The organism is Mesorhizobium sp. M0195 (genome assembly GCF_040322115.1).
Taxonomy (GTDB): domain Bacteria; phylum Pseudomonadota; class Alphaproteobacteria; order Rhizobiales; family Rhizobiaceae; genus Mesorhizobium.
Genome location: NZ_JAMYSV010000006.1, coordinates 57,672 through 115,342, shown reverse-complemented (window position 1 = coordinate 115,342; position 57,671 = coordinate 57,672). Strand labels below are relative to the sequence as shown.

Genomic DNA, 57,671 nt, shown 5'->3' with positions numbered 1-57,671 from the left:
AGAGCACATGGCGAAAATTCACGGCGAAGATCGACAGCACGATCAGCCACGGCGCGACATGCTGGCCGAACAGCTCGATGCCGACCATCTGGCTGGCGCCGCCGAACACCGTCGCGCTCATCAAGAACGCCTCGATCACGGAAAAGCCGTTGTCGACGGCGAGCGCCCCGAACAGCAACGCAAACGGCGCCGACGCCACCACGACGGGCATGCTCAGCCGCACGCCGTCCCAGAAATCGCTTCTCGCACCGTTTTCGGAGATTGCTTCCGCCGACATCGACCGCTCCTTGGGAAGGGCCGTATGTAGAGAGGGCGGTCCGGCTTGTCACACCAATTCGCTTGAGGCAAACGATCAGCGGAAATGATAGCTGAAGCGTCGCGGCAAGCTCGCTTCCAGACTGTGGGACAAAATCAGAGGCTTGGTACCTGAGCGCATATCCGTTGGCGACGATCGGTCCTTGCCGAAGCGACGGCCATAGACCAACCTGCTGGGCCGGACAGGTGGTTCCAATGAGCGAATTTTCCATCGATCCAAAATTCGGCCGCCTGGCCTTCGGCGCCGATCCCGGCAGCTATCACGCGACGCGACCTGGCTATCCTGATTGGGTATTCGAAATTCTATGTGAGCGGTGCCGTCTCGCGCATGGCACGGCGACGTTCGAGATTGGCGCAGGTACAGGAACTGCAACGCGCCGCTTACTCGAACTGGGCGCGAGCCCGTTGCTCGCCATTGAGCCGGATTCCCGCCTCGCGACTTTCCTTTGCGAGACTATTCAGGACAAGGCGCTCTCGGTGAGCGTCTCTGCGTTTGAAGATGCCGTCCTTGAGAAGGCCGGTTTTGATCTCGGTGTCAGCGCCACTGCCTTTCATTGGCTGGATGAGGACACGGCGCTGATCAAGGTCGCAGAGCTGCTTCGGCCGGGCGGCTGGTGGGCAATGGTCTGGAATGTATTCGGCGACGACAGTCGCCCCGATCCCTTTCATGATGCGACCAAGGCGCTGCTTGACGGGCCTTCGAGCCCGTCGGCGGGCTCAAATGGTATTCCGTTCGCCCTTGATGCCGAGGCCCGCGTGGCGGCACTGGAGCGAACCGGCGCGTTCGATGCCATCGAACATCGGACAAGTGTCTGGTCGCTCGTCCTCGATCCTGACCAGACGGTCGCCCTCTATGCCACTTTTTCCAATATCAACATCCGCAGTGACCGCGAAGCAATCCTGGCGGAGCTGGGTCGCATCGTCCGCGACGAGTTCCAAGGCTCCATAACCCGCAACATGACCACCAGCCTCTACACTGCGCGGCGCAGCTGACCGTCTGACTTTTCCGCTAGCGCTGCGAAGCCTTGCCTTCGATCGCCCTGCCCCAGTCGAGCAGCGGTTTTGCCCGCATGACGAAGTCGACGAGTTCGTCGACCAATCCAGCTCCGTAGATATCCGCCGGCTCGATTGCGTGCCGGACGGCGAAATGCCGGTTGCGGATGGCGGCCACGAGATCGGGCTCGATAACGTGCTCGAAGCCGCGCGGCGTGCGCTTCATACAGCCGTCGGGGTCGAGCTCGAGACCATTCTTCTTCAGCGCCGCGACGAGCGTGCGGAACTCAGCGGGCCGCTTTGCGATGGCGTTGCGCAGCGCCAGCAATAGCTCCGGTCCGGGCTGCCACCAGGCAACAGCGGCAAAGCAGCGCTCGAGCCCGATGTGGATGTAAAACACGCCCTGTTCCATCTTGGTGCCGTCGGGCGAAAGGATCGCCGACAGATGCCGGTTGTAAGGCCGTTTGTCCTTGGCGAAACGCACATCGCGATTAATCCGGAACAGCGACTTCTTGCGGTCGCCGCGCAGGCCGAGCCCCAATGCCGTGAAGCGCTCGGAGAGCGCCTCGACCAGATCGCCGAAGGGATTGCGCAGGTCCCGCTCGAAAAGATCGCGGTTTTCCAAAAACCACTCCCGGCTCTGATGAAAATCCAGTGCCTTGAGGAAGGGAATGGCCTTGTCACCAAAACCATTGAATTCAGCCGGCATCACGCGCCCTTGCCGATCCGCTCGAGCCAGGCATCCTCATCGATGACTTCGATACCGTGTTCGGCAGCCAGCTTGAGCTTGGAGCCGGCACCGGGCCCGGCGACGACGAGGTCGGTCTTCGCGGAAACCGAGCCGGCGACCTTCGCGCCGAGACGTTCAGCCATCGCCTTCGCCTCGGGGCGCGTCATCTTTTCGAGCGTGCCTGTAAACACGATCGTCTTGCCGGCGACCGCACTATCGGCTGAGACGTTCACGATGTACGGCTTCGGGTGGACCTGCGTGAGCAGCGCCTCAAGCACGGCGTCGTTGCGTTCATTGCCGAAGAAATCGCGAAGAGCGCCTATCACGGTATCGCCGATGCCGTTGATCGAAGGAAAAACGCTGTGTGGATCGGCTGCCGCTGCTGTTTCCTTGCCAATGCGGATCAACTCCTCGATCGTCGAGAAGGTTCGGGCGAGCACGGCGGCCGTCGTTTCGCCGATATGGCGGATGCCCAGCGCAAAGATGAAGCGATCGAGTTCCGGTTCGCGGCGAGCGTCGATGGCAGCGAAGAGCTTGTCGAGACCTTCATAGTTGCGTTCCTCGACACTTCGCACGTTCTTGCGCGTCTTGCCCGAAGCAGCCTCACGCTGCCTGGCCTGCTCCTCCCGCCGCTCCGCCAATGCCTTGATGACGGCGGGACGGCGGTCCCGGAGAGTGAAGATATCGGCTGCTGTCTTGACCAACCCAGCATTGAAGAACAGGTCAATGTTTTCAGCGCCGAGGCCTTCAATATCCATGGCGCCGCGCGACACAAAATGGCGCAATCCTTCCACGGCCTGGGCGGGGCAGATCAGTTCGCCGGTGCAACGTCGGCGGGAATCTTCCTTGCCGGTCTTCTCGTTGATCTCGCGCGTTGCGGGTGAGCCGCAGATCGGACATTTGTGCGGGAATTCGTACGGCACGGCATCTGGCGGACGCTTGTCGGCCACGACGCTGACGATCTGCGGAATGACGTCCCCTGCCCGCTGGATGACCACCGTGTCGCCGATACGTACGTCATAGCCGTCGCGGATCGGCTGGCCATTGCTGTCCAGACCCTTGATGTAATCTTCGTTGTGAAGCGTAACGTTTTCGACCACGACGCCGCCGACCGTGACGGGCGCAAGCCGGGCAACGGGCGCCAGCGTGCCCGTACGGCCGACCTGGATGTCGATCCTGAGCACGGTTGTCATCGCCTGTTCGGCCGGAAATTTGTGAGCGATGGCCCAGCGTGGTTCGCCGGTGGCGAAGCCCCATCTGCGCTGCAACTCCAACTGGTCAACCTTGTAGACGACGCCGTCGATGTCGTAGCCAAGCGATGAGCGCTGGGCCTCGATAAGGTGATAGTGCGCGACCAGTTCCTCGACCGACTTTGCCCGTACCATCAGCGGACTGATCTTGAATCCCCACTCCGCGAATTTTTGCACGGAATCATACTGGGTCGGAGCAGGATCCTTTGAAGTATAGCCCCAGGCATAGGCAAAGAATTTGAGGTTGCGGCTGGCGGTAACGGACGGGTCCTTCTGACGGAGCGACCCGGCCGCCGTATTGCGCGGATTGACGTAATCCTGGCCGCCGATCGCCGCCGAGCGTTTCTTCAACGCCTCGAATTCGGCGTAGGTCATATAGACCTCACCGCGTATTTCGATGACCTCCGGCCAGCCCGATCCCTTCAAGGTCTTGGGAATGTCGGCGATGGTCCTGAGATTGGCGGTGATGTCCTCGCCAACCACACCGTCGCCGCGCGTTGCGCCCTGCACGAACACGCCGCCTTCATAACGCAGCGAAGCCGACAGCCCATCGATCTTCGGCTCAGCCGTGAAGGCGATGTCCAGATCCTTGTCGCGGTCAAAGAATCGCCGGCCCCGTTCTATGAAGTCCGCGACGTCCTGGTCGGTATAGGCCTTGGCCAGGCTGAGCATCGGCACCGCGTGCCGCACCTTGGCAAAACCTTCCGCCGGCGGCGCGCCGACCCTGCGCGAGGGCGAATCCTCGCGTACAAGATGCGGGAACCGCTGTTCGATGGCGAGGTTGCGCCGGGTCAGCGCGTCATATTCCGCATCCGTGATTATCGGCGCGTCCTCGCCATGGTAGCGCCGGTCGTGCTCGGCGATCTCCTGCGCCAACCGCTTCAACTCGCTTGCCGCCTCGCTGTCGCTGAGCGAATCGACTGGTTTTTCGTCCATGCACTGCTCCCTCCACGGTGGCGCGACACAATAGAACAGGATTCTCTCATCAGGGAGAGACCAGACGCCGAAAATCATTCCTGAACAGCAGGATGGCGCCATCCCCTGACTCAGGTCGCGAGCGCCGGAAACGAACTCGTCTGGAGCAATTCCAGGAAAACTGTGAAACGGTTTTCCGTCCGGAATTGCGCAAAACAAAGAGGTAGAGCGGTTCGGCGTTTCCGTGAAGGATGAACCGCTCTAGGCTGCCGCGGTGTTCTCCCGCAGCAGCCGCTCGGCCGCCGCGCGCGCCTCGTCTGTAATGGTGGCGCCGGCGAGCATGCGTGCGATCTCTTCCTGCCGTGCCGCCCGGTCCATCTCGGCGATGCCGGTCGAGACGCGGTCGGCACCGCCTGATTTGGAGATCAGGAAATGCGTCGCCGCGCGCGCCGCCACTTGCGGTGCATGCGTGACCGAAAGCACCTGCACGCGTTTTGCCAGCCGCGCCAGCCGCTGGCCGATGGCGTCGGCAACCGCGCCGCCGACGCCGGTGTCAATCTCATCAAAGACCAAAGTCGGCGCCGACCCGCGATCGGCCAGCGCGACCTTCAACGCCAGCAGGAAGCGCGAAAGCTCGCCGCCGGAAGCGACCTTCATCATTGGGCCGGGCCTGGTGCCGGGATTGGTGCGCACCCAGAACTCGACCTGGTCGATGCCTTCTTCCATGCGGCTCTCGGCATCGCTTGCGATCTCGACGATGAACTCGGCCCGTTCGAGCTTCAGCGCCGGCAGTTCGGCCATTACCGCCTTGGTCAGCCCGACGGCCGCCGCATGTCGAAGCGACGACAGCTGGGCCGCCGTAATGTCGTAGGCCTGGCGCGCCGCTGCAGCCTGTTTCTCCAGCGCATGCAGGCGCTCCTCGCCGGCGTCGAGATCGGCAAGGTCGGCAGCCATGGTGTCACGCAATTGCGCCAGGTCATCCACGGCGACGCTGTGCTTGCGCGAGGCGGCACGCAGCGAAAACAGCCGCTCCTCAGCCTTCTCCAGCCGCTGCGGATCATATTCGGTCGCGCGAAGTGCTGCTTCGACGCCCGACTGCGCCGCGTCGAGCGACAGCATCGCTTCGTCGAGCGATTTGACGACGTCCTCGAGCAGCCCGGGCGCTTCGGTCGCCTTTCGCTGCAGCCGTCTGAGCAGGCTGGCCAGTTGCGGCAAGGGCGAGGACGGGCCCGAGAGCACATCCTGCGCATCGTGGATTTCCGAGGCGATCTTTTCGGCACGCATCATCGAGGCGCGCAGTTCGGCCAGTTCGGTCTCTTCGCCCGGTTGCGGATCGAGTCTGGTCAATTCGGCGACCGCAGCACGCAGATAATCGGCCTCACGGGCAGCTGCCTCGACTTTGGCCCGGTGCCGTGAAAATTCCTGCTCGCAGGTACGCCAGTGCCGCCACGCCTCGCCGGTTGCCCGGGCAGCGCCGAGATGGCCGCCGAAACTGTCGAGCAACTCGCGATGAGCGCCGGGATCGACCAAAGCGCGCTCGTCATGCTGGCCGTGGATCTCGACCAGCGCACGGCCGATGTCGCGCATCAGCGTCACGCTGGACGGCTGGTCGTTGACGAACACGCGCGTGCGGCCGTCAGCCGTCTGGACGCGGCGCAGGATGATGTCGCCGTCGTCCTCGATGGCATTCTCGGCAAGCAGCATGCGAGCCGCGTGGTTGCGCGGCACGTCGAACACGGCGATGATCTGGCCTTGTGCCGCGCCATGCCGCACCAGTGAAGCGTCGCCGCGGGCGCCAAGCGCCAGCGACAACGCGTCGAGCAGGATAGATTTTCCGGCGCCGGTTTCGCCGGTAAGGACCGAAAGGCCGGACGAGAAGTCGATGTCCAGCTTCTCGATCAGAACGATATCGCGGATCGACAGTCTGGAGAGCATGGTGACGCGCCGCTCAGGCGCCGGTGATCAGCTTCCCGGCCTTGGAGATCCACGATCCGGCATTCTCGCGCGGCTCGAGCCCACCACTCTGCAGGAGCTTGTAGGAGTCCTTGTACCATTGGCTGTCGGGATAGTTGGTGCCGAGCACGGCCGCAGCGGTCTGCGCTTCCGACGTCAGTCCCATCGCATAGTAGCTCTCGGTAAGACGCGCCAGCGCTTCCTCGACATGACGTGTGTTGGAATAGTTCTCCACGACGTTGCGGAACCGTTTGACGGCCGCGATGTATTCGCGGCGCTCGAGATAGTAGCGGCCGATCTGCATCTCCTTGCCGGCGAGCTGATCGTTGGCGAAGCGGATCTTCTCCTTGGCATCGTCGACATATTCGGAAGTCGGCCAGCGCGTCACCAGGTCCTGCATCGTCTGCGCGGTAAGACGCGCTTCCTTCTGGTCCTGAGTGACGTCCTTGATCTGGCGGTAGTAGCTCAGCCCGATAATATATTGGGCATAGGCTGCATCGTCGGTCGACGGGTAGAGGGTCAGGTAGCGCTTGGCCGAACCGATCGCCTCATCGTAATTGCCCTGACGGTAGTCGGCAAAGGCACCCATCACCATCGATTTGCGGGCGAATTCGGAATATGGATGCTGGCGGTCGACGGCATCGAACTTGCGGCTTGCCTCCTGCAGTCGCCCGGCATTCAGATTGGCGAGACCCTGATTGTAGAGCACGTCGGCCGGCTCGGTTTGATCGACATAGGTCGACAGGTCGACGTCCTTCTCAGACGACATGCAGGCCGACAGGAACAGCGATGGAACGACCACCGAAAGCGCCAGGAAAACAGCCCGCCGCAGCGCCTTCGATTGACCAACTCGCTTGAAAAACATGTTTGGATTCCGCCCTTTCGGCGTCATTTCAGTCGACGGCAGCAGCCATAAACCATAATTGCCTTGCCCGGCAACGCTATCCCCGGCCAATCGCACATTTTTGTGGCGGTTTGGCGCCACCTGGAAAGCCGTGTAATTTGGCCGGCCAGTGATGCATCCATGCAACACAGCTTGACCGCAACGTGGGCCGCAAGACCTTAAGAATCAGATCATCCAGGGCGCATAGAGGGGTGCGTTGACGGCGCTCATCTCCGCGGTACGCCCGCGCTCGCGGCGCGTCGTCTCGACGATCTCGAAAGCCGAACGGTCCGACAATAGACGGCGCAGCGCAGCGGCGTTCAGCCTGTGGCCACCACGATAGGAGCGGAAGCAGCCGATGAACCGGGCGCCGGCGAGCGCCAGATCGCCCATCGCATCCATCGTCTTGTGGCGCGCGAACTCGTTGGGATAGCGCAGGCCTCCCATGTTGATCACGCGGTTGTCATCGCCGATCACCAGGGAGTTTTCCAACGAGGAGCCGAGCGCATAGCCGGCCGCCCACAGCCGCTCGACGTCCTTCATGAAACCGAAAGTGCGGGCCCGCGCGACGTCACGCCGGAAAATGTCGGCGTTCATGTCGGATGCAAAAAGCTGGCGCCCGATCGCCGGGCTTTCGAAATCGACCTCGATCTCGAAGCGCGTGCCGTCATAGGGCCGGAACTCCGCCCAGCAGGCGCCGTTCTCGATACGAACCGGCTTGACCACCCTGATGTAGCGACGCTTGACCGGCAGCGTTTCGATGCCTGCCTGGTCAATGGCCTCGACGAACATCACTGCGCTGCCGTCGAGGATAGGCACCTCATGGCCATCGATTTCGATGACGAGATTGTCGATCCCAAGCCCGAAAAGCGTCGCCATCAGATGCTCGACCGTAGCGATGTGCTCGCCTTGCGGATCGCCGAGCATGGTGCAGAGGTCGGTGGCACCGACCTCGGAAACGAGCGCGCGAAATTCGTGGCTTCCGTTTGCATTCGAAAGCTGGAAGACGACACCCGTATCGGCGTCTGCCGGCAGGAAATGGACAGTGACCGGATTGCCACTGTGAACGCCGATGCCGGTCAGCGTCGCACGCGATTTAAGTGTCGTCTGATAGTCGTGCAAAACAATCCCCATAGCCCGTACTGCCTAGGTCCGCTTCATCTGCCCTGAGGGCGCGGCTCTTAATTGATCGGCAGGCAGGGCCACTTCCCCGAGACTCCCAGCAAACCGACTTTGGTCGGTGGCGAAGATAATGGTCCCGCAGGGAGACTCCAAATCACGGTTTCTTACTCGTTGTAACCGCGGCCCAGCGCGGGATTGCCGCATAAGTCTTTGTTTTAAAAGTGTTTTTAATATTAACAGGCGAACAGTTTCCTGCTCGCCTGTTAACAACTGTTACGAACCGTTAACAGATCAATTGGCCTGTCGGCGCAGGAAGGCGGGAATCTCCAACTGATCGTCTTCCTGGACAGCCCGGCTCTGCGGCGTCAGGCGGCCCTGCTCATCCAGCTGGCCGCGACGCGGTGCGTAAAGCTGCGGATCCTGGCTGGCTAGGCGGCGCACTTCCGCCGGCGCCTGGCGCAGTTTCGGTTCGCGAGGCTGCGCCGGCTGCAGTCTTGCAGGTTCCTCTTCGCGGCGGGTCAAGCCGTTGGTCAGGCGCTTGAGCAAGCCCATCGGGCCGCTGTTCTCGTGGTCGGCCGGGCGGGCCTTGGCTTCCACTTCGGCCTTCACCTGCGGCGGGAAATCCTCGACCCGCGGCATGCGCTGGGGTGCCGCGGCAACCGGCTGCGGCATTTCACGATGCGGAGCGGGCTGCATCGCTTGCTGAACCGCCGGCTGCATCATTGGCTGCGGCTGAGCGGGAGGCGCCTGGAAGATCTTGCTCTGCGGACGGAAGTCTTCCGCATGGGCGACCGGTGCCGGGCGGGCCTGCGCCATCGCTGCCGCATTCGCCTCGGCGAGCTGAATGGCCTCGGCGACCGGATCGGCAGCACGTGGTTCATAGATCGGTTGCTGGACAGGCGCCGGGCGCATTTCCGTGACCTGGGCCGCCGGGCGGCTGACCGGCTTCGGCGGAGCCGCGCGGATGGCGATCGGCGCGGCAGCGATTTCGGCCGCCGATTTGTCGATGCCGGTGGCGACCACCGACACGCGGATAACGCCTTCGAGTTCCTCGTCGAAGGTGGCGCCCAGAATGATGTTGGCGTCCTGATCGACCTCTTCGCGAATGCGGGTTGCGGCCTCATCGACTTCGAACAGGGTCAGGTCGCGGCCGCCGGTGATCGAGATCAGCAGGCCCTTGGCGCCCTTCATCGAGGTCTCGTCGAGCAGCGGGTTGGCGATGGCGGCTTCAGCCGCGGCCATTGCGCGGCCCTCGCCCGAAGCCTCGCCGGTTCCCATCATCGCCTTGCCCATTTCGCGCATGACCGAGCGGACGTCGGCGAAGTCGAGATTGATCAGGCCTTCCTTGACCATCAGGTCGGTAATGCAGGCAACGCCCGAATAGAGCACCTGGTCGGCCATGGCGAAGGCATCGGCGAAGGTGGTCTTGTCATTGGCCAGCCGGAACAGGTTCTGGTTGGGAATGACGATCAGGGTATCGACGCATTTCTGTAGTTCCTCGATACCCATGTCGGCCGTCTTCATGCGGCGCTGGCCTTCGAAGTGGAACGGCTTGGTGACGACGCCGACGGTAAGGATACCCTTTTCGCGGGCAGCGCGGGCAACGACGGGAGCCGCCCCGGTGCCGGTGCCGCCGCCCATGCCGGCAGTGACGAAGCACATATGCGTGTTGGAGAGATGATCGATGATCTCGTCGATGCACTCTTCCGCCGCCGCGCGCCCGACTTCAGGCTGCGATCCGGCGCCGAGACCCTCGGTGACATGCGCGCCGAGCTGGATCAGCCGCTCGGCCTTCGACATCGTCAGTGCCTGTGCGTCGGTGTTGGCCACCACGAATTCGACGCCGCGCAAGCCGGCGGTGATCATGTTGTTGACGGCATTGCCGCCGCCGCCGCCGACACCGAACACGGTGATGCGCGGCTTGAGCTCGGTGATGTCCGGCTTCTGCAGATTGATGGTCATTGTCTTCGTCCTTTGCCTTTCCCGCCGCTTCGCCGCCGCGGCCGCCTATGGGGCTGTCCCCGTCAAATTAAAAACTGTCTCTCAACCACTGACTCATTCGATGCAGTTTTCCGCCTGTTCCGGTCATCCGAAGACCGGAAATTCCCTTCGCCGGGCGGCTCTCGAAGCTCGCCATCTGCGGGTAGATCAGAAGCCCGACGGGCGTCGAAAAAGCCGGCCCCTTGGCCGCCTCGGGCAGGCCTGCCACGCCAAGCGGGCGGCCAATGCGCACATTGCGGCCGAGAATGCGGCGTGCTGCTTCGGGCAGGCCGGCAAGCTGGCTGGCGCCGCCGGTCAGCACCACACGCTTGCCGACGGCATTGCCGTAGCCGGACTTGTTCAGCCGGTCGCGCAGCAATTCCAGCGTCTCGTCGATGCGGGCGCGGATGATGCGCGTCATCACCGAGCGCGGGATCTGCAACGGCACCTCGCCGTCCTCGCCGATCGGATGGATGGAAACCAGGTCGCGGTCGTCGGCACTGCCAGGCAGCGCCGAGCCATGCATCACTTTCAGCCTTTCGGCGGCATCGAGCGAGGTCGACAGGCCCTTGGCCATATCTAGCGTGACGTGGTTGCCGCCGATCGCGATGGCGTCGCCGTGGACGAACTTGCCTTCCGAAAATACCGAGATCGTCGTCGTGCCGCCGCCCATGTCGATGCAGGCCGCGCCCATTTCGAGTTCGTCGTCGACCAGCGCGGCAAGCCCGCTGGCATAAGGCGTCGCCACCATGCGCTCGACCGACAGATGCGAGCGGTTGATGCAGAGCTCAAGATTGCGCAAAGGCGCCGCGTCGCCCGTCAGCACGTGCATGTCGACGCCAAGCTGGTCGCCAACCATGCCGCGCGGATCGCGCACACCGCGCTCTGCATCCAGAGAAAAGGCTACGGGAAGCGAATGGATCACCTCGCGCTCGGCCCGCAGCGCCTGCTTGGCGCCGGCGGCAAGCACGCGCTTGATGTCGGCCTCGTCGGCCTCATGGCCGCCGAGATTGATAGTCGCCGAAAAAGCCTCGCTCTTCAGCCGGCCGGCAGTCATGTTGACGATCAGCGAATCGACCGTCAGTCCCGCCATGCGTTCGGCGGCGTCGACGGCAAGACGGATGGCGTGCTCGGCGCGGTCGAGATCGATGACGACGCCCGATTTCACGCCTTGCGATTTCTGGTGGCCGATGCCGATCACCTGGACGCGATGCGAGCGTCCGCGCAGCAGCTTGCCATCGTCGCGCGGCTTGAGCTTGGCCACCACGCAGCAGACCTTGCTGGAGCCGACATCCAGCACCGTCAAGATGCCCGACCGGCGCGCCGAAGCATCGCTATTGCCGCCAAGCCAGCTCATATCTTCGTCTCCGGCTTGCGCTTCAGCATCTTGGGCTTTTCGTTGAGCGCGGCCTGGCGCTGTATCGCCGCCTCCGGCGTCAGCTGGACGACCAGACGATCGGAAAGGCGCATGTCGACGGCGGCGATGTCGCGCGTCAAAAGCCCGTTCTCGTGGTCCATCCTGACCAGGTCGGCAATCGCCTGGTCCTCGCCGTCTTCGGGAAGTTTGATCGTGATGCCGTTTTCAAGCTTGAGATCCCAGCGCCGTTCGCCGATGCGGATATAGCCCTTGATCCGCGCGGCGAGCTCCGGATAGTTCTTGATCTTCGCCAGGAAATCCGGCGCTTTGGCCGGTGCGCCGGTGCCGATGATCAGCGGCAGCAATATCTGCTTGCCGCCGGAGAACGGCGCAATGACGGCGCCGGATTTCTCGATGACCGAAAGCGCGCTGCCTTGCTGCCACAGCGCGAACGGCTCGCGCTCCTCGACGCGCACTTCCAGCGTATGCGGGTAGACCTTGCGCACTGCCGCGGCTTCGACCCAGGGTAGCGTGGTGATGCGTTCGCGCGCGGCTTCGGCATCGAAGCCGATCAGCGAGGTCCAGCCGTCGAGTTCCAGCCTGTCGAGAATATCGATCTCGGAAGTTTCGCGGTTGCCGACGACCTTGACCTGGTCGACGGCAAAGCCGGTGCGGGCGGTGACACTCTGGACGATGGCGTCGGCATGTCCGCCGAGATAGGCGCCATAGGCACTACTCGAAACAAGCAGTGCCGCCGACAGCATGGCAGCGCAATAGGGCGGCGCCTCGAAGTCGCCTTCGCCGAGGCGCGCCAGCACGCGCACCGGCCGGCGGAGCAGGCGCGGCAGCACGAAATGGTCGAACGACAACGGCATGCCGAACAGCGCCGGCCCGGCCGCGCCCTTCCCCCTGCCCTGTCCCCACTTCAACGCAGACACGAAGCGTCCTCCACCATCCAACTCAACAAATCGCCGAACGAGTGTCCCGCTTGCGCGGCGATTTCCGGCACCAAAGACGTCGGCGTCATGCCCGGCTGGGTGTTGACCTCGAGCCAGACAATTTCGCCGTTTTCGGAGTGACGATCGTCATAACGGAAGTCCGATCGGGAAACGCCCCGACAGCCGATAGCTTGATGAGCCTTGAGTGCCAGTGTCTGTATTTTTTGGTAAATATTCGGTGAAAGTTTTGCCGGGCATTCGTGTTTTGATCCTCCCGCGACGTATTTTGAATCATAGTCGTAGAAGGAATGGCCGGTCGGGATGATCTCGCAGACACCGAGCGCCACATCGCCCATCACCGCGCAGGTCAATTCCCGCCCGTGCACATAACGCTCGACCATGACCGTATCGCCGTATCTCCACTCGGACGAGCCGATGATCTGCGGCGGATGCGACTGACCTTCATGCACGATGACGACACCGAAGCTCGACCCTTCGTTGACCGGCTTGACCACATAGGGCGGCTTCATCGGGTGCTTGTTCTGGATGGCGAAGCGATTGGCCACCTTCGATTCCGCCACCGGAATGCCGGCCGCCTTGGCGACCTTCTTGGCCTGTTCCTTGTTCATCGCGAGCGCCGAGGCAAGCACGCCCGAATGGGTGTACGGAATGGCGAGGTACTCGAGGATGCCCTGGATGGTGCCGTCCTCGCCGAAAGGGCCGTGCAGTGCGTTGAAGACGACGTCAGGCTTGAGCGCGCTGAGCACCGAGCCGATGTCGCGCGAGACGTCGACGCGGGTGACCTGGTAGCCCTCTCCCTCGAGCGCATCGGCACAGGCTTTGCCCGACGACAGGGACACGGGCCGCTCGGACGAGAATCCTCCCAGAAGGACGGCCACGTGCTTGCTTGTCATTCCCCGTTATTTCCTCTCACAGCAGGCCCGCACTATCGTGCATGACCCGAAAAACATCGCGCACACTCACACTCCGAGCAACTTCGCTCCGTGTTTCCGCAACATTGAGTCCGAGTCTCCCGGCAGGTTGCCCCCCAGACGGAAACGCGAGCAACGCGTCGAAACGACTCAAATCAGGAAACGCTTCAGGGCAGAGAATCAGAGAGTTGATTCGCTGGCAAGTGCTTACGATTCCGATGGATTCACTTTCCGCAAAAACGGCAGCAAAATGTGAATTCATGAGTCCGAAAAGCAACGGCGGTCGACTTGCCTAAAGCAACTGCCCAAGAAATTCCTGGACCGCATGGCCCGGCCGAAAATTACCGATGCGCTTGATCTCCCACTGCAGCCGGATGCCCGATTTTTCGAGCACGCGCGCACGCACCGTCTCACCGAGATATTCAAGCTCGTACCCGGTGGCGGTTCCGGTGTTGATCATGAAGTTGCAATGCATCGGCGACATCTGCGCCCCGCCGACCATCAGGCCGCGGCAGCCGGCCTTGTCGATTTCCTTCCAGGCCGAGGTGCCCTCGGGATTCTTGAAGGTCGAGCCTCCGGTTTTTTCGCGGATCGGCTGCACGGTCTCGCGATGGTTCTGGACAGCATCCATCGCGGCCTTGATCGCCGCCTTATCCTCTGGAACGCCTTCGAGCAGCGCCGATGTGAAGATCAGCCCCGACGGCGCCGCTGAATGGCGATAGGCATAGCCCATGTCGGCATTGCTCAGCGTATGAACATTGCCCTTGCGGTCGAGTGCCCGCACCTCGACCACACGCTCGCGTGTCTCGACGCCATTGGCGCCGGCGTTCATCCTCAGCGCTCCGCCAATGGCGCCGGGAATGCCGTGGTAAAAGTGAAAGCCACCAATGCCGGCCTCGTAGGCAACGGCCGCAAGACGCTTGTCGGGCGTTGCGGCGCCCGCCTTGATCATGGTCGGCGCAATCACTTCGGTCTCGCCAAAGCCTTTGGCCGAAAGCCGGATGACGAAGCCCGCAACGCCGCCGTCACGGACAAGCAGGTTCGAGCCGACGCCGACGATGGTCAGTGGTATTTCCTCGGGCACCGCCTTCAGGAACGCGGCAAGATCGTCCTCGTCGGCCGGCTGGAACAATGCGTCGGCGAGCCCGCCGGCTCGGAACCAGGTGATCTTGTCCATCTCGGCATTGGGCGTGATGCGGCCGCGCAGTCCGGCAAGCCGGTCGCCAAGCTTCTCGATCAACGCCTGGCCGCGCATCATGAGATGGTCCCGCCGAGTTCCCTGGGCAGCGCATAGGCCCATTGGGTGATGTTGCCGGCGCCGAGGAAAACGACGAAATCGCCCGGCTTCGCCACCTCGCGAACGATCGGCCCGATCGCCGCCGGACCTTCGATGTAGCGTGCGTCGCGATGGCCGCCGGAGCGGATGCGCGACACCAGTGCGTCGGACGTAACGCCGTCGATCGGTTCCTCGCCGGCCGCATAGACGGGCGCCACCATTACCGTATCGGCGTCGTTGAAGCAGACGGAAAACTCGTCGAACAGATCGCGCAGCCGGGTGAAGCGATGCGGTTGGGTAACGGCGATGATGCGGCCCTTGGTGGCGCTGCGCGCGGCCTTCAGTACCGCCGTGATCTCGACTGGATGATGACCGTAATCGTCGAACACATCGACACCGTTCCACGAACCGGTATGGGTGAAACGCCGCTTGACGCCGGCGAAGGACGACAGGCCCTTCTTGATTGCCTCAGCCGAAAGGCCGAGCTCATGCGCGACGGCAATCGCCGCCGTCGCATTGGAGACATTGTGACGTCCGGGCATGGGTAGCCGCAGACCTGATATCGTTATCTGGCCGTGCGTCTTGCGATCGCGGATCACCACGTCGAATTCCGAGGTCGGGCCGTCCATGCGGTGATTGGTGAAGCGCACGTCGGCCTGCGCATTTTCGCCATAGGTGATGACGCGCCGGTCCTCGATGCGGGCGACCAGCGCCTGCACCTCGGGATGGTCGGTGCACATCACGCCGAAGCCGTAGAACGGCACATTCTCGACGAACTGACGAAACGCCTCGCGCACTTTGTCGAAGGAGCCGTAATGATCGAGATGCTCGGGGTCGATATTGGTGACGACGGCAATCTCGGCCGGCAGCCTGAGGAAGGTGCCGTCGCTCTCGTCGGCCTCGACCACCATCCATTCGCCGTCGCCCATGCGGGCATTGGTGCCATAGGCATTGATGATGCCGCCATTGATCACCGTCGGGTCGAGCCCGCCGGCTTCGAGTAGCGTCGCCACCATCGAAGTCGTCGTCGTCTTGCCATGCGTGCCGCCGATCGCGACCGCTTGGCGGAACCGCATCAACTCGGCTAGCATTTCGGCGCGCCGCACGATCGGCAGCAACTTCTCTCTCGCCGCCTTCAGTTCCGGATTGGATTTCTTGATTGCGGTGGAGACGACGACCACCTCGGCCTCGCCGAGGTTTTCGGCCTGGTGGCCGACGAAGCATTCGATGCCCTTGTCGCGCAGCCGCTGCACATTGGCGCTGTCGGCCTGGTCGGACCCTTGCACCTTGTAGCCGAGATTGTGCAGCACCTCGGCGATGCCGCTCATGCCGATGCCGCCAATGCCGATGAAATGCACGAGGCCGATCGTCTGTGGCATCTTCATTCGTGCGTCTCCTTCCTGAATTCCGAAACGGATTTCCTGGACGCAATAGCCTCTGTCAGATCGGCGAGCAACCGCGCGGCATCCGGTTTTCCGGATGATTTCGCCGCCGCGGCCATTGTCGCCGCCCTGCCCGGATCATCCATCAAGGCCCCGATCAACGCAGCAATGTGCTCGGGCGAAAGCGTGGATTGCGGATGCACCTCGGCGCCGCCCGCTGCCGCAAGGGCCGCCGCATTCGCCGCCTGGTCGTGGTCGAGCGCGTGCGGATAGGGCACCAGCAGCGCCGGCCGGCCGATCACCGCGATTTCCGATACGGTCGATGCGCCGGAGCGCGACATCACCAGATGCGCCGCCGCCAGCCGCTTTGCCATGTCGGTGAAGAACGGCGACACCTCGGCCCCAATGCCAAGTGCGGCATAGGCGGCTTTCACCCGCGTCACATCGTCGGCGCGCGCCTGCTGTGTGATCGCCAGCCGCCTGCGCTGTGCGTCGGAAAGCCGGGCGATTGCCGCCGGCACCGCGTCGGAAAAGAACTGCGCGCCTTGGCTGCCGCCAAACACCAGCAATCGGAACGGCTCTTCGCCGGCCGATGCGGCATAAGGTGTCTTCGCCGCCTCCAGCACTTGCGGTCTGACCGGATTGCCGGTGGTCACCGTCTTGGCGCCTGCGGCACTGCTGTCTTCAGGCAGGAACCCACCGGCAATGGCGTCGACGCGGCCGGCAAGCGCGCGGTTGGCGCGGCCCATCACCGCATTCTGCTCGTGGATCAGCGTCGGCACCTTGCGCCGGGTCGCCGCGTAAAGCGGCGGCAGTGTCGGATAACCGCCGAAGCCGACCACGATGGCGGGCTTGATGCTGGCGATGACGGCCGATGCCTGCCGCACGCCGCGCCAGATTTTCCAAAACGCGGCGAGCACGGCAAAAGGATTTTTCGACCCCATCGTCGCCGACTGGATCGGATGGATGGCGGCTGCCGGGAACTGTCCGGTAAAGCGCTCGGCGCGCTCGTCCGTCGCCAGATGCACCGTCCAGCCGCGCCTGGTCAGTTCGTGCGCCAACGCCTCGGCCGGGAACAGGTGTCCGCCCGTGCCGCCTGCCGCCAGCAGGATGACCCCCTTCGCCATCTCACTCCGCCGGCATCGCACGCGGCGACGGCATGAAGCCCAGCTGCTTGCGCTTTTCCGGGCGCTTGCGCGTCAGCGCCAGCACCATGCCCATCGAGATGGCGATCGCGATCTGCGAAGAGCCGCCGTAGGAGATGAACGGCAGCGTCATGCCCTTGGCCGGCATCAGCTGCAGATTGACGGCCATGTTGATGACCGACTGCAGTCCGAAGACCGTGACCAGGCCGCCAACCGCGTAGCGGGTGAAATCGTCCTGCTCCTTGAGCGCCGTGTTGAGACCGCGCAGCACGATGAAGCCGAAGATGGACATGATGAAGAAACACATGATCAGCCCGAATTCCTCGCCGGCGACGGAGAAGACGAAGTCGGCGTGGCTGTCGGGGATGACCCGCTTGACGGTACCCTCGCCCGGCCCGACGCCGAACCAGCCGCCATTGATCAGCGCCTCGCGGCCCATATCGACCTGGAACGTGTCGCCCTCGCCGGTCATGAAGCGGTCGATGCGGCCGGCAACGTGCGGGAACACCGCATAGGCGGCGAACACGCCGCCGACGCCGGCAGCACCCAGCGCGACGATCCACAGCCACGGCAACCCGGCCATGAAGAACATCACCCCCCAGGTGCCGAGCACCAGCATAGTCTGCCCCAGGTCAGGCTGCGCCACCAGCAGCGAGATAACCAGTGCAAGCAGCAACATGGCGAACAGATTGCCGGGAATGTCGGGCTGCCGCTTGTGCTCGGCGAACAGCCAGGCGCAGATGATGACGAAGGCCGGTTTCAGGAACTCGGATGGCTGGATCGACAGGCCGGCAAGCGACACCCAGCGCCGCGCGCCCTTCACCTCGACGCCGATATAGAGCACTGCCACCATCAGAAACAGCATGATGCACAGCATGACCAGCGCCATGCGCCGGATCTGCCTGGATTCAAGGAACGAGACAGCCAGCATCACCCCAAGTGCCGGAATGGTGAAGATGATCTGGCGCGTCGCGAAGTGGAAACTGTCGAGCCCAATGCGCTCGGCTACCGCCGGGCTTGCGGCGAAGGACAAAACGATGCCGAGCCCCATCAGCGACAGGAACGCCGCCAGGAACCAGCGATCGATCGTCCACCACCAGGTCGCAACCGGGCTTTTGTCGAGACGGCTTTGCATTATCGTGTCCCTCCGATGGGCATCACGCCATCAATGGCGGTTACGGCTTGCCTGAACGCCTCGCCGCGCACTTCGAAATTCTTGAACTGGTCGAAACTGGCGCAGGCCGGCGACAGCAGCACCACCGCTTCGCCGCTACTATCCCTGGCTGCATCACGGGCGGCGTGTTCGACTGCCGCGGCCAACGTGCCTGAGATCTCGTAAGGCACCGCCTCGCCCAGCGTCGCCGAAAAGGCCGGTGCAGCTTCGCCGATCAGATAGGCCTTGGCGATGCGCGGGAAGAAGCCGCGCAAGGGCTCGATGCCACCCTCCTTCGGCAGGCCGCCGGCAATCCAATGGATACGCGCAAAGCTCGACAGCGCCGGTGCAGCGGCATCGGCATTGGTCGCCTTGGAATCGTTGACGAACAGCACATGCCCTTTGCGGCCGACCTGCTCCATGCGGTGCGCCAGCCCCGGGAAACTCTCCAGTCCGGATTGGATCTCGCCGAGTTCGAGCCCGACCTTGAGGCAGGCGGCGGCGGCGGCCAGTGCATTCTGCGCATTGTGCTGGCCGCGCAAGGAGCCGATGCCTTCGAGGAAGGCGACCCGGCTGTAGCGGCCGTGCACGGCTTCCATTAAATTCGTACCGTCGGCAAAATAACCGTCGGTCAGTGGCAGGCGCTTGGAAATCCGAATGACCTGCCGGCCGGCCCGCTCCAGCCGGTCCGCGATCTGGGCGCACCAGGAATCGTCGACGCCGATGATTGCCGTCTCGCTGCCGGCCACCAGCCGCTCCTTGATCGAGGCGTAATGTTGCATCGTGCCATGGCGGTCGAGATGGTCCGGCGTCAGATTGAGCAGGACGCCGGCCGTCGGATTGATCGAGGGGGCAAGGTCGATCTGGTAGGAAGAGCACTCAACCACATAGTGCCGCTCGGGCTGCGGCGGATCGAGCGTCATCACCGCACGGCCGATATTGCCGCCCATCTGCGTGTCGCGCCCGGCCGACTTGAGTATGTGCGCCGTCAATGCCGTGGTCGTCGACTTGCCGTTGGTACCGGTGATCGCAATGAAAGGTGCTTCCGGCGCCCGCGCCGTCCGCTCGCGGCAGAAAAGCTCGATATCGCCTATGATCTCGACGCCGGAGCCCCGCGCGAGCTCGACAGTCCAGTGCGGCTTCGGGTGCGTCAGCGGCACGCCGGGCGACAGCACGAAGGCGGAAAACCTCGCCCAGTCCGCGCCGCGCAGGTCCGCGGTTGCAATACCGACCGCGCCAGCCTTGGCGACGCTGTCGGGATTGTCGTCCCAGGCCAGCACATCTGCGCCGCCTTCGATCAGCGCGCGCGCCGTGGCGATCCCCGAGCCGCCGAGCCCGAAGAGCGAAACGCGCTTGCCTGAAAAGGATGCGGCGGGGATCAAGCGGCCTCCTATCTGAGCTTCAGGGTCGACAGGCCGACCAGCGCCAGGATGACAGCGATGATCCAGAAGCGGATCACCACCTGGCTTTCGGTCCAGCCGAGCTTTTCGAAATGATGGTGGATCGGCGCCATCAGGAAGACGCGCTTGCCGGTCATCTTGAAGTAGCCGACCTGGATGATGACCGAGAATATCTCGACGACGAACAGGCCGCCGACGATGACCAGCACGATCTCGTGCTTGGTCGCCACCGCGACCGTGCCGATCAGCCCACCCAGCGCCAGCGAGCCGGTGTCGCCCATGAAGATCGCCGCCGGCGGCGCATTGAACCAGAGGAAACCGAGACCGGCGCCGATCACCGCTCCAAGGACCACCGCCAGTTCGCCGGTACCGGGCACGAAATGGATCTGAAGATATTCGGCGAATACCGCGTTGCCGGAGAGATAGGCGATGACGCCGAAGGACGCCGCCGCGATCATGATCGGCACAATCGCCAGTCCGTCGAGGCCGTCGGTCAGGTTCACCGCATTGCCGGCGCCGACGATGACGAAGCACGAGAACGGGATGAAGAACCAGCCGAGATTGACGAGAAACTCCTTGGCAAAAGGGAATGTCAACGATGACGAGAACGGCGCCTGGCCGTTATGCATGATCACCCAGGCGGCGATGCCTGCGATGACAAATTCGAGCCCCAGCCGCGCTTTGCCGGAGAAACCGAGATGCGATTGCTTCGTCACCTTGAGGTAGTCGTCGTAAAAGCCGATCGAGCCGAACCCCAGCGTCACCAGCATCACCACCCAGACGTAGATGCTCGACAGGTTCGCCCACAGCAGTGACGAACCGATGATGCCGGACAGGATCATCAGCCCGCCCATGGTCGGCGTTCCCGCCTTTTTGAAATGCGTCTGCGGCCCGTCGGCACGGATCGGCTGTCCCTTGCCTTGCCGCAGCCTCAGCGAATTGATGATGGTCGGTCCGAAGATGAACACGATCAGCGCCGCTGTGATCAGCGCCCCGCCGGTGCGGAAAGTTATGTAGCGGAAGACGTTGAAGACCGAGATCTTGTCCGCAAATTCGACGAGCAGTGTTAACATGCGCTTGCGTCCCCCGGACCGATCCTAGGTCTGTCTGCTGGTTGTGGCTTCCGCCGGAAACTTGCCGAGCAATGCCTCGACCAGCTTTGAGAAGCCTATGCCTTTCGACGATTTGATCATAACCACGTCGCCCGGCCTCAACTCCGACAGAAGCACCGGTTTCAGATCTTCCGCGACGGCGCGGTACTCCGTCCTGATCTCGCCGGGCAAAACGTCGGCCAGCGCCCGCATTTCCGGGCCGCCGAGAAAAACCGTGCGCGTGTCGGTGCCGACGATCAGGTCGGCAAGGGCGGCATGCAATTTCGCCGAATGGCCGCCGAGCTCGAGCATATCGCCGAGCACGGCAATGCGCCTGCCCTCACCCGACACCGGCGTCGTGTTGAGCAGCGCCATTGCAGCGCTCATCGACGCCGGATTGGCGTTGTAGCTCTCGTCGATCAGCGTGATCGGCCCCTTGGGGTGGCGCAACATATAGCGTTTGCCGCGTCCGCGTTCGGGCGAAAGATCGGCCAGCGCCTGCGCAACCCTGGTGACGTCGGCTCCGACCAGATGCGCTGCACCCAGCACCGCCAGCACATTCTGCACCATATGGCGGCCCGGCGCGCCGATCCTGGCGACGATCTCATGCCCGCCAATCTTGGCGGTTATCACGGAATGATCGGCATCGAGTTCGCATTTGATCAGTTTGAAGGTCGCCCGGGCATTCTCGCCGAATCCGTAAACATGCTCGACGCCGGCCTCTTTCGCCATCTTCTCCAGCAGCTTCCAGCGCGCATCGTCGCGGTTGAGAAGGGCGGCGCCACCGGGCTCCAGTCCTTCGAAAACCTCCGCCTTGGCCTTGGCAATCTCGTCCAGGTTGCGGAAGAAGCCGAGGTGAGCGGCCGCGATCAGCGTGATGATGGCGACATGCGGCCGGACCATCTTGACCAGAGGCCGGATCTCGTCCGGATGGTTCATGCCGATCTCGAAGACGGCAAAATCGCAATCCTGCGGCATACGCGCCAGCGTCAGCGGCACACCCCAGTGATTGTTAAACGACTGGGCCGATGCATGCACGGTACCGACCGCGGAGAGAGCGTGGCGCAGGGCTTCCTTGGTGGTGGTCTTGCCCGCCGATCCGGTCACGGCAATCACCCTCGCCTTTGAGCGTGCGCGCGCCGCAACGCCGAGCTTTTCCAGCGCGACGAGCACATCCTCCACGACGATCATCGGTGCCGTCAGCCGTCCCAGCGACGGCAGCTTGCCCTCGGCGACGACCAGCACGCCGGCGCCCGCCTTGATGGCGGCGGTGACGAAATCATGGCCGTCCATGGCTTCGCCCTTGATGGCGAAGAAAGCATCTCCCGGCTGCAGGCTGCGGCTGTCGATGGAAATGCCGGCGATGCCTTCAGGCATCGGACCGAGCGGCCGGCCATCCATGGCGGCAACCAGCGCCTCGGAGGTCCACAGATAGCTCACGCCGCTTGCTCCCTGAGCGCCGAGCGAACTTCCTCGTGATCGGAAAAATGCAGCGTCTCGGCACCGATGGTCTGGCCTTCCTCATGGCCCTTGCCGGCCACGATCAGCGTATCGCCGGCGTGAAGCATCCCGACTGCCTGGTGGATGGCCTTGCGCCGGTCGCCGATCTCGATCGCCCCCGGTGCAGCCGCCAGGATCGCGGCGCGGATCGTCTCGGGGACTTCCGAGCGGGGATTGTCGTCGGTGACGATGACGACATCGGCCAGCCTCGTGGCGATCTCGCCCATGATCGGCCGCTTGCCCCGGTCGCGGTCGCCGCCGCAACCGAATACGACGATGACGCGGCCGGTGGTAAAGGGGCGCACCGAAGCCAGCACGTTTTCCAGTGCATCCGGCTTATGAGCATAGTCGACATAGACGGGCGCCCCGTTGGCGGCCGTCCCGACAAGGTCGAGCCGTCCCGGCGCGCCCTTCAATTTCTCCAGCGCCATCAAGGCTTTGGCAACAGATGTTCCAGTCGAAATGGCGAGGCCGGCCGACACCAGCGCATTTGCAATCTGGAAGTCGCCAGCCAGCGGCAAGTCGACTTCATGGAGAACGCCGTCCGCTTCAACCTCGGCGCGCTGGCGGTGGCGCTCGTGCTCGACCCGCTTCAGCCGCAGGAAATCGCCGTGGCGTCCGACCGTCAGCACGTTCAGTCCCGCTGCATGCGCCGCTTTGATCGTCGGCTCCGACCACGGGTCGTCGGCAAAGATGACGGCCGGCGCGCCCTTCGGCAGCAGCGCGTCGAACAGACGCAATTTGGCGCGATGATAGTCCTCGACCGTCGGATGATAGTCCATATGGTCGCGGCCGAGATTGGTGAAGCCGCCCGCCGTAAGCTTGACGCCGTCGAGCCGGCGCTGGTCGAGGCCATGGCTGGACGCTTCCATCGCGGCGTGGGTGACGCCGGCCTCCGCCAGCTCCTTGAGCAGCCTGTGCAATGCCACCGGATCCGGCGTGGTCAGCGAGCCATATTCGTTGCGGCCCGGCGCCACCACGCCGGTCGTGCCGATCGAGGCGGCGGCGAAACCCGCCTGCTCCCATATCTGCCGGGTGAATGCGGCGACCGAGGTCTTGCCGCTGGTTCCGGTCACCGCGACCATGGTTTGCGGTTGCTTGCCGAAATAACGGGCCGCACTCTGCGCCAGCGCAAGGCGCGGATCGTCTACGACAAGAACCGGAACTGGCAGCCCGGCGACCGCACTCCCCTTGCCGACCACGATCGCTGCAGCGCCGCGGCTTGCGGCGTCGGCTGCATAGGCTGCGCCATCCGCCTTGGAGCCGGTGAGCGCGAAAAAGACGATGCCCTCTGTTACCTGGCGGGAATCCGACGAAATCCCTGTAACCTCCATGTCGAAGGGAGCTGTCCCATCGACAGGCAGGATACCGGCTAGATTTTTCAGCTTCATCGAACCCCGTTCATCGCAACAAAATAGCGCGCAGTTGCCGGCGCGCCCCAAGAATCACTAATAGGAAACCAGCGTTGCACCATTTTCATGGCTGAAATCTGGCTTCACGCCAAGCATGGAAGCCGCACGTCGGATGATGTTTGCAGCCATGATGCCCGCGTTCGAGGCGGCCGTAGCACCCATGCCGGGCTTTTCCGGCTTCGGTTCGTCGGCGATCGTAAGCACTATGTATTGCGGATCGTCCATCGGGAAAGCTGCAACGAAGGCGTTGAAATTCTTTTCCTTCGAGTAGCGGCCGTTGACGACCTTCTCCGCCGTTCCCGTCTTGCCGCCCACCCGGTATCCTGGCACCCGTGCATTGCGACCGGATCCCTTTTCGGCGTTGAGTGCATAGAGATAGCGCATGCCCTCGACCGTCTTGTCGCTGACCACTTTCTTGGCCACCGCCATCGCCTGCTCCTGCGTGCGAGGCAGGAAGGTTGGGTCCATCAGATAGCCGCCATTCATCAGCGCGGCGCAGCCGACCGCTGTCTGTAGCGGAGTCGTCGACACGCCGTGGCCGAAGGCGATGGTGATCGAATTGACCTGCTTCCAGACCTTGGGCTCGGTCGGCCGAGCGACTTCCGGCAGTTCGGTCTGCATCTTCTCGAGGATTCCCAGGCGATGCAGGAATTCGCGGTGTCCGTCGATGCCAACCGCTTCGGCTTCCTTGGCAGAGCCGATATTGGAGGAGTAGATGAACACTTCCGGCACCGACAATACCCGGCCCTTGCCATGGAAATCATGGATGGTTTGATGGCCGATCCTGATCGGGCGCGACGCGTCGAAACGGCTTTGCAGCGTTATCTTGCCGGAATCGAGCGCCATAGCGGTGGTGAAGCTCTTGAAGGTCGACCCCATTTCATAGAGGCCGGCCGACATACGGTTGAGCCTGTCCTTGTCCTGCGCGTTATAGGGGTTGTTCGGATCGAAATCCGGAACCGACGCCATCGCCAGCACCTCGCCGGTCTTGACGTTGAGCACGACGGCGCCCGCCGCGATGGCGTGGTACTTTTCCATGCCGGTGGCGACCTCGTCGCGCACGATATGCTGGACGCGCAGGTCGATCGAGAGCTGCACTGGCTTCAAATCCTTGGCCACCGCCAGGCCCGACGCCTGAAGGTCGCTCAAGCCTTGTTCGTCGATGTATTTCTCCATGCCGGAGATGCCCTGATTGTCGATGTTGGTGAGGCCGACAATGTAGGACGAGGTTTCGCCGGCCGGATAGAACCGGCGCTTTTCGGTGCGAAAGCCGAATCCGGGGATGCCGAGTTGCATGATGTCGGCCTGCTGCTTCGGCGTCAGTTGCCGCTGCAGCCAGACGAACCCGGCGCCGCTCTTCAGCTTGTTGTATGTCTGCTCGTAGTCGATCTCGGGAAGCACCGTCGACAGCTTTTCGATCGCCTCGTCGGCATCGACGATGCGGCGCGGTTCGGCAAACAGCGACGCGGTCTTGATGTCGGTCGCCAGCACTTCGCCGTTACGGTCGACGATGTCTGGTCGCGATGCCGTCACCCGGCTCTGCGGCCCGCCCGACAGGTCGGGATTCTGGAAACCCAGATAGACCAGCCGCCCGGCAATGGTCGAATAGATGCCGAAGAACACCGCCATGGTCATGACGATGCGGGTCCTGCCCTTGCCACCGGTCGCCTTGCGGGCACCTTCGACCACGATCGATCCGCCTGCACCGGGCTGTGAACCGCGCTTCAGCAGCCTGCCAATCTTTGGAAATCTGGCGGCGATTGGAAATCCGGTGATCATTGGACGATGCCTCCGGTCACCACGGGATCCTTGCCGCCGATATCGGCCATGCCGCCCAGCCGCTGCGATGAAATGTCCTCGATGTTGACGGGTTTCGCCGGCAGATCGTCCAGCCCGACGATCTGGCGCGCATTGACCGGCTCGAGTCCGAGTTGCGATTTGTAGATTTCGGTGAGCTTCTGCAGGCGCGACGGCTGGGTAAGCAGGCTCCAGTCCGCCTTGAGCAGGTCGATCGTGTCCTCCTCATAACGGATCTGCGCCTGGATCTTGTGCACTGCCGCCAGTTGCTCCTCGGCCTCGCGCTTGGTCTTGTAGGTCAGGGCAGCCGCCGAAACCATGACGGCGATCAGGACTATGTCGCTGGTACGAAACACGTGCTCACCTCTCTCCCGGTCGATCGGCGCCGGGAAGCTTTGGGCCAGGCAGTTTTGGCAGGCCGAAAATCGAAAAATCGCCGGCACGCGCCGGCGCCTCTGTACGGATCGCAGCCCGCAGCCTTGCCGAGCGCGCCCGCGGATTTGCCGTTATCTCGGCATCGCCAGGCGTCACGCCGCCGCCCTTCTTGGTGAAGGTGGCGGTGCGCGCCCGCGCCTCGGGCAGGTGCCGCGATCCGGTCGCTGAATCGGCTCTGTCGGCGATGAAGCGCTTGACGATGCGGTCCTCGAGGGAATGGAAGGTCACCACGACAAGCCGCCCGCCCGGTTTCAGCACGCGCTCGGCGGCAAACAGTGCCTTGGCCAGTTCGCCGAGTTCGTCATTGACGAAGATGCGCAGCGCCTGGAAAACGCGGGTGGCCGGATGGATCTTGTCTTTCGGCGCGCGACCGATATGCGTCTCGATGGCATCGGCAAGGTCGAGCGTGCGCTCGAAGCGGCGTTTTTCGCGACGGCTCTCGATCATGCGGGCGATGCGCCCGGCATGGCGTTCCTCGCCGAGAAAACCGAAGATGCGGGCAAGATCGCCCACCTTGAAGGTGTTGACGACGTCGGCAGCGCTCAGGCCCGCCTGCGCCATGCGCATGTCGAGCGGTCCATCGGCCCGGAATGAAAAGCCGCGCTCCGGCTGGTCGATCTGCATGGAGGAGATGCCGATGTCGAGCACGACGCCATCGGCACTTTCAACCTGCTCGTCGAGCGTCGAGAACGGTGCCTGGACAAGCCTGAGCTTGCCGCCGGACTGCTGTTCAAGGGCCCGCCCCGCCGCGATCGCATCCGGATCGCGGTCGATGGCGACGACCGAGGCTCCGCTTGCCAGAATGGCCTTCGTGTAGCCGCCGGCACCGAACGTGCCGTCGACGATCACCTCGCCTTTTGTCGGCGCCAGCGCCTCCAGAACTTCGGCAAGGAGGACCGGAATGTGACGGGCTGGTCCGCCAGCGGCATGAACTTCATCGCCGTCGCCCGCCATCATTCCGGCCGCTCCCCGGGCTTCGTCCCCTGCCGAAGCTGCAAAAGCCGGGCGCGTGCTTCCGTCCCATAGGCGCTGAGCCGTCCCGGCTCCCAGATCTGAAAGAAATTGCCGCGGCCAACGAAGGCCACTTCCGCTGAAATGCCGGTATGCTCGCGAATGAAATCGCTCATCGTGATACGGCCGTCCTGGTCGAGCTTCAGAAACGTTCCATCGCCATGGCAGAAGAACGACATGTCGTCCGCCGTCTGCAGGAACGGGTCTTCCTGGGCGATACGCTGCTCGTAGCGATCGAGCAGGTCGAGCCCACCGACATCCATCGCCGGGCGATCCAGGCAGCGTAGCGCATAAAGTTCCGAATAGCCGCGTTTCTGCACAACGGCACGGAAATGCGCCGGCACGGACACCCGTCCCTTCGCATCGATCCTGTTCACCGCGTTCGACAGAAACCGGTCCATTACGCGTTACGGCCGCTTGCGCCGCCGCACCCCTCTGCATCTTCCTGTCCGCGCCGCCCCGGCCCGGTCGACGTCCAAAACCCGCTTCGTTGTGACGGGCGAACGCAGGCAAACGCGCAGCCGCCGCGGCTGCCCGATTGGCGTACGCTTCACCCTGACACGGAACGAAGGCTTGAGTATCGGAATGGGATATCATGGGGTGTTATGGGCGTCAACGGGAACAGTCTTCAAAACGCGCCGGCCACGACTGGGGAGAGCAGCTTTGACGGCACTCCCGTCTTTATCCTCTATTAAGCCTAACGAAGCGTTTAGAGCCGTGTGGCCCAACCGGAGCCGACTTGCTGCGGATCGCTGCCGCGCATAGCCTCGGCATCTCCTTTTCCGGTCAGTAACGAGGTTTGAAATCATGTCCGAAACAGCCAAGTCACGCGCCGCGGCACTCCCCCATCTGCGCCGCGGCGGGCTGGCCAAGGGCGACCCGATCCCCTTGCCCCTGACGATGGCCGCCATCTTTCATGCGCCCGGCGACGCCACCGGCTTCGATCAATATGGCCGCTTCAGCAATCCGACCTGGGATGCGGTCGAGCACATGCTGGCGCATCTGGAAGACGCCCCATGCGTCGCCTTTCCCTCGGGGATGGCTGCCATCTCGGCGGTATTTTTCGGCCTGCTCAAAGCCGGCGACCGTATCCTGCTGCCGTCGGACGGTTATCATACGACGCGAGCGCTGGCAGACCGTTTCCTGAAATCCTTCGGCGTTGCCTACGATGTCCGGCCGACGTCGAGCTTCCTCGACGGCGGCTTCGATAGGTATCGGCTTGCGTTCGTCGAAACGCCCGCCAACCCAGGACTGGACATATGCGACATCGCAGCCGTCGCCGAGGCCGTGCACAGAGCGGGTGCGGTGCTTGTAGTCGACAACACGACGATGACGCCTTTCGGCCAGCGCCCGCTCGATCTCGGCGCAGATATCGTCATTGCCGCCGACACCAAGGCACCAAACGGCCATTCCGATGTGCTGTTCGGCCATGTCGCCAGCCGCGACGCGGACATTATCTCGAGGGTGACCGACTGGCGCGAGACGTCGGGCGCTATCCCCGGGCCGTTCGAGGCATGGCTGGTGCATCGCGGCCTCGAAACGCTGGACGTGCGCTTCGACCGCATGTGCGCTTCCGCCGAAATGATAGCGCGACGGCTGAAAAACCATCGCGCGATCAGCGGCTTGCGCTTTCCGGGACTGGAGAGCGACCCATCGCACAATCTTGCCCGCGCCCAGATGGAGCGCTTCGGCTTTCTCATCTCGTTCGTGCTCGCCTCGGAGGACAAGGCCGAGGATTTCATCAACAACTGCGCGTTGATGCAGGCAGCGACATCGTTCGGCGGCGTGCACACGTCGGCCGAACGGCGATCAAAAAGGGGAGATGCCGTACCGCCCGGCTTCGTTCGCCTGTCGGTCGGCTGCGAGCCGGTGGAAGAGCTTTGGCAGGCGATAGAGGCGTCGCTGGACGCAATCGGTGGCTGAGCCGGCGTCGATCTTGCGCCGGCCGTGGAGGACGCGAACGATTTCGGTCGCCTCTTCGACGACACGATACAAGTTGAGGTATTCGCCGACGATCAGGTGACGGATGCCGGGCGCGATGTCTTCGCGCGCGCAGCTGAGAAGGGATAAGTGGCCACTTGCTGCCAGCGGGCTTCGATTTGATCGAGCAACCGATCGGCCGCAGCCTCGCTGTCTTGCGCGACATGGGTAGAAAACTGCCAGCTGGCCTGTAAGCCGGGTTCTGTATGGCCCTCGCCCCTTGCGGGGCGAGAACGCGGCGGCCATTCATCTTGGGCGCATGTTGCCATGCGCCTCACGCAACCTACCCGGACGGTGAGCCGGAAACAGCCCCCGAGGGTTTCCCCTCGCACCGTCCCTATTCGGTCTTGCTCCCGGTGGGGTTTACCGTGCCGCTCCTGTTGCCAGTCGCGCGGTGGGCTCTTACCCCACCCTTTCACCCTTGCCACGATTGGATCGTGGCGGTTTGCTTTCTGTGGCACTTTCCCTGGGGTCGCCCCCGCCGGCCATTAACCGGCACCGTGTCTCCATGGAGCCCGGACTTTCCTCACCCGCAGCCTTTCGGCTTCGCGGCTGCGGCCGCCCGGCCAGCTGGCAAGGCGTATAAAGGGGTTCGGGCCCGAAAACGCAAACGAAAAAACAAGTTATCCCTTGTCAGGCGGGCGCTCCAAGCGCTGCCAGCTGCACCTTGACCTTGCCGCAATAGGCTGCGGACACCGGGTTCATCCGTGTGGCGGCGTGGCCGGCATTGTATTTCAGGATCGTGCCGCAGGTCGTGCCGCCGCCGAGATCCCGCGCCATGGCAAGGTACTTCATGCCGTATTTGATGTTGGTATCGGGATCGTAGAGACCCTGAACCGAACCGCTATAGCCCATCATTCTTGCCGTCGCCGGCTTGATCTGCATCAGGCCGATCTCGCCGGCGCTGCCGACCTGGTTCGGCTGGTAGTTGCTTTCGATCTTGATGACAGCATTGGCGAGCGACACCGGCACGCCATAGCTGGCGGCATAACGCGCAATGATCGCCGAATACTGTCCGCTGCCGCCGACAACCGCCGCCTGGGGCGCTGGCCTGCTCTTCGGAGCGACTGACGCCGTTGCCATGCGGTCGATGCGTTTGCGGTTACGCTTCACATGCTGTTTGGCGATTGTCTTTCTCGCAGCGGTTGGCCTTTTCGCGGAGACTGGCTTTTTCGTCCTTACCGGGGCCGCTTTTTCCACTTTCGCGATGGCGGTCTTCTCTACTTTTGCACCACCCTTCGGCATGGCGGTTTTGCCGGCTGCGGCACTGAAGCCCTGATCGGCCCGCTGACTCAGCGGTGCGCTGTTTGCCGCACTGAAGGCAAAAGTCATTACGCCGGCAGCAATGGCTGCCGTTAAAACGGTCAATTTCTGCATGTGATCCTGTTCTGTTTGATCCGCACAAAGAACTTCGCGCAGATACCCTCAATCAACATCGGAACATCTGGGGGGATAGACGTCCGACAATCTGTACGGATCGCCTTTGACGACGGAATTGGCGCCAAAGAAGGCGACGCAAGTCACTTTGAGTAACAGATTGTAACTTTTAATCTGGCAAAAGGTTATTTGAGAGAGGCTCTCCTTACGGAAGCGAGCAGCCTTTCCAGCGTGCGGATCGTCGATCCGTCAGCCACGCCGTCGACCAGGCGCTGCCGGAAATGCCGTTGAAATGCCTCGACCACGATTTCGGTCTGCCGGTCGAAAGCGCCGGTGATCTCGACGCCATAACCATAAAGCGCCAGCATCGACTGCAGTGCCTCAACATCGGCGCCGGTATCGCCTGGCTTCAGCACGGCGCCGCGCCGGATCGGTGCTGCCGGCACAACATGGCCGATGCCCGCAGCAAACAAGGCTTTCCATGGAAATTTCTCGCCCGGATCGACCTTGCGCCCCGGTGCCACGTCGGAATGGGCGAGCACCCGCTGCGCCGGAATGGGACGGCGCTTGACGATGCCGGCACACAGGCCGATCACCGCGTCGATCTGCGGTTTTGGAAAGTTGCGATAGCCGAGCGTATGCCCCGGATTGACGATCTCGATGCCGATCGAACAGGAGTTGATGTCGCTCTGTCCGAACCACGAGCTCTTGCCGGCATGCCAGGCGCGGTCGCTTTCCCTTACCATCTGAACAATGCGGCCGTCCTCATGGACCAGATAGTGCGACGACACCTCGCTTGCCGGATCGCACAACCATGCCTCGGCAGCGGCCCCGGTTGCCATGCCGGTGTAGTGCAGCACGATCATATCGGGTCCGGGCGTCCCGCGCCGTGGTCCGAAATTCGGCGATACCCTGACCTCGGCGCTCGGCTCGTCGGGCGGAAACCCGCTCATGCGTGCCGCAGGCCTCGCTCGATCATTTCATAGGCCGCGTTGATCGCCGCCAGCCTGGTCGTCGCGATCTTAATGAATTCCTGCGGCAGGCCGCGTGCGATCAGCCGGTCCGGATGATTGTCGGAAACCAGCTTGCGGTAGCGCCTGCGGACCTCCTCGAACGGCTTCCCACGCTCGATGCCGAGCACGACATAGGGGTCGGCGGCACCCAGATTGACATGCCGCGCCAGGATGCTCTGGTAATGCGCCTCATCGATGCGGAAGATCTCGGCGATCCGGTGCAGGAATTGGCCCTCGCGCTCATGCACCAGCCCGTCGGCCTTGGCGATGTGGAACAGCCCGTCGAGTATATCCTCCAGCATCAGGCAGTTGGTATGGCCCGAACCGCAAAGCTGCGCCATCCGCTCGGCATAGGTCTCAAAACCGGCAATGTCGCGTTTGGCCAAATCGTAGAGCCGCGCCACATTGCGCCTCTGTTCCTTCGGCACCTCGAATATTTCCTGGAAGGCGCGCACCTCGTCTTGCGTGACGATGCCGTCTGCCTTGGCCATCTTGGCCGAAAGCGCGATCATCGCCACCGAGAAGGCAACGCGCCGGCGCAAATCGGCATCGCCGGAGAAAACCGTACGCACGGCTTCGACCACTTCGGCGACGCCTGACGACGCTGAAGATGAAACGCGTGTGACGAAGTCGCCGAGGCGGTCCCAAATCGACATGGGGGCTTCATAGGGCCAACCACCCATCGCTATCAAGCCAAGACAGTGCCGCAGGGGCTGGCCCAATCGATTTGGCGGAATGCCTAAGGCGGCTGGCGCTAGTGCTTACCCATGGAAAATCTGCAGACGGAAGCCGCTGCGCGCAAACCCGTGTCGTCGCATTCAGCCACAATGCGCGGGTATCGTAAGCAGCAGAAAGGCCGGCGTGTGAGGCCGGCCTTTCTTGGCTGTCACGTTGACTACTGCGACTACTGCGCCGGGGCAGCCGGCGCAGGCGCCGGAGCCGGCTCGGCAGGCTTGTTTGCGTCAGGAGCAGCCGGCTTCATCGTCTGGTCGGATGCCGGCGGGTTGGTGCTCTGCGTCGTGGTGGTGTCGGTGCCGCTGTCGCTACAGGCCGCAACGCCAAGCAAGGCAAGCGCCGAGACCGACGCAAGAATGAGTTTCTTCATGATATATCTCTCCTCTAATCACGCCACCGTTGCCGGCGACGATCGAGGGCACAATGCGTCAGATCATGATGAGTTTCGTAACGTTGCGTTTCCGCGTGTAACATCAAGCGCTTGGCCGTACAAAGCGTTGAGCACTAACAGGATGCCTAAAGGAAAATGCCCGGAAGCGCTGCCATGACCGCAAAATGGGATTTCTGGATCGACCGCGGCGGTACCTTCACCGACGTCATCGGCCGGGACCCGCAAGGCGGGCTGCATCCAAGGAAACTCCTTTCGGAAAATCCCGAAGCCTATGCCGATGCAGCCATCCAGGGCATTCGCGAACTGCTCGGCGTCCAGCCCGGCGCCCCGATCCCCTCCGCGCTGATCGGCGATGTCAAGATGGGCACCACGGTCGCCACCAATGCGCTTCTCGAGCGCAAGGGCGACCGCGTGCTGCTGCTCATCACCAAAGGCTTCCGCGATGCGCTGAGGATCGCCTATCAGGCCAGGCCCGATATCTTTGCCAAGCAGATCATCCTTCCCGAACAGCTCTATGAGCGTGTCGTCGAAATCGACGAACGGGTTCGCGCCGACGGCAGTATCGAGCGCCTGCTCGACATTGCTTCCGTACGCCCGGCTATTGAGCAAGCCAAGGCGGACGGCATCGACGCGGTCGCGATCGTCTTCATGCATGCCTGGAAACACCCCGAGCACGAAAAGGCCGTCGCCAAAGTCTGTCGAAAGCTCGGATTCTCCCAGGTCTCGGTCAGCCACGAGGTCTCGCCGCTGATCAAGCTGGTCGGCCGCGGCGACACCACGGTGGTCGACGCCTACCTGTCGCCCATTCTGTCAAGATATGTGCAGAAGGTGGCGAAGGAGCTCGGCGTCCTCTCCCCCCTCGAGGGGGAGATGGCCGCGCAGCGGCCAGAGGGGGTCATCTCAGAAGGCACCGCCAGAACGTTGAGCACTGCCGCAACGACCCCACCCGGCGGCTTCGCCGCCACCCTCCCCTCGGGGGGGAGGGAAAGCCCTCGCCTCATGTTCATGATGTCGTCGGGCGGCCTCACCGCCGCCGACATGTTCCAAGGCAAGGACGCGCTGTTATCCGGCCCGGCCGGCGGCGTCGTCGGCATGGTCGAGACGGCAAAACTCGCCGGTTTCGGCAAGGTCATCGGCTTCGACATGGGCGGCACCTCCACCGATGTCGCCCACAATGATGGCGACTACGAGCGCGCCTTCGACACCGAGGTCGCCGGTGTGCGCATCCGCGCGCCGATGATGCGCATCCACACCGTCGCCGCCGGCGGCGGCTCGATCCTGCATTACGACGCCGGCCGCTTTCGCGCCGGGCCGGATTCGGCCGGCGCCAATCCCGGCCCGGCCGCCTATAGGCGCGGCGGTCCGTTGGCCGTCACTGACGCCAATGTCATGCTGGGCAAGCTGCAGCCCGAGTTCTTCCCGGCTATTTTTGGACCAGGGCAGGACGAACCGCTCGACGTGCAGACGGTTCGCGAAAAATTCACCGCGCTTGCCGCCGAGATCGGCGACGGCCGCTCGCCGGAAGCCGTCGCCGAGGGGTTCGTCACCGTCGCCGTCGAAAACATGGCCAACGCCATCAAGAAGATTTCCGTGCAGCGCGGCTACGACGTCACCGAATACCTCCTGAACTGTTTCGGCGGCGCCGGCGGCCAGCACGCTTGCCTGGTTGCCGATGCGCTGGGCATGGAGGCGGTGCTGATCCATCCGTTCTCCGGCCTGCTATCGGCATACGGCATCGGCCTGTCCTCTGTTTTTGCGTCGCGCCAGCAGGCGCTGCTGAAGCCGCTGGTGGAGGACTCCGGGGCGGCGATCGATGAACTCATCGCAACGCTGCGCAAAGCGGTCATCGACGAACTCGCCGCACAGGGCATCACCGAAGACGCGGTCGCCTCGAAGCCGGTGCTGCAGGTCCGCTATGACGGCACCGATACTGCGCTGCCTGTGAACTTTGGTCACGGCTCGATCGCGCAGGCCAAGACGGACTTCGAATCGGCGCACAAGGCGCAGTTCGGCTTTGTCTACGACGACAAGCCGATGATCGTCGAATCGATCGGCGTCGAAGGTACCGATACCGGCGGCACCGGCCGCGACGAAAGCGATTCTGTTGTTGAAGACATGGCCGCAAGTCCTTCCGGGAACCGGAAAATCTTTGTCGACGGCGTCTGGCGCGACGCTGGCATCTTCCCTCGCGAAACACTGAAGCCTGGTAACAAGATCGCCGGCCCTGCTTTGATCATCGAGCCGAACCAGACCATTGTCGTCGAGCCGGGCTGGCAGGCCGAGATCACCGCCAAGGACCACGTATTGATGCGGCGCGTCGAGAAGAAGCGCCGGCACGCCGCACTCGGCACCGAAGCCGATCCAGTGATGCTGGAGGTCTTCAACAACCTGTTCATGTCGATCGCCGAACAGATGGGCGTAACGCTGCAAAACACTGCCTATTCCGTCAACATCAAGGAGCGGCTTGATTTCTCCTGCGCCGTCTTCGACCGGAACGGCGCGCTGGTCGCCAATGCACCGCACATGCCGGTGCATCTCGGCTCCATGGATCGCTCGGTGGAGACCATCATCCGGCTCAATTCCGGCGACATTCACCGCGGCGATGTCTTTGCGCTGAACGCGCCTTACAATGGCGGCACGCATCTGCCTGATATCACCGTGGTGACGCCTGTTTTTTCCCTCCCCCTTGAGGGGAGGGTGGCCGCGGAGCGGCCCGGTGGGGTCCTCTCAGAAGGCACTGCAAGAACGTCGAGCACTGCCGCGGCGACCCCCTCCGCCGCCTTCGGCGGCACCTCCCCCTCAAGGGGGGAGGAACCCCTCATCCTCTTCTACGTCGCCTCGCGTGGCCACCACGCCGACATCGGCGGCACCGCGCCCGGCTCGATGACGCCGCTTGCCACCACCGTCGACGAGGAAGGCGTGCTGTTTGACAATTTCCGCATCGTCGATCGCGGCCGGTTCCGCGAGAAGGACCTGGAGACGCTGCTCACCGACCACCCCTACCCGGCGCGCAATCCGCACCAGAACATCGCCGACCTCAAGGCGCAGATCGCCGCGAACGAAAAGGGCGTCGCCGAGCTGCGCAAGATGGTCGCGCATTTCGGCCTCGATGTGGTCGAAGCCTACATGGGCCATGTTCAGGACAATGCCGCCGAAAGCGTGCGCCGCGTGCTGGAGCGGCTGCCCGACAGTTCCGAATACGAATATCCGACCGACACCGGGCAAAAGATCAAAGTGAAGATCACTATCGACCGGCAGAAGCGCGAAGCCACCGTCGACTTCACCGGCACGTCGCCGGTCATGAAGAACAATTTCAATGCGCCAGAGCCGGTCGCCCGAGCCGCAGTGCTTTATGCCTTCCGCGTCATGGTCGAAGACAACATCCCGATGAATGCTGGATGTCTGCGGCCGATCAACATCATCATTCCCGACGGCTCGATGCTGAAGCCCACCTATCCCGCGGCAGTCGTGGCCGGTAATGTCGAGACCTCGCAGCATGTCACCAACGCGCTGTTCGGCGCCATGAAGGCGATGGCCAATGCGCAAGGCACGATGAACAATCTCACCTTCGGCAACAAGCAGTACCAGTATTACGAGACGATCTGCTCGGGCTCGCCGGCCGGCCGGATGAACGACGGCCGCGGCTTTGCCGGCACCTCCGGCGTCCACACCCATATGACCAATTCGCGCCTGACCGATCCGGAGGTGCTGGAACTGCGTTTCCCGGTATTGCTCGAAGATTTCCACATCCGCGAGGGCTCCGGCGGCAAGGGCAAATGGAGTGCCGGCGACGGCACCAAGCGCATCATCCGCTTCCTCGAAAAGATGGAATGCGCGATCCTGTCCTCGCACCGCAACCGCCCGCCGCGGGGGCTGGACGGCGGCGGTGATGGCGAGGCCGGTTCGACCAAGGTCCGCCGCAAGACCGGCGCGATCGAGACGCTGAAAGCCTGCGATCAAACGGTGCTCGACGCCGGCGAGGCAGTCATTGTGACGACACCCACCGCAGGCGGACTTGGCGAGGCCTGAACTCGCTTCAACAGGTTGTCACCGGCCTGTCATCCACCTGCGTTACCCGCTTGCGGCAAGCAAACGGGGAATCGCCTTGCCATGACGGACATTTCTGGGGAACTGGTTTTTCGCCGCGGCAAGGAAGTCGGCAAGGCCGTCTACCAGAACCGCCCGCTGTCGAAAGCTGGCATCTCCGAGCGCTTGTTCGCCTTCCTGTTCTCCGGCCTTGTCTACCCGCAGATCTGGGAAGACCCCGAAATCGACATGGACGCAATGCAACTCGGCAAGGGCCACCGCATCGTCACCATTGCCTCCGGCGGCTGTAACATCCTCGCCTATCTCACCCGGTCGCCAGAAAGGATCGATGCCGTCGACCTCAACGCCGCGCATATTGCGCTGAACCGCATGAAGCTCGCAGCGGTGCGTCACCTGCCGTCGCAGGGCGACCTGTTCCGTTTCTTCGGCGCGGCTGGGACCGGGCACAATTCGCAGGCCTACGATCGCTTCATCGCACCGCATCTCGACCCCGTCAGCCACCATTATTGGGAGCGCCGCAACTGGCGTGGTCGTCGCCGCATCGCCGTCTTCGACCGCAATTTCTACCAGACCGGCCTGCTTGGCCTGTTCATCGCCATGGGCCACCGCACCGCAAAATTTTTCGGCGTCGACCCGGCCGGCATCATGGACGCCAAGAGCATCGCCGATCAGCGCCGCTTCTTCGACGAAGAGCTGGCGCCGGTCTTCGAAAAACCGCTGCTGAAATGGGCGACGTCGCGAAAAGCCTCGCTGTTCGGCCTCGGCATTCCGCCGGCCCAGTACGATTCGCTGATCACCTCGGGTGACGGCACCATGGCCAGCGTGCTGAAGGCACGACTGGAAAAGCTCGCCTGCGATTTTCCGCTGAAGACCAATTATTTCGCCTGGCAGGCTTTCGCCCGCCGCTACCCTAATCCGGGCGAAGCCGCCCTGCCCGCCTACCTCGAAGAACGCAACTACAAGACGATCCGCAACAATGTCGATCGCGTTGCCGTCCACCACGCCAATCTGATCGAGTTCCTTGCCGGCAAGGATGCCGGCTCGGTCGACCGCTTCGTGCTGCTCGATGCACAGGACTGGATGACCGACGGCCAGCTCAACGGGTTGTGGGCCGAGATCACCCGAACCGCCTCCACAGGCGCCCGCGTCATCTTCCGTACCGCGGCGGAACCCAGCCTGCTGCCCGGCCGCGTCTCGAATTCGCTGCTCGACCAGTGGCGCTACGAGAACGACGCCTCGCGCGAGTTTTCGGCCTGCGATCGCTCGGCCATCTATGGCGGCTTCCATCTCTATGTGAAGCGGTCCGCATGAGCACGACCGAATTGCCGGCCAGCCATGCCGAACTGATGGACGGTGTCTACCGCTGGCAGCGTCATATCTACGACCTGACCCGCAAATATTATCTGCTCGGCCGTGACCGGCTTATCGCCGGACTGGATGTGCCGGCCGGCGGCACGGTGCTCGAGCTTGGCTGCGGCACCGGCCGCAACATTGTCCTGGCTGCCCGCCGCTATCCCGGCGCGCGCTTTTTCGGCCTCGATATTTCGGCCGAGATGCTGGAGACGGCCGCTGCCGCCCTCGCTCGCGAAGGCCTCTCCGGCCGCGTCACCCTGGCGCGCGGCGACGCCACTGATTTCGACGCAAAGGCGCTGTTCGGCGTCAAAAGTTTCGACCGCGTCTTTGTCTCGTATTCGCTGTCGATGATCCCCGGCTGGGAGAAGACGGTGTCTGCGGCACTTGCTGCCCTGTCACCGGGCGGCTCGCTGCACGTCGTCGATTTTGGCCAGCAGGAAGCCTTGCCCAGCTGGTTCCGCACGCTGTTGCGCGGCTGGCTGAAAAAATTCCACGTCGAGCCGCGTGAATCGTTGCACGCGGTTCTGGATTCGGAATCTGCAAGAACCGGCGCAAGCTTCCGTTTCCAAACCGTTTGTCGCGGCTATGCGTGGCTCGCCGTGATCGGCCCAGTTCGATAGCCAGGACGTGTTGAGATTCAGGTCAGGCCGAGTCGAAAACGGGGGGTTCCGAGAACCGAGCGGAGCGTCCTTTAGGGTACGTGAGCACCGGCCTACGCCGGCCGTAGCCTTAACTGCCACGACCGCTCATGAGTGCTTTGGCCCGGCGAAGGCCGGAGCGCAGGAAACCGCCGTTTGCAGGCCGGCATCACCTTAGTATCGATACAGCCTAATGCAGCGCCTTGATCAGCGCCGCCACCATCGCCTGGGGCCGGTAGCCGAGCCTGGCCGGCGTCAGGCCGAGCCGCACCACAACCAGCTGCTCCGAGGGGACGATGGCGACCGTTTGCCCGTCATGCCCCTCCATCCAATAGGTGTCCTTGGGCAGGCCGGCGGCAAGGCCGGCACCCGGGTTTTCTTCGTCGCCCGGTCCTTCGATCCATAATTGCCCCTTGCCGTAGACCTTCGAGGCAGTTGCCGGTTCCCGCATCCAGTCGACGAAGCCAGCGGGCAGTATCTCTTTGCCGTTCCAGACGCCGCCCTGCAGCAGGAACTGGCCGAAGCGCGCCCAATCGCGTGCCGTGGCATAGAGATAGGACGAGCCGACGAAGGTGCCGTGCTCGTCGGCTTCAAGCACCGCGCTGTGCATGCCGAGCGGATCGAACAGCGCGGTCCTCGGCCAGGCCAGCGCCTTGTCCTTGTCGCCGATCGCGTCCTGCCATAATCGGGACAGCATCACCGCCGTGCCGCTCGAATAGGAAAACACCTTGCCGACCTCGCCGGTCAGCGCCTTGGATCCGGCAAAGCCCGCCATGTCCGGTTCGAGATAGAGCATGCGCGTCACATCGGCGACGTCGCCATAATCCTCGTTGAATTCCAGCCCGCTCGACATCGCCATCATGTCGGCGAGGCTGATCACGGCGCGGCCATCTCCCTTCCAGGGACCGAACAGGCCCTGGTTGGTCATCGCCAGCTTGCCGTCCTTCACCAGCGTGCCGACGATCGCCGCATTCACCGTCTTGGTCATCGACCAGCCCAATAGTGGCGTCTTTTCGGAAAAGCCGTCGCCATAGCGCTCAGCGACGATGCGGCCGCTCTTGACCACCACCACCGCCCGCATGCCGGCGCCGGTCATTGCTGGATCGTCGAGGACCTTCACGACCTCGGAATCCTGCGAGGCACCGACATCGTCGCCTTCCGGCCACATCGCATCGGGCAGCGGCGCCGGCGTCGGTGGAGCGCCGGCGATAGCCTTGGCGGCGGCAATATCCCCATCGGGAACCGAGGCGCAGCCGAGCCCCTCGCGAGCGACCGCGACACTTTTGCCGAGCGCGCCGAACAGGCCCGCCGAAACCGTTCCCTTCTCCTTGTCCACCGACACTCTCATCAGCTTCAGCAGCGGATGACCCGGCGCCTGCACATCGACGGCGAGCACGTCGTTGGCGTCGCGCCCGGCGATGAAGACGTTCGAGCAGACGATCTTGGCCGCATAGCCGGAACCGACGCGGATCAGTTCCGGCGGCGCGAAATACAGCCAGCCGGCGAGTATCGCGGCGGCCAGCACAGCCAGGCCGAGCAGCCATTTGACGAACTTCAAAAGGATCTGCATTTTGAGTTCCCCCGGCGCGCTCGATCTATGTCATCGATTTGCCGCCATTGTTTCGGCAAAATCGCGGCTCTTGTCGAGCGCCGTCAACTGAATATCAACCATGATCGGCGATCACAGGTGCATGTCGCCCAAAAGCGCGCAGCGGTTTTGGGACCACGACATGCACAGACAAAAGAGCCAAGCGCGTCGAAGCGACGCGCTTGGGACAGACCGGGCGATCCTGTGGGGTGACCGTCCGGCGGGGCTTGAATGCATGCGTCCCAAAACTGCGCAACGGTTTGGGAAATGCATGAAACGAAGATCCAGGCGCGTCGCGTAAGTCGGTTTCCGACACGCTGCGCCCGGTCGAGGGGCCACCCGCGGAAAGACCCATCAGCGGCCGGCTGAAACCGGCTCGGGAAGTAGCGATGCGCCGTTTCGCGGTCCTCATCACGCTGATGCTGCTTGGTGCCTGCTCGACGGTCGAGGATCTGACGCCATCGTCGTCCAGTGCCGCGACGGTTGCGGTACGCGCGCCCCGTTTTGCCGATTCCGACCCGCATGAATGGGATAGCGGCGCACCGTGGAGCTATGCCGTCCACGGCACCGACGTTTCCAAATACCAGACATCGATCGACTGGCCGGCGGCCAGGGCCAGCGGCATCTCTTTCGCTTTCATCAAGGCAACCGAAGGCGGAGACCGGTTCGATGAAGCTTTCAACGAGCATTGGAGCCGCACCAAGGCCTCGGGCATCCCCCGCTCCGCCTATCACTTCTTCTACTTTTGCACGCCGGCCGCGACCCAGGCGCGCTGGTTTATCCAGAACGTGCCCAAAGACAGCTCGGCGATGCCGCCAGTTCTCGACATGGAATGGAACCCGAAATCGCCGACCTGCAAGCTGCGGCCCGATCCTGCCACGGTACGCAGCGAGATGAGCACGTTCCTCGAAATCGTCGAAAAACACTTCGGCAAGAAGCCGATCATCTACACGTCGGTCGACTTCTTCGAAGATAATGGTTTGTCGGGTTTCCGCGGCTACCCCTATTGGCTGCGCTCCGTCGCCGGGCATCCGCGCCAGAAATACGGCAGCCATCCCTTCACCTTCTGGCAGTATACCGGAACGGGCGTCGTGCCGGGCATGGCCGGAAACGCCGACATCAACGTCTTCAACGGCTCCGAAGCCGCGTGGAAGAAGTGGTTGCGGCAGAACACCCGTTGACACCGGGCCTGCCGCCTGCTTTTCGACACAGCCAATAACAAATGCCTGCAACCGCTGGTAATCTTTTCGGAAGGATGGCGATGCGATTGCGCTTTGGACTTCTCGCGGCGCTGCTCCTGAGCGCCGTGCCGGCCGCGGCACAGCAATGCGGCGGCGATTTCGAGGCATGGAAGCAGGGCGTGGCGGCGGAGGCCAGGGCAGCCGGCGTCGGCGCTGCCGGCCTTGACGCGCTGGAAAACGCCACCCTCGATGAGAAGGCGTTGGCACGCGACCGCGCCCAGGGCGTCTTCACCCAGACCTTCATCGAATTCTCGAACCGCATGATCTCGTCGCATCGGCTGAAGCAGGGTGCGGCCAATCTGCAAAAACATGCCGAGGTCTTTGCCCGCGCGGATCGCGAATACGGCGTCCAGGCGCCGGTCATTGCCGCCTTCTGGGCCCTGGAAACCGATTTTGGCGCCGTGCAAGGCGCTTTTCACACACTGAATGCGCTGGTGAGCCTCTCGTATGACTGCCGCCGCCCGCAGTTGTTCCGGCCGCAGATCGTGCCGCTGCTGATCTTGATCGATCGCGGTGTGGTGCCGGCCGACGTGACCGGTGCCTGGGCCGGCGAGATCGGCCAGACGCAGATGTTGCCTTCCGACTATCTCGGCCACGGCGTCGACGGCGACGGGGATGGCCTGGTCGACCTGCGCGGCAGCGCGCCGGACGTGATCATGAGCACGGCCAGCAAGATCCGGTCGCGCGGCTGGAAGCGCGACCAGCCCTGGATCGAGGAAGTCCGTGTGCCCGACAACTTGCCGTGGGAGCAGACGGGACGCACCAACAAGCTGCCGTTGACGCAATGGAGCCAGTGGGGCGTTACCAGGCCAGACGGCACGCCGCTTCTCGACAACGGCCTGAAGGCCGGCCTGGCGCTGCCCATGGGTCGCAAGGGGCCAGCCTTCCTGACCTACGACAATTTCGACGTCTATCTCGAGTGGAACCAGTCCTTTACCTATGCCCTGACAGCGGCAAATCTTGCCGCCCGGCTGGGGGGCGCTCCGCGATTCGATCCGCGCAACCCCGACCCGGGCCTCGACGGCGACCAGATGAAGGCGCTACAGACCAAGCTCGAGGCGAGAGGCTATGACGTCGGCACCGTCGACGGCATCCTCGGCACCAACACCCGCGAAGCGATCCGCAAGGAGCAGATGCGGCTGGGCTTGCCGGTCGACGGCTGGCCGACGCCGGAGCTGCTGGCCAGGCTGTGAGGATGGTGATTGGTAAAAAGAATGGCGCCGGAGCCGCATTGAGCACCAGAGCTACCACTATTCACCATTCACTATTCACATCACCGCCTCGCAAGCAGGAAATCGATGAAGGCTCGCAGCGGCGCGGGAACCTGCCGGGAACTCGCGTGGTATAAATAAAAGCCCGGAAATCTCGGCGACCAGGCTTCGAGAAAGCGGATGAGCTTTCCCGCTTCGATCCACGGCCGGACCTGATATTCCAGCATGTACGCCACCCCGACCCCATCCAGAACCGCCCCCATCATCAGGTCCGTATCGTTTACCGTCAGGCCGCCGCTGACGGCCACTTCCAAGGCACGCTGGCCTCGGGCGAACTCCCAGCGGTAGAGATTGCCGCCGCTCGGCCACTGGAAATTGATGCACTGGTGCTGATGCAGGTCCGCGGGATGGCGGGGTATCGGGCGATGCTCCAGATAGCTCGGCGCCGCCACTGCGGCCATCTCGAGTTCCTCGCTGAGCTTCACCGCCACCATGTCCTTGTGCAGCCGCTCACCCAGTCTGATTCCGGCATCGAAGCGACCTTCGACGATGTCGGTGAGCATGTCGTCAACGATGATGGTGAGGGCGATATCGGGATAGGCGCGGCGGAAGTCGCCGAGGATCGGCGCGATGAAACGCGTGGCGGCGATGCGCGGAACATTGATGCGCAGCGAGCCTGCCGGCCGGCCGCGTGATGCATGCGCGTCGGCGACGGCCCCTTCCAGTTCGCTCAACGCCGGCGCGATGCGGGCAAACAGCTTCTCACCCTCAGCGGTCGGCGACATGCTGCGCGTGGTACGGTTGAGCAGGCGGACACCGAGACGCTCTTCCAGCCCGCGTATCGTCTGGCTGAGTGCTGGAGGCGAAATTCTGAGCTTGGCCGCGGCGCGGACAAAGCTGCCCTCTTCGATGATTGTTGCAAATGCCGTGAGTTCGGAAAACTCGGTTCCGCGCATTATGTACCCCAGGCTTAATAAATCAGTTAGATAATAGGCTATTCTCTGAGCAATAGCATGCCCCTAGCTATCGCTGGAACGCCGCTCGATCGGGGCGGCCGTATCCAGACGGAAGGAACAGCCATGCATCGTCCACTCGAAGGCAAAACCGCACTTGTGACCGGCAGTTCGCGCGGCATCGGACGCGCCATCGCGGAGGGGCTGGCAACCAAGGGTGCTGCCGTGGTCGTCAACTATGTCGGCAACGAGAAAGCCGCCAGGGAAGTCGTTGCCGCCATTGAAGGGAATGGCGGAAAAGCCGTCGCCATCCAGGCGGACGTCTCCAGCATTCCCGACATTCGCAGGCTGTTCGACGAAACCGAAATGCAGATGGGGCCAATTGACATCGTCGTCGCCAATGTTGGCGTCGCCGTCATAAAGCCGCTCGTCGAGGCTACCGAAGCAGACTTCGACCATGTGTTCGGCACCAATGCCAAAGGCACCTTCTTCACGCTTCAGGAGGCCGCGCGCCGCGTTCGCGACGGTGGCCGCATCATTGCCGTCTCCACCGGTGGAACCAAGATGTTTTTCACGCAGACGGCGCTCTATCTCGGCAGCAAGGGAGCCGTCGAGCAGTTCGTCCGCGTCCTCTCGCGCGAACTCGGCCCGCGCGCCGTTACCGTGAATGCGCTGTCGCCAGGCTTCACCGACACCGACCTGCTTCCGGAGCGGGACCGGGCCGTGGCCGCAGGCATGTCGCCCTTCGACCGGATCGGAGCACCGCGCGACGTCGCCGATGTCGCGGTTTTCCTGGCTTCGGACGAAGCTCGCTGGCTGACCGGCGAGAACATCCAGGCCGGCGGCGGAGTAGCCTGACTACGGGGAGGTGAATATGAATGGTGGTGACGATTCACCGAAGCGGACGGAACGCAAGAACTGCTTCCATTCACCATCAACTAATCGGCCATCGTCTCCAGGCTGGCAAACCCCTGCGGTGCATCGCCTTCGTCGAATGGCGTCGCCACCTCGACGAAAGTATCGGGATAGAAGCCGTTGAACCGTGTCCGGAGTGACAGCGAATAGGCGCCGATATGGCCGATCTCGATCCAGTCACCGGTATCGACGGTTTCGGGCAGCCAGAACGGCCGCGACAGTATATCCACGGAATCGCAGGTCGCGCCACAGACCTTGAACGGCACGATGGTCCTGTCCTCGCCATTGCGCGAGCGGATCGCCGGATCGGGGATGAAGCGTGCCGGCAGCGTGATCTTGCCGGTCCATGAATCCGACAGCGACGCCCAGATGCCGTCATTGATGTAGAGCCTTTTGCCCTTGCGCAGCAGCACGCGCACGATCAGCGACAGGCAGCGCGCCACGATCACGCGGCCGGGCTCGGCCACCAGCTGCATCTGGTCGAATTGGTACTCCTGGAGGTCGCCCGACAGCCGCGACATGATCTGGCCGAGCGACGGCATTTCCGGCTTGCGGCTGTTCGGATCATGACCGTATTCGGCGGGAAAGCCGCCGCCGACATCGAGCCCGGCAATGTCGAAGCCGACGCGGTTGCGCACCCAGTCGGCGGAGGCCAGCGCCCGCTCGTAGGTGTCGGGATCCTCGATCTGGCTGCCGACGTGAAAGCACAGCCCGACCTTGTAGCCGGTTCGGTTCAGCCGTTCGGCCAGTTCGACCGCATTGGCCGGTCCGGCGCCGAACTTCTTCGACAGTTCGTAGGCCGCCGAGCCTTTCGTCTGGATGCGCACGAACACGGTGATGGCGCCCGGATCGATGTCGAGAGCCCGCACCACCCTGGTCAGCTTGGTGATCTCGTCCTCATGGTCGAGCGAAATGACGCGAATGGCGTATTTTTCCAGCGCCAGCCTGATGTCCGACTGCGCCTTCACCGGGTGCATGTAGAGCATCTCGGCGTCCGGCGAGACGGCGCGCACGGCGGCGAATTCGCCGGGCGAGGCCACATCAAAGGCGCTGACGCCGGCCTCGACCAGCGCGTTGAGCACGATCTGCTCGCCATTGGTCTTGACCGCATAGGCGGTCTTGCCGGGAAACATGCCCATGAACTGTTTGGCGTCCGCCTTCAGCACCTGCGGGCGGAAGCAATAGATCGGATCGTCCGGGCGAAGCGCCAGCGCTGCCTCGCGGGCATTTTCGAATCGCTGCATGGACGAATCCCTTGACTGAGGCTGCGCACAATTAATCCAAGCTAGCGGCTAATGAAAACAATTCTATGTCTCGCCGCCCTGGCTTCGCGGCGCTACGCCGTTCTGTGCGCCGGTTATGAGCGAGCTAGGCCATCACTCAGGTTTCGGGTGGCCCTTGCCGCCGGACCGGTAGAGCGTGAACAGATGCCTGAAGAGAGCAAGGCATCTCGTCTGGGAGGACGACCAATGGCGATAGCTGCCACCACCACGATGCGCGGGCCGATGGTGCTCAAGGACTGGGCCCAGCTTCTGCTGCTCGGCGCCATCTGGGGCGGTTCGTTCTTCTTTGCCCGCATTGCGGTGTCGGAACTCCCTCCGCTGGTGCTGGTGCTGTTTCGCGTCGCCATCGCGGCGACCGCGTTGCAGCTCTACCTTGCGGTTCGCGGTCCGTCGTTTCGCCTCGCCTTGCCGCATGCCGGACTGTTTTTCCTGCTGGCGCTCGCCAACAATGTCATCCCTTTCTCGCTGATCTTTGCCGGCCAGACCGAGCTCGGCGCCGGTGTCGCCTCGGTGCTTAATTCGACCACGCCGTTCTGGACGCTGATCCTCGCCAACGCCCTGACCAGCGACGAAAAACTGTCGTGGAACAAGCTTGCCGGCATCGCCCTCGGTATCGCGGGGACGGCGGTGATGATCGGTCCTGGCCTTGTCGCCGGGCTCGGCGGGCCGGTCTGGGCGAAATTCGCGCTCATCGGTGCCTCGGTCTCCTATGCGGTTGCGCTGATGATCGCCCGCCGCTTCAAGGGTGTGCCGTCACCGGTCATTGCCGCCGGACAATTGACCTGCTCGACCATCATCATGATCCCGGTCGTTCTGTTCACCTATGACGCTGCCACTCTGTTTTCGGCCTCGCCGCCGGTATGGGCGGCGGTGCTGGCGCTGGCGCTGCTGTCGACCGCCTTCGCCTACATCCTCTATTTCAACCTCGTCGCCTCGGCCGGCGCCACCAACGCCTCGCTGGTCACGCTCATCGTGCCGGCCAGTGCCATCCTGCTCGGCTTGCTGTTCCTGGGCGAGCGGCTCGAACTGTTCGAATTGGCGGGCATGGCGCTGATTGCGCTCGGCCTCGTCACCATCGACGGTCGCTTGTTCGGGCGGCGTTAGAGCATGTTCCCCGACTCTCAGCTCGAAATCGATTCCGATTTCCGCCGCGGTAGCGCTGCCATGCTCGTTGCTGCCCCGGCTTCGCCACAAATTATTCACAGGTCCAACGCCGGCTTTTGACCAAGAGTTTCAATACCTAACGGCAAACGGCAGGTCGCAAATTCCACAATCTCGTCGCATTGCAGCAAAGTTTCTGCTTGCCTGTGGCACAAATGACCCTAGACTCTCGCCATAGCTCTTAAGAGGAGGCTATGACATGGGACTGACGAGGCCGATCAACGCATTGATGATTTGTGCTGCGTTTGCATTCATCGGCGCCCTCATTATGGGCGTCCTTCCATAAGGCCGCTGAGCGGGGGAAGACCAGCACCGAATACTACAAACCATTGCAAAGGCCGGGCATTTTGCCCGGCCTTTGCATTCCCCCGATCTTTGACATTTCAAAAAGGAGCTTGCCGCCTTACGCCGCGGCGGATCCCGCAGCCTCGACTTCGTGCGACCTGATGCCGATCATGTGGCAGATGGCGAAGACCAGATCGGCCCGGTTCATCGTGTAGAAGTGGAAATCGCCGACGCCGCGCTCGACAAGGTCCAGCACCTGCTCGGCGGCCACGGCAGATGCCACCAGCGCATGCGTTTGCGGATCGTTCTGCAGCCCATCGAAACGCTCGGCCAGCCATGCCGGCACCAAGGCGCCGCACCGCGCCGAGAAGTTGGCGACCTGGGTGAAATTGTGCACCGGCAATATGCCCGGCACGATCGGTATGTAGATGCCGGCCCGCCGTGCCCGCTCGACATAGCGCTCATAGAGATCGTTGTCGAAGAAGAACTGGGTGATCGCCCGCGTCGCCCCATTGTCGGCCTTGCGCTTCAGCATGTCGAAATCGGTGGCGAAATCCGGACTCTCCGGATGTTTTTCCGGATAGGCCGAGACCGATATGTCGAAATCGCCGGCGCCCTTCAGCGCATCGACCAGTTCGGCGCCATTGGCATAGCCTTCCGGATGCGGCCGGTAAGCCGCGCCGACGCCCTCGGCCGGATCGCCGCGCAGGGCGACGAAACGCTTGACGCCCATATCGGCGAACTCCCGGATCACCGCATCGACCTCGTGGCGCGCCGCGTCGACGCAGGTCATGTGCGCCGCCGGCGTCAGCGACGTTTCGTTGAGGATGCGCTTGACGGTGCGGGCCGTGCGCTCGCGGGTCGAACCACCGGCGCCATAGGTGACCGAGACGAATTTCGGCTTGAGCGGCTCCAGCCGGGTGACCGTGTCCCACAGCCTTGCTTCCATCTCGTCGTTTTTCGGCGGAAAGAACTCGAACGACACCCTGACCTTGTCGCCGATGTCGGGACGGCGGGAGAAGCGGAACTGGTTCATCAGGCGGTTTCCCCTATCGGATACGCATTGGCCGGTTGTCTGTCGTTGGAAGGCTCGGCAATCAGCATGCGCCGATCGCGGCCGAGCCAGAGTTTGACGGTGAGCTTGGCCTCGTTGCCACCGCGCGGTTCGAATTCCTGGCTGTCCTCGAGCTCGAGGCCGGCCTCGGAAAACCAGTCGGCGATTTGCCGGTCGGAAAAGCCGAGGCGCATATGCGCGTGCTCCTCGCGCAAGAACTCCAGCGTGTGCGGCGCGAAATCGACGATCACCAGCCTGCCAGCCGGGCGCAACAGACGCGCCGCCTCTCGGATGGCGCGGGCAGGATCGTCGAGATAGTGCAGCACCTGATGGATGGTAACGAGATCGAAGGCGTCGCGTTCGACCGGCGGCGCGAAAATGTCGCCCTGCCGCACCTGCGCATTCGAAATGCCGGCCTTGTCGAGATTGGCGCGCGCCACCGTCAGCATTTCGCGCGACATGTCGATGCCGATACCGCGCCGATAGAGCGGCGAAAAGATCTCGAGCAGCCGTCCGGTGCCGGTGCCGAGATCGAGCATCGACTGGAACGGCCGCTTGCCGACGAGCTTGATGAGGGCTGCTTCGACGGCGCGGTCCGGCACATGCAGCGAGCGGATATGGTCCCAGCTTGCGGCGTTGACCGAGAAATATTCGGCAGCCCGGTCCTGCCGCTTGCGCTTGACCGCGGCCAGCCGTTCGAGATCACGCTCGACCTGCGGATCGGCGCCGCGGATGCCGGAGACCAGCCTGAGCACAAAATCGCGCGACGTGTCGGAATCCGAAAGCCGGAAGAAAGCCCACGAGCCCTCCTGGTAGCGGCCGATCAGCCCTGCCTCCAGCAGCAATTTCAAATGCCGCGAGACGCGCGGCTGCGACTGGCCGAGGATTTCGGTGAGATCTGAAACGGTCAGATCGCCGCGCGACAGCAGCGCCAATATACGCAGCCGGCTGGATTCGGCAGCCGCCTTCAATGTATCTACCATCGTGTCGAGAGCGACATGCATGCGAGCATTCTCTTTGAAAAGATATAAACATATGTTTATGTCGGTTTTGATAGGCTTGCAAGCGCTATGTCGCTTCCGGACAAGAAAATGACGCATGCGCAGCGGATCGCGCAAAGCCGGATGCATCGAGGCGAGGCCCATGGTCGAAACGCGCAGCGGCGAAAAGCTCCTGGAAACCGACCCGGCAACGATGCCGCCGGATGGCCATGTCGTCTTCATCGGCCGCATCGCTTCGCCTTGGATCACGCGGGAGACTTGCCCCAAAAACATGAAGGCCGCGCGGGAGACGGGACAGCCGGCGCACTTGGTCATCGACCCGCTTTATCGTGAGGGCCTGCTTGGGCTGGAACGCGCCAGCCACGTGATCGTCCTGTCCTGGCTGCACCATGCGCCGCGGCAACTGATTATCCAGAAACCCCGCCATGCCATGGAGCCGAAAGGCGTCTTTTCGCTGCGCTCCCCTGCCCGGCCGAACCCAATTGGGCTGCATGTCGCCAGGCTGGTTGCCGTCGATATCGATACCGGCCGCATCGATCTCGATGCCATCGACGTGCTCGACGGCACGCCGGTCATCGACATCAAGCCCTACTTCGCCTCGACCGATGCCTTCGCCGCGGCGACCATGGCCGGGCGGGACGAGTTGTCCAGATCGGACGGGCAGTGAGCGCCCCGACCGGCCGCCGCCGCGCCATCGCCAAGGCACTGACAGCGCTCCTGCCGCTGGCGCCCTATGCCGACATGGAAAAGATCCGTGCCGATGCCGGCGCCGTGCACATGAAGACCTTGCCACCGAGCATTGCCGTGTGGCTGGCGACGATAGCGCATATTCGCCATGCCCATACCGACTACGAAAAGCTGCTGGCCGAAGGATATGACCGCGATTCCGCGCGCTTCTTCGTCATCGAGCAAACCAACATCGTGCTAACCCGCTGGCGTGCCACCCGTCTGCTCGATGATGAGGACGAGGAATAGAGCGATGGCAGACACACGCGTCGAGTTCTACGGCGCCCCCCTCTGTCCTGCCGACGTCAGGCCGGCAACATCGGAACTTTCAAAGCCAGAAACAAAAAAACCGCCTCGGAGGGCGGATCGTTGGAGCCAATTAGCACCATACCGAAATTAGTAGCATAGCTGCCGGCACAAAGCAAGAACAAAATACGCCGCGCGCGGCTTTGACTGGCTTTGCCGGCTTGCCTAGCAAACAATCAGGCCCGGTAAATCCACTGCTCCGGCACACGCACCGAAATCTCCTCGCCGGCAGTGATCGTGCCGGGTTTCTCGACCCAGGCGACGAGCCCGCGCAACCGCTTCGCCGCTTTCGGGAACAGCAGCGCGCCGGCCTCGACGTCGGCCATCCCGGCATTCTCGGCGACCGACCTTCCCGCGATCCGGCAAGGCCCGTTCTGCGCGTCGACCTTGACGGTCGCGCCGCCTTTGAAGAACAGCAGCGTGCCGGATGGCAACATCGAGAGGTGCGGCAGGCCTTCGATCACGAGATTGGCGCCGATCCATTCCGGCTTGATCTCGGCGATGCCCATCCGTTCGGCGACAATTGCCAGTTCGTCCGCTGCCACGATCGACAATTGCCGTTCGTTGCGCATCTCGGTGCCGCGCGGATACCAGGGTTCCCGCCCGCCGGATCGCCGCGTCGTGCCGGCGTGGAAATCGCCGTCGATGCCGTCGAAGCCGAGCTGCAACATGTCCACTGCCCGTGTCTCGAAATGATCGAACGGTGCGAGGTAAAGCGCTGCCACCCTGGCGGCGAGTTTTCGCGCGGCCACGATCTCGACCGGAGTTTCGGCTTCGGGAAAAAGATCCAGCATGGGTTCGTGCCTCGCGTGATACGCGCAATTAGCCGCGGTCAGCTCATCAGGTCCAGTCGAAAGCGCTGATGCTCCGATCAAGCGGACTGATGCGATTTGCCAGGCGCGCTCCGATGCCGGTGCCGTCCGTGCCGAAATAGTCAGAGCATGCGCAACAGCGCGCCGCCGATCGAGTAGCCGGCGCCGAACGCGCAGAGCAGGCCGTAGTCGCCGGCCTTCATGTCGGCATGGTTCTCCGACAGGGCGATGATGGCGCCGGCGGCGGCGGTGTTGCCGAGGCGCTCCAGCACCATCGGCGCGCGGTCATGGTCGACCTCATGACCGAAAGATAGTTTCAGGATCATGGCGTTCATCCGCGCATTGGCCTGATGCAGCCAGAAACGCCGGATCGCTTGCGGCGTCAGCCCGTGCTCGGCCAGAAACTCGACGATGAATTTGTGGCCGGCAACGGTGACTTCCTTGAACACCTTGTTGCCGATCTGCTTGATCAGATTGCCTTCCAGATCGATCATGTACGGATCGTCCTGGGTGGCGCGGGTATAATAACCGAGATTGGTGCGGATGCTGTTCGACATCTGCGTCCAGGTACGCGTATCCAGCACCTCGAATCGGCCCGGCCGCTTCTCGCCCTGGGCGAGCCCTTCGACGACCATCGACACGGAAGCGTCGCCAAAGATGAAATGCGTCTGCCGGTCGCGAAAATTGAGATGGCCGGTGATGATCTCCGGCGTCGACACCAGCACGCGTTTGTGCGCCCCTGCCCGCACCAGGTTGACGGCGATGTGCAACGCGGCCGCCGCCGACGAGCAGCCAAGCCCCATATCGAAACCGGCGCCTTTCGTACCCAGTGCCTGCTGCATCTCGATGGCGATCGCCGGATAGGGCCGCTGATGGTGCGAGGCCGAGCAGATCACCAGGTCGATATCCCCTGGCTTCAGCCCGGCATGATCGAGCGCCTTGCTGGCCGAGGCGATGCCGAATTCGGCCTCCAGCGACAGCGCATCGTCGGGCCGCGCCGGGAAGCGCGGCGCCATGCGGGTCGGGTCGAGGATGCCCTCCCGTTCGATGACATGGCGGGTCTGGACGCCCGAGGCATGGACGATGAAGGCACTGTCCGATTTCTGCAGCAGCGGCTCGCCGGACACCTCGCGGCGGACGTTCTCCATGTCCACCCAGCTGTTGAAGCTGGCGACGAGTTCCTCATTGGTGATCGAAGCCTCGGGGATTTCAACGCCGATGCCGCTGATGATGACGCGATGCATTTTCAGTTCGTCCCGTGCGCAGGCGTTGCGGCTTCATGTCGGCGCCGCAAAAAGCTCGGCGCAACCTCTTTTGCACCTAGCCAGTTTATGCCGGCTTAAATCAAGTCCCTGGAAAGGGTCTAAAAGTTCCTAAGCAGCGCGCCGCGCCACGATGAAGAGACGGGGAAAGCGCAGCAACACCTTGCCGCTTGCCGTTTTCGGATAGGCTTCGCTGATCCTGGCCGCGTAGCGCTTCAGGAAAAGCTGCCGCTCGTCTTCGTCGAGCGGATCGAGGAACGGCTTCAGCCCCGTCGACTTCACCCATTCGACGATCGCCTCGGCATCGGCCAGCGGATGGTTGTAAATCGTGTGCCAGATATCGAGCCGATCCGAGAACGGCGACAGAAGGTCGTAATAGAACGAGACCGGCAGCAGCGGCGCGCGAGCCGCGCGCTCGAGCTTTTCGGTGAACGGCATCTCGGCCGCGGTCTCGCGCATCAGCCGGTGCGAGGGCTCAGCCATGTTGTCCGGCATCTGCACGGCAAGCGCGCCGCCGGGCGCCAAAAATCCCATCAGCCGCTGGAAGACTGCCGGATGCTCCGGCAGCCATTGAAACACCGCATTGGCAAAGATCACGTCGACGGGTTCGGTCGGCTGCCACGCCGCCGCATCCGCCAGCGCAAAGCTGACGCCGGGCAGACGCACTTTGGCCTTCTCGATCATGTCGGGCGAGGTATCGAAGCCGCTGATTTGCGCCTGCGGCCAGCGCGCGACCAGCAATTCGGTCGAATTGCCCGGTCCGCAGCCAATATCGACCACCCGGCGCGGTTCTGGCACCGGCACCTGCACAACGAGATCGCGCGCGGGCCGCGTGCGCTCATCCTCGAATTTCAGGTAGAGGGCGGCGGACCAGTCTTTTCCTGTTTTGAAAGTTAACTTTCCGCCCCGTGAATCTTTCTGTGCCGTCATAACGACTCGCCGCCATGCGTTGATTGACGTTCACGCATATTGCGTAGACCCTTTGACCATGAAAATGGGATTCCAAGAGACTCAAGCAGCATACGACAGCGGTTCGCAAAGCGCGAGAATCTGGACGGAGCGGTGGGCGTCAGAATGGCTGTACTGCCCCAACTGCGGGAATTCGCGCCTGACGCAGTTTCCGGCAAATCTCCCTGTGCCGATTTTTACTGCGATAAGTGCGATGATCAATACGAACTAAAAAGCGCAAAGAAACCGTTCGGCAGAAAACTCGCCAATGGTGCGTATAGCAGAAAAATCGAGCGGCTGAATTCGTCAACGAACCCCAACTTTTTTCTACTCAAATACGATTTTAACCAGCGACTGGTGGAGTCTGTCTGCGTTATCCCAAAACATTTTTTCACGCCAGCAATCGTAGAACGCAGGACGCCGCTCTCCCAAGCAGCACGCCGCGCCGGCTGGATTGGTTCGAATATCCTTCTTAGCCGGGTCCCTGAAGCGGGAAGAATCCACCTTGTCAGAAACGGTGTGATCACCTCGAAAGAAGAGGTTTTGGCAGCTTGGAAGCGAACTGTGTTCCTACGCGATGCGCCCCATGACACCAGGGGATGGCTCGTTGAGGTCATGCGATGTATCGAGTCGATCGGCACAGACGAATTTGACATCGACCAGGCCTACGCATTTGAGCCACAGTTGGCTCTCCTTTACCCGAACAACCAGAATATTAGACCTAAAATCCGTCAACAACTTCAGTTTCTTCGCGACAAGGGATATCTTAGGTTCCTGTCCCGTGGTCGATATCAGGTAGCGCGATAACGCAGGTGATCTACGTCAGATCGTTTTTGGTCAGGTCTAACAATGGCTTGGTATCTCAACAACTACAGATGTTATAAATGTCACAGGTATTGGGCTACTGATTGGTCCTGCGCCTGTGACGACGAGTGTCCATATTGCCAAGCGCGCAATGCGACAGCCATCGATAGCGTCGATCTGACCAACATTGTGGTTCAAGAGAACGACGCGTTTATAGTCCTTAACTCGCCACCGACGGCAGAACACCACCCCGACTACCGGGAAGTTGCGCGGTTCTCTTCAGCCAAACTCGCCGAGGACTTCATAGAGACACTCGACAGAGAATTCTAAACGAGGCGCACGGACTATCTTGTCAGCCGCTTATACGTCATGCGGTGCGGGTTGACGGCTTCCGGCCCGAGTCTACGGATCTTGTCCTGCTCGTAATCCTCGAAATTGCCTTCGAACCATTCGACATGGCTGTCGCCCTCGAAGGCGAGGATGTGCGTTGCCAGGCGGTCGAGGAACATGCGGTCGTGCGAGATGATGACGGCGCAGCCGGCGAAGTTTTCTAGCGCGTCTTCGAGTGCGGCCAGCGTTTCGGTATCGAGATCGTTGGTCGGTTCGTCGAGCAGCAGCACATTGCCGCCGGTCTTCAGCATCTTGGCCAGATGCACGCGGTTGCGCTGGCCGCCGGACAGGTTGCCCACCTTCTGCTGCTGATCGCCGCCGCGAAAGTTGAACGACGCACAATAGGCGCGCGTGTTGGCCTCGAACTTGCCGAGCTTGACCACTTCGGCGCCGCCCGAGATTTCTTCCCAGACGGTCTTGGTAGGGTCGAGCGCGTCGCGGCTCTGGTCGACATAACCGAGCTTGACCGTCTCGCCGACGCGAATGGTGCCGGCGTCCGGCTTTTCCTGGCCGGTGATCATGCGGAACAGCGTCGTCTTGCCGGCGCCGTTCGGGCCGATGACGCCGACGATGCCGCCCGGCGGCAGCTTGAATTCGAGGTCTTCGATCAAAAGCGTGTCGCCAAAGCCCTTCGACAGGCCCTCGACCTCGATCACTACATTGCCGAGCCGCTCGCCATGCGGAATGACGATCTGCGTGTCGCTCGGACGCCGCTTGTCGGCTGCATCCAGCAGATCCTGGAAGGCCTGGATACGGGCCTTCGACTTGGTCTGCCGGGCTTTCGGGCTGGACTGTATCCACTCGCGCTCGCGGCCGATCGCCCGCTGGCGGGCATCGTCCTCGCGGCCTTCCTGCTTGAGCCGCTTGGCCTTGGCTTCGAGATATTTGGTGTAGTTGCCTTCGTACGGGATACCGCGGCCGCGATCGAGCTCGAGGATCCAGCCGGTGACATTGTCGAGGAAGTAGCGGTCGTGGGTGATGATCATCACCGCGCCTGGATAGGCACGCAGATGCTTTTCCAGCCACGCCGTCGTCTCGGCGTCGAGATGGTTGGTCGGCTCGTCGAGCAGCAGCAAATCGGGCTGGCGCAGCAAGAGCTGGCAGAGCGCGACACGGCGGCGCTCGCCGCCCGACAGCTTGGTGACATCGGCCTCCTTGGGCGGACAGCCGAGCGCTTCCATCGCCATCTCGACCTGCTGTTCGAGATCCCAGAGGTTGAGCCGGTCCATCTCGTCCTGCAGCTTGGCCGACTCGTCCGCCGTCTCGTCGGAATAGTTCATCATCAATTCGTTGTAGCGCTCGATGATGGCGGTCTTGGCCGCGACGCCTTCCATGACGTTTTCGAACACGTTCTTGTTCGGATCGAGCGCCGGCTCCTGCGCCAGGTAACCGACGGTAGCACCCTCGGCCAGCCAGGCCTCGCCGCTCCACTCCTTGTCGATGCCGGCCATGATCTTGAGGATCGTCGACTTGCCGGCGCCGTTGGGGCCGAGGATGCCGATCTTGGCGTCCGGGTAGAAGGACAGATGGATGTTCTCGAGCACCTTCTTGGTGCCGTAGGCCTTGTTGAGGCCGGCCATGTGATAGATGAACTGGCGTGCCACGCGCGCTTTCCCTGAAAAGTCGACTGATGTCGGATTGAATGGAAGTTGGGGGCTATGTAAGCGATGCGGCCCCGAACGGCAAACAGTTTTGGCCCCAAGCGGATTTGGTCGCACCCACAAACGCTTAGCCGCTTCATTTCGTGCCGGCACCCAGGCGAAAGCTCCGGTTAACCATTCCGCGTCAAACAATGTTGGATAGGACATCGCTGGCAGCCGCGATTTCGGGGAGAGAGATCGGGCCGTGTTGAACAGTTTCCTGCTTTTTGCCGAAGCGGTTCTCTATTTCGGCATCATGGTCACGCTTTTCCGGTTCAGGGGCCGCATCGGCCTCGGCGTCTTTGTTTGCGCCCTTGGCGTCATGCATTTCCTGGAAACCTATCTCGCCAGCGTCTTCTACGTCGCGCTGCCGTTCGGCATGGTATCGCCGGGCTCGGCTGTGCTGTTTTCCGGCAAGCTGGTGATGCTTCTCCTGCTCTACATCAAGGAGGACGCGGCAACTGTCCGGCAGCCGATTTACGGCCTGCTGCTCGGCAATGCCCTGATGGTCGGGCTCGTGCTGATCCTGCGCCTGCACGACATCGCACCGCTGCCCGACGGCAAGCTTCCCGACATCGGCTTCATCGATGAGATGGGCTGGCTGATGGTGTGGGGCACGACGCTGCTGTTCGTCGACGCCATCCTGATCATTCTGCTCTATGAAAAGCTCGGCAAATACCTGCGCAAGGCGCTTTTCACCCGCATCCTGGTCTCCGTCGCCTGCGTGCTCACCTTCGACCAGGCAGGTTTTTTCACGGCGCTGCATTTCGTCACCGGTGCGCCGGTCGCCGTGTTTTTCGGCGGCTGGTTCGCCAAGATGGCAGCGGCCTTGGTCTACAGCACCATGCTGGTCGCCTATATCAGGTGGTTCGAGGCGCGGCAGGTGCCGGCGCCGCGCGGGCTTTCCGACATTTTCGACACGCTGACCTATCGCGAGCGCTATGAGGCGCTGGTCGAGCATGTCGGTCGCGACGGCCTCACCGGCCTGCTCCACAGGGGGCGCTTCGACAGCGACGGCGAGGCCGCCGTGGCCACCAGCCTGCGGACCGCCAGGCCGCTCAGCCTGCTGATCATCGATGTCGACCACTTCAAATCGATCAACGACCGCTTCGGCCACGCCGAGGGCGACAGGGTGCTGAAAGCCCTGGCAATTTTGCTTGGCGAACTTGTCGGGACCGACGATCAATTGTTCAGGATCGGCGGCGAGGAATTCGCCATCCTCGGCTGGCGTCCGCAGCCGCTCGCCAGACTGCTGGGCGAGACCGTCAGGCAAGCGGTCAAGACGTCCGCGAGCACCAGCCGGTTCGACATTACCGTCAGCGCCGGCATCTCGACGGTCAGCGAGACGACCCGTTGCCTTGCCGATCTCTTCGCGCTGGCCGACCAGCGTCTCTACAAGGCCAAATCCACGGGACGCGATCGCGTTGTCGGCGAACCGGGCGGCAACGAAGCAGACGGGCGCAACACATGGACCAGGCCGGAGCGCAGCGCCGGCGCGTAACGCTACCCTGGCCTGCGATTGGCTCAATCAGGGTTGTTTGCGCCGCTGCCATGCGCCGATCGCAACCGAAACCGCCATCAGCGCGA

General features: G+C 62.9%; 49 protein-coding genes, 1 other RNA gene and 1 pseudogene (2 of these 51 cut by a window edge). 14 read left to right on the top strand and 37 right to left on the bottom strand.

Annotation, left to right across the window (positions count from 1 at the left end; all coding sequences use genetic code 11):
- A protein-coding gene (locus NKJ12_RS14955; protein WP_352703499.1) for an AzlC family ABC transporter permease crosses the window boundary here: on the bottom strand, nt 1-277 show its 5' end (the start). 452 nt of this gene lie to the left of the window's left edge; 277 of the gene's 729 nt are visible here — the first part of the coding sequence; it begins with the start codon at nt 275-277; its stop codon lies off the left edge, out of view.
- A 233-nt stretch (nt 278-510) separates the two neighbouring features.
- On the opposite strand from NKJ12_RS14955, the gene NKJ12_RS14950 reads away from it, so the two are divergent.
- A complete protein-coding gene (locus NKJ12_RS14950; protein WP_352703497.1) occupies nt 511-1,308 on the top strand; it encodes a class I SAM-dependent methyltransferase in 798 nt (265 codons plus the stop codon).
- A 16-nt stretch (nt 1,309-1,324) separates the two neighbouring features.
- On the opposite strand, the gene NKJ12_RS14945 is transcribed toward NKJ12_RS14950, so the two are convergent.
- The 21 genes from NKJ12_RS14945 to mraZ form a co-directional block, all read right to left on the bottom strand.
- Nucleotides 1,325-2,017, bottom strand: a complete 693-nt coding sequence (locus tag NKJ12_RS14945) for a DUF2461 domain-containing protein (RefSeq protein ID WP_352703495.1) — start codon at nt 2,015-2,017, stop codon at nt 1,325-1,327.
- The gene (gene ligA, locus NKJ12_RS14940) at nt 2,017-4,224 is read right to left on the bottom strand and encodes an NAD-dependent DNA ligase LigA (RefSeq protein ID WP_352703493.1); all 2,208 of its coding nucleotides are present in this window, start codon (nt 4,222-4,224) and stop codon (nt 2,017-2,019) included. The genes NKJ12_RS14945 and ligA overlap by 1 nt, the downstream gene beginning before the upstream one ends.
- 240 nt (nt 4,225-4,464) lie before the next feature.
- On the bottom strand, nt 4,465-6,138 hold the full coding sequence (gene recN, locus NKJ12_RS14935; protein ID WP_352703490.1) for a DNA repair protein RecN: 1,674 nt from the start codon (nt 6,136-6,138) through the stop codon (nt 4,465-4,467).
- A gap of 13 nt (nt 6,139-6,151) precedes the next feature.
- Entirely contained in the window at nt 6,152-7,021 is an 870-nt protein-coding gene (locus tag NKJ12_RS14930; protein WP_254818981.1) for an outer membrane protein assembly factor BamD, read from the bottom strand.
- A 204-nt stretch (nt 7,022-7,225) separates the two neighbouring features.
- Nucleotides 7,226-8,173 (bottom strand): UDP-3-O-acyl-N-acetylglucosamine deacetylase, encoded by a 948-nt coding sequence (lpxC, locus tag NKJ12_RS14925; protein WP_352703487.1) that lies wholly within the window; start codon nt 8,171-8,173, stop codon nt 7,226-7,228.
- 279 nt (nt 8,174-8,452) lie between these two features.
- Nucleotides 8,453-10,123 carry a cell division protein FtsZ gene (gene ftsZ, locus NKJ12_RS14920; RefSeq protein ID WP_254818983.1) on the bottom strand — a complete coding sequence of 557 codons (1,671 nt, stop codon included), beginning with the start codon at nt 10,121-10,123 and terminating at the stop codon, nt 8,453-8,455.
- 67 nt (nt 10,124-10,190) lie between these two features.
- Nucleotides 10,191-11,498 (bottom strand): cell division protein FtsA, encoded by a 1,308-nt coding sequence (ftsA, locus tag NKJ12_RS14915; protein WP_352703485.1) that lies wholly within the window; start codon nt 11,496-11,498, stop codon nt 10,191-10,193.
- The gene (locus NKJ12_RS14910; protein ID WP_352703483.1) at nt 11,495-12,436 is read right to left on the bottom strand and encodes a cell division protein FtsQ/DivIB; all 942 of its coding nucleotides are present in this window, start codon (nt 12,434-12,436) and stop codon (nt 11,495-11,497) included. The genes ftsA and NKJ12_RS14910 overlap by 4 nt, the downstream gene beginning before the upstream one ends.
- Nucleotides 12,424-13,350: a D-alanine--D-alanine ligase gene (locus NKJ12_RS14905; RefSeq protein ID WP_254818986.1), complete on the bottom strand. Its 927-nt coding sequence runs from the start codon at nt 13,348-13,350 to the stop codon at nt 12,424-12,426. Before NKJ12_RS14905 ends, NKJ12_RS14910 begins: the two co-directional genes overlap by 13 nt.
- Before the next feature lie 310 nt (nt 13,351-13,660).
- Entirely contained in the window at nt 13,661-14,626 is a 966-nt protein-coding gene (gene murB, locus NKJ12_RS14900) for a UDP-N-acetylmuramate dehydrogenase (RefSeq protein WP_352687580.1), read from the bottom strand.
- A complete protein-coding gene (murC, locus tag NKJ12_RS14895) occupies nt 14,623-16,029 on the bottom strand; it encodes a UDP-N-acetylmuramate--L-alanine ligase (protein WP_254818988.1) in 1,407 nt (468 codons plus the stop codon). The genes murB and murC overlap by 4 nt, the downstream gene beginning before the upstream one ends.
- Complete coding sequence (gene murG, locus NKJ12_RS14890; protein ID WP_352505599.1) at nt 16,026-17,153, bottom strand: undecaprenyldiphospho-muramoylpentapeptide beta-N-acetylglucosaminyltransferase; 1,128 nt, start codon at nt 17,151-17,153, stop codon at nt 16,026-16,028. The genes murC and murG overlap by 4 nt, the downstream gene beginning before the upstream one ends.
- A gap of 1 nt (nt 17,154) precedes the next feature.
- Nucleotides 17,155-18,306, bottom strand: a complete 1,152-nt coding sequence (gene ftsW, locus NKJ12_RS14885) for a putative lipid II flippase FtsW (protein ID WP_023676765.1) — start codon at nt 18,304-18,306, stop codon at nt 17,155-17,157.
- A complete protein-coding gene (murD, locus tag NKJ12_RS14880; RefSeq protein ID WP_352475373.1) occupies nt 18,306-19,706 on the bottom strand; it encodes a UDP-N-acetylmuramoyl-L-alanine--D-glutamate ligase in 1,401 nt (466 codons plus the stop codon). The genes ftsW and murD overlap by 1 nt, the downstream gene beginning before the upstream one ends.
- An 8-nt stretch (nt 19,707-19,714) precedes the next feature.
- Nucleotides 19,715-20,797 (bottom strand): phospho-N-acetylmuramoyl-pentapeptide-transferase, encoded by a 1,083-nt coding sequence (mraY, locus tag NKJ12_RS14875; protein WP_352687574.1) that lies wholly within the window; start codon nt 20,795-20,797, stop codon nt 19,715-19,717.
- 24 nt (nt 20,798-20,821) lie between these two features.
- Nucleotides 20,822-22,255 carry a UDP-N-acetylmuramoylalanyl-D-glutamyl-2,6-diaminopimelate--D-alanyl-D-alanine ligase gene (locus NKJ12_RS14870; RefSeq protein ID WP_352703479.1) on the bottom strand — a complete coding sequence of 478 codons (1,434 nt, stop codon included), beginning with the start codon at nt 22,253-22,255 and terminating at the stop codon, nt 20,822-20,824.
- Nucleotides 22,252-23,706, bottom strand: coding sequence for a UDP-N-acetylmuramoyl-L-alanyl-D-glutamate--2,6-diaminopimelate ligase (locus tag NKJ12_RS14865; protein ID WP_352687570.1), 1,455 nt, complete (start codon nt 23,704-23,706; stop codon nt 22,252-22,254). The genes NKJ12_RS14870 and NKJ12_RS14865 overlap by 4 nt, the downstream gene beginning before the upstream one ends.
- 57 nt (nt 23,707-23,763) lie before the next feature.
- A complete protein-coding gene (locus NKJ12_RS14860; RefSeq protein ID WP_352703477.1) occupies nt 23,764-25,506 on the bottom strand; it encodes a peptidoglycan D,D-transpeptidase FtsI family protein in 1,743 nt (580 codons plus the stop codon).
- A complete protein-coding gene (gene ftsL, locus NKJ12_RS14855; RefSeq protein WP_352703475.1) occupies nt 25,503-25,880 on the bottom strand; it encodes a cell division protein FtsL in 378 nt (125 codons plus the stop codon). Before ftsL ends, NKJ12_RS14860 begins: the two co-directional genes overlap by 4 nt.
- 4 nt (nt 25,881-25,884) lie before the next feature.
- Nucleotides 25,885-26,916: a 16S rRNA (cytosine(1402)-N(4))-methyltransferase RsmH gene (gene rsmH, locus NKJ12_RS14850; protein ID WP_352703473.1), complete on the bottom strand. Its 1,032-nt coding sequence runs from the start codon at nt 26,914-26,916 to the stop codon at nt 25,885-25,887.
- On the bottom strand, nt 26,913-27,371 hold the full coding sequence (gene mraZ, locus NKJ12_RS14845; RefSeq protein ID WP_254818997.1) for a division/cell wall cluster transcriptional repressor MraZ: 459 nt from the start codon (nt 27,369-27,371) through the stop codon (nt 26,913-26,915). The genes rsmH and mraZ overlap by 4 nt, the downstream gene beginning before the upstream one ends.
- 406 nt (nt 27,372-27,777) lie before the next feature.
- Here mraZ and NKJ12_RS14840 point away from each other — a divergent pair, with 406 nt between their 5' ends.
- Nucleotides 27,778-28,893 carry a cystathionine gamma-lyase gene (locus NKJ12_RS14840; RefSeq protein ID WP_352703471.1) on the top strand — a complete coding sequence of 372 codons (1,116 nt, stop codon included), beginning with the start codon at nt 27,778-27,780 and terminating at the stop codon, nt 28,891-28,893.
- Between the two features lie 232 nt (nt 28,894-29,125).
- Here the strand turns inward: NKJ12_RS14840 and rnpB are convergent.
- The 5 genes from rnpB to NKJ12_RS14815 all read right to left on the bottom strand — a co-directional run bounded on the left by rnpB (nt 29,126) and on the right by NKJ12_RS14815 (nt 32,445).
- Nucleotides 29,126-29,524: RNase P RNA component class A (gene rnpB, locus NKJ12_RS14835), an RNA gene on the bottom strand.
- A 59-nt stretch (nt 29,525-29,583) separates the two neighbouring features.
- Nucleotides 29,584-30,327 (bottom strand): lytic transglycosylase domain-containing protein, encoded by a 744-nt coding sequence (locus NKJ12_RS14830; RefSeq protein WP_352703469.1) that lies wholly within the window; start codon nt 30,325-30,327, stop codon nt 29,584-29,586.
- A 185-nt stretch (nt 30,328-30,512) separates the two neighbouring features.
- Entirely contained in the window at nt 30,513-31,280 is a 768-nt protein-coding gene (locus tag NKJ12_RS14825) for an N-acetylmuramoyl-L-alanine amidase (protein WP_352703467.1), read from the bottom strand.
- Entirely contained in the window at nt 31,277-31,996 is a 720-nt protein-coding gene (locus tag NKJ12_RS14820; protein WP_352505589.1) for a TerB family tellurite resistance protein, read from the bottom strand. Before NKJ12_RS14820 ends, NKJ12_RS14825 begins: the two co-directional genes overlap by 4 nt.
- Nucleotides 31,997-32,244: 248 nt before the next feature.
- Nucleotides 32,245-32,445, bottom strand: coding sequence for a hypothetical protein (locus tag NKJ12_RS14815; RefSeq protein WP_352703465.1), 201 nt, complete (start codon nt 32,443-32,445; stop codon nt 32,245-32,247).
- A 174-nt stretch (nt 32,446-32,619) separates the two neighbouring features.
- Here NKJ12_RS14815 and NKJ12_RS14810 point away from each other — a divergent pair, with 174 nt between their 5' ends.
- The 3 genes from NKJ12_RS14810 (at nt 32,620) to NKJ12_RS14800 (ending at nt 38,486) form a co-directional block, all read left to right on the top strand.
- The gene (locus NKJ12_RS14810; RefSeq protein ID WP_352703463.1) at nt 32,620-36,495 is read left to right on the top strand and encodes a hydantoinase B/oxoprolinase family protein; all 3,876 of its coding nucleotides are present in this window, start codon (nt 32,620-32,622) and stop codon (nt 36,493-36,495) included.
- Between the two features lie 81 nt (nt 36,496-36,576).
- A complete protein-coding gene (locus NKJ12_RS14805; protein WP_352703460.1) occupies nt 36,577-37,824 on the top strand; it encodes a BtaA family protein in 1,248 nt (415 codons plus the stop codon).
- Nucleotides 37,821-38,486, top strand: coding sequence for a class I SAM-dependent methyltransferase (locus NKJ12_RS14800; RefSeq protein ID WP_352703457.1), 666 nt, complete (start codon nt 37,821-37,823; stop codon nt 38,484-38,486). Before NKJ12_RS14805 ends, NKJ12_RS14800 begins: the two co-directional genes overlap by 4 nt.
- A 208-nt stretch (nt 38,487-38,694) precedes the next feature.
- Here the strand turns inward: NKJ12_RS14800 and NKJ12_RS14795 are convergent, their stop codons facing one another.
- A complete protein-coding gene (locus NKJ12_RS14795) occupies nt 38,695-40,074 on the bottom strand; it encodes a serine hydrolase domain-containing protein (RefSeq protein WP_352703455.1) in 1,380 nt (459 codons plus the stop codon).
- A gap of 407 nt (nt 40,075-40,481) precedes the next feature.
- On the opposite strand from NKJ12_RS14795, the gene NKJ12_RS14790 reads away from it, so the two are divergent.
- Together NKJ12_RS14790 and NKJ12_RS14785 are read left to right on the top strand one after the other, a co-directional pair.
- Nucleotides 40,482-41,273 carry a glycoside hydrolase family 25 protein gene (locus tag NKJ12_RS14790; RefSeq protein ID WP_352703452.1) on the top strand — a complete coding sequence of 264 codons (792 nt, stop codon included), beginning with the start codon at nt 40,482-40,484 and terminating at the stop codon, nt 41,271-41,273.
- Between the two features lie 80 nt (nt 41,274-41,353).
- A complete protein-coding gene (locus NKJ12_RS14785) occupies nt 41,354-42,526 on the top strand; it encodes a lytic murein transglycosylase (protein WP_352505584.1) in 1,173 nt (390 codons plus the stop codon).
- An 80-nt stretch (nt 42,527-42,606) separates the two neighbouring features.
- Here NKJ12_RS14785 and NKJ12_RS14780 read toward each other — a convergent pair whose 3' ends face one another.
- Complete coding sequence (locus tag NKJ12_RS14780) at nt 42,607-43,500, bottom strand: LysR family transcriptional regulator (RefSeq protein WP_352505582.1); 894 nt, start codon at nt 43,498-43,500, stop codon at nt 42,607-42,609.
- A gap of 123 nt (nt 43,501-43,623) precedes the next feature.
- Between NKJ12_RS14780 and NKJ12_RS14775 the strand changes: the two genes are divergently transcribed.
- Nucleotides 43,624-44,355 carry an SDR family oxidoreductase gene (locus NKJ12_RS14775; protein ID WP_352505581.1) on the top strand — a complete coding sequence of 244 codons (732 nt, stop codon included), beginning with the start codon at nt 43,624-43,626 and terminating at the stop codon, nt 44,353-44,355.
- 80 nt (nt 44,356-44,435) lie between these two features.
- On the opposite strand, the gene NKJ12_RS14770 is transcribed toward NKJ12_RS14775, so the two are convergent.
- Nucleotides 44,436-45,656 (bottom strand): alanine racemase, encoded by a 1,221-nt coding sequence (locus tag NKJ12_RS14770; protein ID WP_352505580.1) that lies wholly within the window; start codon nt 45,654-45,656, stop codon nt 44,436-44,438.
- 225 nt (nt 45,657-45,881) lie between these two features.
- Between NKJ12_RS14770 and NKJ12_RS14765 the strand changes: the two genes are divergently transcribed.
- Nucleotides 45,882-46,799, top strand: coding sequence for a DMT family transporter (locus tag NKJ12_RS14765; RefSeq protein ID WP_352505579.1), 918 nt, complete (start codon nt 45,882-45,884; stop codon nt 46,797-46,799).
- 460 nt (nt 46,800-47,259) lie between these two features.
- Here NKJ12_RS14765 and metF read toward each other — a convergent pair whose 3' ends face one another.
- A complete protein-coding gene (metF, locus tag NKJ12_RS14760) occupies nt 47,260-48,177 on the bottom strand; it encodes a methylenetetrahydrofolate reductase [NAD(P)H] (RefSeq protein WP_254819012.1) in 918 nt (305 codons plus the stop codon).
- Nucleotides 48,177-49,199 (bottom strand): ArsR/SmtB family transcription factor, encoded by a 1,023-nt coding sequence (locus NKJ12_RS14755; RefSeq protein ID WP_254819013.1) that lies wholly within the window; start codon nt 49,197-49,199, stop codon nt 48,177-48,179. The genes metF and NKJ12_RS14755 overlap by 1 nt, the downstream gene beginning before the upstream one ends.
- 139 nt (nt 49,200-49,338) lie before the next feature.
- Here NKJ12_RS14755 and tsaA point away from each other — a divergent pair, with 139 nt between their 5' ends.
- Nucleotides 49,339-49,863, top strand: a complete 525-nt coding sequence (gene tsaA, locus NKJ12_RS14750) for a tRNA (N6-threonylcarbamoyladenosine(37)-N6)-methyltransferase TrmO (RefSeq protein WP_352505578.1) — start codon at nt 49,339-49,341, stop codon at nt 49,861-49,863.
- Nucleotides 49,860-50,171: a DUF2293 domain-containing protein gene (locus tag NKJ12_RS14745; protein WP_254819015.1), complete on the top strand. Its 312-nt coding sequence runs from the start codon at nt 49,860-49,862 to the stop codon at nt 50,169-50,171. The genes tsaA and NKJ12_RS14745 overlap by 4 nt, the downstream gene beginning before the upstream one ends.
- A gap of 233 nt (nt 50,172-50,404) precedes the next feature.
- Here NKJ12_RS14745 and NKJ12_RS14740 read toward each other — a convergent pair whose 3' ends face one another.
- The 3 genes from NKJ12_RS14740 to tam form a co-directional block, all read right to left on the bottom strand.
- Nucleotides 50,405-51,022: an MOSC domain-containing protein gene (locus NKJ12_RS14740; protein ID WP_352505577.1), complete on the bottom strand. Its 618-nt coding sequence runs from the start codon at nt 51,020-51,022 to the stop codon at nt 50,405-50,407.
- Between the two features lie 140 nt (nt 51,023-51,162).
- Entirely contained in the window at nt 51,163-52,284 is a 1,122-nt protein-coding gene (locus NKJ12_RS14735) for a beta-ketoacyl-ACP synthase III (protein ID WP_352644751.1), read from the bottom strand.
- Between the two features lie 129 nt (nt 52,285-52,413).
- A complete protein-coding gene (tam, locus tag NKJ12_RS14730) occupies nt 52,414-53,232 on the bottom strand; it encodes a trans-aconitate 2-methyltransferase (protein ID WP_352687549.1) in 819 nt (272 codons plus the stop codon).
- 58 nt (nt 53,233-53,290) lie between these two features.
- Between tam and NKJ12_RS14725 the strand changes: the two are divergent.
- Nucleotides 53,291-53,769 (top strand): annotated as a pseudogene (locus NKJ12_RS14725) (DpnI domain-containing protein); the annotation flags it as partial.
- Nucleotides 53,770-53,865: 96 nt separating this feature from the next.
- Nucleotides 53,866-54,057, top strand: coding sequence for a hypothetical protein (locus NKJ12_RS14720; protein WP_352505668.1), 192 nt, complete (start codon nt 53,866-53,868; stop codon nt 54,055-54,057).
- Between the two features lie 341 nt (nt 54,058-54,398).
- Here the strand turns inward: NKJ12_RS14720 and ettA are convergent, their stop codons facing one another.
- The gene (ettA, locus tag NKJ12_RS14715; protein WP_352505574.1) at nt 54,399-56,048 is read right to left on the bottom strand and encodes an energy-dependent translational throttle protein EttA; all 1,650 of its coding nucleotides are present in this window, start codon (nt 56,046-56,048) and stop codon (nt 54,399-54,401) included.
- Nucleotides 56,049-56,289: 241 nt separating this feature from the next.
- Here ettA and NKJ12_RS14710 point away from each other — a divergent pair, with 241 nt between their 5' ends.
- Nucleotides 56,290-57,585, top strand: a complete 1,296-nt coding sequence (locus NKJ12_RS14710; RefSeq protein WP_352703449.1) for a GGDEF domain-containing protein — start codon at nt 56,290-56,292, stop codon at nt 57,583-57,585.
- Between the two features lie 27 nt (nt 57,586-57,612).
- Here the strand turns inward: NKJ12_RS14710 and NKJ12_RS14705 are convergent, their stop codons facing one another.
- On the bottom strand, nt 57,613-57,671 hold the final stretch of the coding sequence (locus tag NKJ12_RS14705) for a hypothetical protein (protein ID WP_352505572.1). The gene runs 556 nt beyond the window's last position; only the last 59 of its 615 coding nucleotides appear in the window; its start codon lies beyond the right edge, outside the window; the stop codon is at nt 57,613-57,615.

Bases quoted from the DNA above. Each gene is read 5' to 3' on its own strand.
- rsmH (WP_352703473.1), bottom strand. From the start codon at position 26,916: ATGATGGCGGGCGACGGCGATGAAGTTCATGCCGCTGGCGGACCAGCC.
- NKJ12_RS14765 (WP_352505579.1), top strand. From the start codon at position 45,882: ATGGCGATAGCTGCCACCACCACGATGCGCGGGCCGATGGTGCTCAAG.
- NKJ12_RS14780 (WP_352505582.1), bottom strand. From the start codon at position 43,500: ATGCGCGGAACCGAGTTTTCCGAACTCACGGCATTTGCAACAATCATC.
- mraZ (WP_254818997.1), bottom strand. From the start codon at position 27,371: ATGGACCGGTTTCTGTCGAACGCGGTGAACAGGATCGATGCGAAGGGA.
- mraY (WP_352687574.1), bottom strand. From the start codon at position 20,797: ATGTTAACACTGCTCGTCGAATTTGCGGACAAGATCTCGGTCTTCAAC.
- murG (WP_352505599.1), bottom strand. From the start codon at position 17,153: ATGGCGAAGGGGGTCATCCTGCTGGCGGCAGGCGGCACGGGCGGACAC.
- NKJ12_RS14810 (WP_352703463.1), top strand. From the start codon at position 32,620: ATGACCGCAAAATGGGATTTCTGGATCGACCGCGGCGGTACCTTCACC.
- ligA (WP_352703493.1), bottom strand. From the start codon at position 4,224: ATGGACGAAAAACCAGTCGATTCGCTCAGCGACAGCGAGGCGGCAAGC.
- NKJ12_RS14800 (WP_352703457.1), top strand. From the start codon at position 37,821: ATGAGCACGACCGAATTGCCGGCCAGCCATGCCGAACTGATGGACGGT.
- NKJ12_RS14950 (WP_352703497.1), top strand. From the start codon at position 511: ATGAGCGAATTTTCCATCGATCCAAAATTCGGCCGCCTGGCCTTCGGC.
- NKJ12_RS14770 (WP_352505580.1), bottom strand. From the start codon at position 45,656: ATGCAGCGATTCGAAAATGCCCGCGAGGCAGCGCTGGCGCTTCGCCCG.
- NKJ12_RS14905 (WP_254818986.1), bottom strand. From the start codon at position 13,350: ATGACAAGCAAGCACGTGGCCGTCCTTCTGGGAGGATTCTCGTCCGAG.
- ftsZ (WP_254818983.1), bottom strand. From the start codon at position 10,123: ATGACCATCAATCTGCAGAAGCCGGACATCACCGAGCTCAAGCCGCGC.
- NKJ12_RS14790 (WP_352703452.1), top strand. From the start codon at position 40,482: ATGCGCCGTTTCGCGGTCCTCATCACGCTGATGCTGCTTGGTGCCTGC.
- recN (WP_352703490.1), bottom strand. From the start codon at position 6,138: ATGCTCTCCAGACTGTCGATCCGCGATATCGTTCTGATCGAGAAGCTG.
- NKJ12_RS14805 (WP_352703460.1), top strand. From the start codon at position 36,577: ATGACGGACATTTCTGGGGAACTGGTTTTTCGCCGCGGCAAGGAAGTC.
- NKJ12_RS14720 (WP_352505668.1), top strand. From the start codon at position 53,866: ATGCGATGTATCGAGTCGATCGGCACAGACGAATTTGACATCGACCAG.
- NKJ12_RS14860 (WP_352703477.1), bottom strand. From the start codon at position 25,506: ATGATCACCGGATTTCCAATCGCCGCCAGATTTCCAAAGATTGGCAGG.
- metF (WP_254819012.1), bottom strand. From the start codon at position 48,177: ATGAACCAGTTCCGCTTCTCCCGCCGTCCCGACATCGGCGACAAGGTC.
- NKJ12_RS14840 (WP_352703471.1), top strand. From the start codon at position 27,778: ATGTCCGAAACAGCCAAGTCACGCGCCGCGGCACTCCCCCATCTGCGC.
- NKJ12_RS14740 (WP_352505577.1), bottom strand. From the start codon at position 51,022: ATGCTGGATCTTTTTCCCGAAGCCGAAACTCCGGTCGAGATCGTGGCC.
- NKJ12_RS14785 (WP_352505584.1), top strand. From the start codon at position 41,354: ATGCGATTGCGCTTTGGACTTCTCGCGGCGCTGCTCCTGAGCGCCGTG.
- NKJ12_RS14795 (WP_352703455.1), bottom strand. From the start codon at position 40,074: ATGCAGATCCTTTTGAAGTTCGTCAAATGGCTGCTCGGCCTGGCTGTG.
- NKJ12_RS14865 (WP_352687570.1), bottom strand. From the start codon at position 23,706: ATGAAGCTGAAAAATCTAGCCGGTATCCTGCCTGTCGATGGGACAGCT.
- ftsA (WP_352703485.1), bottom strand. From the start codon at position 11,498: ATGAGCTGGCTTGGCGGCAATAGCGATGCTTCGGCGCGCCGGTCGGGC.
- NKJ12_RS14930 (WP_254818981.1), bottom strand. From the start codon at position 7,021: ATGTTTTTCAAGCGAGTTGGTCAATCGAAGGCGCTGCGGCGGGCTGTT.
- NKJ12_RS14945 (WP_352703495.1), bottom strand. From the start codon at position 2,017: ATGCCGGCTGAATTCAATGGTTTTGGTGACAAGGCCATTCCCTTCCTC.
- murB (WP_352687580.1), bottom strand. From the start codon at position 14,626: ATGATGCGCGGCCAGGCGTTGATCGAGAAGCTTGGCGACCGGCTTGCC.
- NKJ12_RS14735 (WP_352644751.1), bottom strand. From the start codon at position 52,284: ATGCATCGCGTCATCATCAGCGGCATCGGCGTTGAAATCCCCGAGGCT.
- NKJ12_RS14830 (WP_352703469.1), bottom strand. From the start codon at position 30,327: ATGCAGAAATTGACCGTTTTAACGGCAGCCATTGCTGCCGGCGTAATG.
- NKJ12_RS14820 (WP_352505589.1), bottom strand. From the start codon at position 31,996: ATGTCGATTTGGGACCGCCTCGGCGACTTCGTCACACGCGTTTCATCT.
- murC (WP_254818988.1), bottom strand. From the start codon at position 16,029: ATGAAGATGCCACAGACGATCGGCCTCGTGCATTTCATCGGCATTGGC.
- ftsW (WP_023676765.1), bottom strand. From the start codon at position 18,306: ATGCAAAGCCGTCTCGACAAAAGCCCGGTTGCGACCTGGTGGTGGACG.
- tam (WP_352687549.1), bottom strand. From the start codon at position 53,232: ATGACGGCACAGAAAGATTCACGGGGCGGAAAGTTAACTTTCAAAACA.
- NKJ12_RS14755 (WP_254819013.1), bottom strand. From the start codon at position 49,199: ATGCATGTCGCTCTCGACACGATGGTAGATACATTGAAGGCGGCTGCC.
- lpxC (WP_352703487.1), bottom strand. From the start codon at position 8,173: ATGGGGATTGTTTTGCACGACTATCAGACGACACTTAAATCGCGTGCG.
- NKJ12_RS14815 (WP_352703465.1), bottom strand. From the start codon at position 32,445: ATGAAGAAACTCATTCTTGCGTCGGTCTCGGCGCTTGCCTTGCTTGGC.
- tsaA (WP_352505578.1), top strand. From the start codon at position 49,339: ATGGTCGAAACGCGCAGCGGCGAAAAGCTCCTGGAAACCGACCCGGCA.
- NKJ12_RS14825 (WP_352703467.1), bottom strand. From the start codon at position 31,280: ATGAGCGGGTTTCCGCCCGACGAGCCGAGCGCCGAGGTCAGGGTATCG.
- NKJ12_RS14775 (WP_352505581.1), top strand. From the start codon at position 43,624: ATGCATCGTCCACTCGAAGGCAAAACCGCACTTGTGACCGGCAGTTCG.